Genomic DNA, 53,765 nt, shown 5'->3' with positions numbered 1-53,765 from the left:
GCTTCAGCAAACTGAAAAACAGCCGCCGGCTGGCAACCCGCTACGACAAAACCGCAGACAGTTTCCTCGGCTTCGTAGACGTCGCCTGCATCAGGCTCTGGCTCCGCCATTTGTCAACATGACCTAAATATCCCGGGGGTTTGGGGGCAGAGCCCCCATGAACCTGCCTTACTTCTCGGGCACCAGCCCGCGCGGCGCAAAGCGCAGCACCAGCAACAAGACCACCCCCATGGCGATAAAGCGCATATGCGGCGCGCCGTCGATCAGATGGCTGCGCAACGCGCCCTCGGGCAGCGCCACGGTCACCAGATGCATGAAGGCCGGTCCCCAGACCTCGGCCTTGATCCACAAAAACCAGATCAGCACCGCACCCAGCACCGCGCCCCAGTTGTTGCCCGAGCCGCCGACGATCACCATGACCCAGATCAGGAAGGTATAGCGCAGCGGGTTGAAGCTGCCGGGGGACAGCAGCCCGTCCAGCGTCACCATCATCGCGCCGCCCAGACCGATCACCGCCGAGCCGATAACAAAGATCTGCAAATGCCTCCCGGTCACATTCTTGCCCATGGCCGAGGCGGCGGTCTCATTGTCGCGGATCGCGCGCATCATCCGGCCCCAGGGCGATTTCAGCGCCAGTTCCGCCAGCAGGATCAGCGCCAGCAGCACCGCGCCGAACAGCCCGGCATAAAGCAGCTTGACCCAGATCCCCGAGGCGGTGGCAGGGTCCGTGCCCCAGCTGGCTGCCCAGGCGACGAAACCGGGATCGGCCTGCAGATCCAGCTCATAGGGCACCGGGCGCGGGATGCCGGACATGTTCTTTACGCCGCGCGACAGCCATTCCTCATTGCGCATCACCGCGACGATGATCTCGCCGATCCCCAGGGTGGCAATCGCCAGATAGTCCGAGCGCAGACCCAGCGCCACCTTGCCGACGCCCCATGCGGCGGCAGCGGCAAACAGCGCCCCCACCGGCCAGGACAGCAGCACCGGCCAGCCAAGCCCGCCGATATTGCCGGCCGAGGCGGCATTATTGGCCTCGATCGCCGCAACGGCCGGATCGAAAAGCCAGCGATAGGCGAAAAATCCCAGCACCAGTACCAGCGTGACGGCCAGCCCGCGCAGGCGCGGCACGCGCCGCCATGCTTGCACCGCCAGCGCCAGCGTGCCCAAGCCTACGATCAGCGCCGCCAGAATGCGCGGCCCGCCGGCGGCCCAGGCGCCCGGAACCGGAGCTGTGGCGACCAGCGCCGGCCCGAGGGCCCCCAGGGCCAGAAAGCCCACGATGCCGGCGTTGAACAGCCCGGCATAGCCCCATTGCATATTGACCCCCAGCGCCATGACGGCCGAGATCAGCCCCATGTTCAGGATGGCCAGCGCCGAGTTCCAGCTGCCCGAAAACAGCGCATTGCGGGTCGTGCCCTCCAGCACGAACAGGATGACGATCAGAAAAAGCACCACCGGCGCGCGCCAGCGGCTGGAGGCATCGGCCTGACGGGTGTTCGACATGGGTGCCTCCTCAGTAGCTCTTGCCGCGGAACAGGCCGGTGGGCCGGAACAGCAGGACGACGATCAGGATCACGAAACTGACGGCGAATTTGTATTCGGTCGACAGCAGTTGCAGCAGACCGTCGCTTTGATAACCCAGATAGCCGGCGACCTTTTTCCACGGATAGGTCACCGCCACCTCGGAAAAAGCGACGATAAAGCCGCCCGCGACCGCGCCCAGCGGATTGCCAAGGCCACCCACGATCGAGGCGGCAAAGATCGGCAGCAGGATCTGGAAATAGTTGAAGGCCTTGAAGGACTTGTCGAGCCCGTAAAGCGTGCCCGCCGTCACCGCCAGCGCGGTCGCGATGATCCAGGTCAGCCGGACGACACGTTCGGGCTCGATCCCCGACAGCAGGGCCAGATCCTCATTGTCGGCATAGGCCCGCATCGCCTTGCCAGCCTTGGAGCGCGCCAGAAAGCGGAACAGCGCCCAGCAGGCCAGGGCGGTGATGACCAGTGTCAGCGCCTGGCTCACGCGCAGCGACAGGCCCTCGGTCAAGCCCGACCAAGCCTTGAACTGCTGGACCGAGAACAGGAACCGCGCGCCATCGTCAAAGCGGATCTCGTCGACGCCGATCACCAGCCGGGTGACGCCGTTCATGATGAACATCACGCCCACCGAGGCCATGACCAGAATGATCGGCTCGGATTTCTTGCGCCGGTAAAAACGATAGATCCCCCGGTCGGTGCCCAGCACCACCAGCGAGGTCAGTGCGATGCCGACCGGCAGCGCCAGCAGCGCGGTGGGCAGCGGCCCCAGCGAGACGCCAAGCGCCTGCAGCCCCCATGTCACCAGAATGACGAAGGCCGTCCCCAGCGCCATGGTGTCGCCATGGGCAAAGTTGGAAAAGCGCAGGATGCCATAGATCAGCGTCACCCCCAGCGCGCCAAGCGCCAGCTGCGCGCCATAGGCAGCGGCGGGGATCACGACAAAGTTCAGCAGCGCCACGAGCGCGTTCAGGATATCCATGGCTCAGCCCCCCAGGAACGTGCGGCGCACCTCGGGGTCGGCCATCAATGCCTTGCCAGAGTCGGTATAGCGGTTCGCGCCCTGCACCAGAACATAGCCGATATCGGCGATTTCCAGCGCCTGCCGGGCATTTTGTTCGACCATCAGGATGGAAATGCCGGTGCGGGCCACCTCGATGATGCGGTCGAACAGCTCGTCCATGACGATGGGCGACACGCCGGCCGTGGGCTCGTCCAGCATCAGCAGGCTGGGGCGCGTCATCAGCGCGCGGCCCACCGCGACCTGCTGGCGCTGGCCGCCCGACAGCTCGCCCGCGTTCTGGCGGCGCTTGTCGGCCACGGCGGGGAACAGTTCGTAAACCTGGGCAATGGTGTCGCGATAATCGTCCTCGCGGATATAGGCGCCCATCTGCAGATTTTCCTCGACCGTCATGGTCGGAAAGATGTTATGGGTTTGCGGCACGAAGCCCATGCCCTTGCGCACGCGCTCTTGCGGGCTAAGGCCGGTGATATCCTCGCCGCCCAGCGTCACCGCGCCGTCACGCAGGTTCAGCATGCCAAAGACCGCCTTCATCGCGGTGGATTTGCCGGCGCCGTTCGGGCCGACGATCACGGCGATCTGGCCCTTGTCCACAGTCAGGGTGCAGCCGTTCAGGATATCGGCCTTGCCATAGCCGCCGCGCATGTCGGTCGCGGAAAGATAGGGTTGCGCCATCAGCCTTTCTCCCCGTCGAAGGCCCCGGCCTCGTCGCCCAAGCCCGGCTGCGCGCCATGGCTTTCGCCCGTCACCCGCTCGACGGCCTCTTCGGCCGCCACCTTGTTCTTCAGCCCGGTGCCCAGATAGGCCTCGATCACCGCCTCGTTTTGCATGATGCTCGAAGCCGAGCCCTGCGCCAGAACCTTGCCCGCCGCCATGACGATCACCGGATCGCAAAGCCGGCCGATGAAATCCATGTCATGCTCGATGACGCAGAAGGTATAGCCGCGCTCCTTGTTCAGCCTAACGATGGCATCGCCGATGGTGCCCAAAAGGGTGCGGTTCACGCCGGCGCCGACCTCGTCCAGAAACACGATCTTGGCGTCCACCATCATGGTGCGCCCCAGTTCCAGAAGCTTCTTCTGCCCGCCTGACAGGTTGCCGGCCTTTTCATCGGCGACATGGCTGATGGTCAGGAACTCCAGCACCTCGTCGGCCTTCTTGCGCAAGGCCCGCTCTTCCTCGCGGATGCGGCCGCGCTTCAGCCATGCGTTGACCAGCGTCTCGCCGGTCTGGGCGCCGGGCACCATCATCAGGTTCTCGCGCACCGTCATCGAGGAAAACTCATGCGCCAGCTGGAAGGTGCGCAGCAGCCCCTTGTGGAACAACTGGTGCGGCGCAAGGCCGGTGATGTCCTCGCCGTCCATCACAACCCGGCCCGAGGTCGGTTTAAGAACCCCGGCGATCACGTTGAACAGCGTGGATTTTCCTGCTCCGTTCGGGCCGATCAGCCCGGTGATCGAACCGGTCTCGATCGTCACGCTGGCGCCGTCCACGGCGCGAAAGCCCCCGAAATGTCGGTGCAGGTCATGGACCTGGATCATGTCTCTCCCCAACCTTCGCATTGCGCGAGGAATGCCCGTTATCGGGCTGTTATTTCTTGGAAAAGGGCCCGGATCTCTCCGGGCCCAACCAGTCGCAGAGGCGCGCTTAGCGGTAGCCGACCACGTTCAGCTTGCCGCCCTTGAAATCGACCATGCGATAGACGCCGGCGCTTTCGCCCGGTTCCAGCAGTTCGACGGCGGTGGCGCCGACATAGTCGATGTCCTTGCCTGCGGCCAAAAGCTCCAGCGCCTTGGGCAGATCGCCGGGGTAGATCTTTTCGCCGGGCGCGTTGGCGACGTCCATCACCTTGTCCTTCCAGACCTTCGGGTCCGAAGTCTTGGCGGCTTCCATCGCCAGCATGATCAGCGCAGCCGCGTCATAGGATTCGCCCGAATAGGCCGAGGTGCCGTCAAAGCCAGCTTCTTTCGCCAGCGCCACGAATTTGTCGTGACCCTCGCCCTCGGCCGAGGGATTCTGGCCGAAGGAGGTGTCCAGCTGGGTGCCGAATTTCTCGGCCAGCTTTTCGTTGACCATGCCGTCGGGCAGCACAAAGGTTTCAAAGGCGCCGGTGTCCAGCGCGCCTTGGATGACGCCCGAGCCGCCCTGATCGGCGTAGCCCGCGACGACCAGCGCGTCACCGCCGGCTGCGGCCAGCGCCGCGACCTCGGCCGAATAGTCGGCCTTGCCGTCGTCATGCGCGGCGACCATGGTCACGGTACCGCCCTTGGCCTTGTAGGCGGTGGCAAAGCTGTCGGCGAGGCCCTTGCCGTAATCGTTGTTGGTATAGGTCACGGCGACCGATTTGATGCCTTTTTCCAGCACGCTGTCGGCCATGACCTCACCCTGACGCGCGTCCGAGGGCGAGGTGCGGAAGAAGAAGCCCTTGTCGTCGATGGTCGACAGCGCAGGCGAGGTCGCCGAGGGCGAGATCATGACGACGCCGTTCGGCACGCCGACCTTTTCCAGCGAGGCGATGGTTTCGCCCGAGCACATGCCGCCGACGATGCCCTTGACCTTGTCGGCGGTCACCAGACGTTCCACCGCAGCCACGGCGGCGGCGGCATCGACGCAGGTGCTGTCGGCGACGACCGGGGCGATGGTGGCGCCGCCCAGCAGCTTGCCGCTTTCGCCGACTTGCTTCATTGCCAGTTCGGCGCCTTTCTGGATGCCGGGCGCGATGGATTCCAGCGGGCCGGTCAGGCCGACCGAGATGCCCAGCTTGATCTCCTCGGCCCCGGCGGTACCGGCCAGAACCATGCCGGCGACGCTGGCCAGAAGCAGTTTTTTCATTTTCGTCTCCCTGAGTGGAACATTGTCCTGTCAGACAGGTTATCGACGGTCGCCTTAAATGGAAAGCCTGCAGAGCGGGCAGAATGCCGCGTGCCGGTGGTGACCTTGGGACAGAATGACGCCGGTTCCGGCGATCAGTCCGCCGCCGCCGCGCCGCGCTGGCGATAGGGCGTGCTGCCATAGGTGGCGCGGTAGCATTTCGAGAAATGCGCCGCACTGGCAAAGCCGCAGGCCAGTGCGATCGCGATCACGCTCATCTCGGTCTGCAAAAGCAGGTTGCGCGCGCGTTCCAGCCGGATTTCCATGTAATAGCGCTTGGGCGAGCGGCCCAGATAGCGGGCGAACAGCCGTTCCAGCTGGCGCGGCGACATCTCGGCATCCAGCGCCAGACGGGCCGGGCTGATCGGATCCTCGATATTAGCCTCCATCCGGGCGACGATCTGGGCCAGCCGCGGGTGGCGGGCGCCGATCCGGGTCGGGATCGACAGGCGCTGGTGGTCGTCCTCGGAGCGGATCGAGGTATGGATCATCTGGTCGGCGACGCGGCTGGACAGTTCCGTGCCATGGTCGCGGGCAATCTGGCGCAGCATCAGGTCGATGGCGGTGGTGCCGCCGGCGGCGGTCAGGCGGTTGCCATCCTCGACGAAGACGGTGCGAATCAGCGTGACATCGGGGAAATTCTCGGCAAAGCCGTCCTGATTTTCCCAATGGATGGTGGCGCGGCGGCCTTCCAGCAGACCGGCCTCGGCCAGCACCCATGCGCCGGTGCAGATCGCGCCGATGCGGGGGCCGCGCCGGGCCTCGCGCCGCAACCAACCCAGGATCGGGCGGGTTGCCGCCCGCGCCACATCGACGCCGCCGCAGACGATGATGGTATCGTTGCGCTGCGTCTCGATCAGGCCGCCGTCCAGCACCACGCCCATGCCGTTCGAGGCGCGCACCGTCTCGCCGCTTTCGCCGATCAGCTTCCATTCATAGAGCTGCCGCCCCGAGATCTGGTTGGCCAGCCGCAGGGGTTCGATGGCCGCGGCATGGGCGACCAGCGTAAAGCGTTGCAGCAACAGAAAGATGTAACGCTGTGGGCGGTGCTCGGCCGGGCTGCTGGCCGGGCTGACAGCTGAAGAGGGGTCTGGCATGTCGGTCTTGGTCTGAGGGTCGGCGTAATTCATCAGTCCTTGCTGGTCTGCGCAAGGCTTTTCCTTTGCGAAACGACACACTATATGGCGATCATCGTTTCTTTGGAGGACAGGATAATGGCACAGCACAACACGGCTTCCGCGAACCCGGCCAAGGCATGGGAAAAGCGGGGCTGGCGCGCCTATCCGCGCATCCAGATGCCGGATTATCCTGATACCGGGGCGCTGAACGCGGTCGAGACACAGCTGGCGAAATACCCGCCGCTGGTCTTTGCCGGCGAGGCGCGCCGCCTGAAACAATCGCTGGCGCAGGTCGGCGAAGGCCGCGCCTTCCTGCTGCAGGGCGGCGATTGCGCCGAGAGCTTCAGCGAGTTTTCCGCCGACAACATCCGCGACACCTTCAAGGTGATGCTGCAGATGGCGGTCGTGCTGACCTGGGGCGCGCAGCTGCCGGTGGTCAAGGTCGGCCGCATGGCCGGGCAATTCGCCAAGCCGCGCTCGGCCCCGACCGAGGTCGTGGGCGGGCAGGAACTGCCCAGCTATCGCGGCGACATCATCAACGGTTTCGACTTCACCCCCGAGGCGCGGATTCCCGATCCGCAGCGGATGCTGGCGGCCTATACGCAGGCTGCGGCATCGCTGAACCTGCTGCGTGCGTTCTCGACCGGCGGCTATGCCGACATCCACCGCGTGCAAAGCTGGATCAGCGATTTCACCGGCGGCGAGGAAGCGGCGCGTTACCGTGACATCGCCGACCGCATCGGCGATGCGATGGCCTTCATGGCGGCGGCGGGCGTGACCTCGGATACGGCGCATGAACTGGGGCAGGTGGATTTCTACACCAGCCACGAGGCCTTGCTGCTGGAATACGAAGAGGCGCTGGCGCGCATCGATTCGACCACCGGCCTGCCGGTCGCGGGCTCGGGCCATATGCTGTGGATCGGCGACCGCACGCGGCAGCCCGATGGTGCGCATGTCGAATTCTGCCGTGGCGTGCAGAACCCGATCGGGCTGAAATGCGGCCCCTCGACCACGGCCGAGGATCTGAAGGTGCTGATGGCCAAGCTGAACCCGGAAAACGAACCGGGCCGGCTGACCCTGATCGCGCGCTTCGGTGCCGGCAAGGTCGGCGACCACCTGCCGCGTCTGGTGCAGACCGTGCAGGCCGAGGGCGCCAATGTCGTCTGGTCCTGCGACCCGATGCACGGCAACGTCATCAAATCCTCGACCGGCTACAAGACCCGCGCCTTTGATTCGATCCTGCGCGAGGTGCGCGAATTCTTCGACGTCCACCGCGCCGAAGGCACCATCCCCGGCGGCGTGCATTTCGAGATGACCGGCAAGGATGTGACCGAATGCACCGGCGGCGTGCGCGCGGTGACCGACGAGGATCTGTCGGACCGCTACCACACCGCCTGCGACCCGCGCCTGAACGCCAGCCAGTCGCTGGAACTGGCCTTCCTCGTGGCCGAGGAACTGCGCGACCGCCGCATCGACGGCGCGCGTCAGGCCAAGGCCAGCTAAGCCGGCCCGGAAGATCGCAAAGGCGGCCCGCAACGGCCGCCTTTTTTCACGTCTGAACGGGATCGGGCCTCAGGGCGCCGGCGGCGGGTTGTCCGGGCCGATGACGCGAAAGCGGGCGCGGCGTTCCTCGGGCGTGGCGGCAGCGGCGGGGGCGGCGGGTGCCGGTTCGGCCGGGGGCCGTTCGGGCCGCGACGGCGTGGCGCTGGCCGGCGGCGCGCCCCGCCAGCGCCGCGCCGGCTCGCCAAAGCCGGTGGCCGAGGCCGAGGGCTCCAAGAGTTTGGCGCCGGGGATGACCGGGAATACCTCGTCGTCGATCAGGTCGAATCGGCGCGGGCTTTGGCCGACGCTGCCTTCGGCGACCAGACAGCCCAGTGCACGCGTCACGTCGCCCAGATCCGAGCGCAGCGGTAGGAACAGCATCCGCCCGGTCAGCTGCGGCCGGCCATAGCTGGCCGGGCTTTCGATCCGCATCTCGGCGATCTGCGGGCCGCGGAACACGGTCTCCAGCACATCCGACAGCCGCCCGCGCGAACTGGTGTTCAGCAGCGAACAGATCGGCATGCCGCGCACCTCCATGCCCATCAGGTCGATCAGATGCCGGCCGGCAAGGCGGAACCGGGCCGCGCCCGGTGCGATGCGTTCAAGGATAAAGGCGTAATCCAGCGCCCTGCGGATGCCGCGCGGCTCGATATCGGCGCGCGCCGGTATGGCACGGCCCTGACGCAGACCTTCCCAATAGCCGCGCAACTCGCCGACGATCCGGTCCGGTTGGACCGTTTCGTAATCCGCCAGATGCAGCAGCTTGCCCTTGTCGTTGTGACGCAGCGGATGCACGACATCATGCATCCCGTTCTGGCCCAGATCTTCCGACATCTCGACACCAACCCGACCGTAAGAAAAAACAAAACTCGTGACACAGTGTCAAACCTAACCCCTTTGCCGCCTGATGCCGAGTGAATTCTTTTACCAATGGTTAACGTCTTTCGGGGCTTAGCCGGCATCGGCGGGGTCGGGGCGGGGGGCCGCGACCGCGCAAGGCGCCCCTGCGGGTCTTGACCCCGGCCCCCGGCCTGCGCCATTCAGGCGGCGCAAGACGACAGGGCGAAAGGGATCGGAACGCATGGAACGCAGCGGACTTCTGGTCATCCTGTCCTCGCCCTCAGGTGCGGGCAAATCGACGCTGGCGCGCCGGCTGATGGACTGGGATCCCAGCCTGCGCTTTTCGGTTTCGGCCACCACGCGCGCGCCCCGTCCGGGCGAGGTCGAGGGCGATCATTACTATTTTCGCGATCCCGAGCAGTTCCGCATCATGGTCCGCGACGGCCAGATGCTGGAACATGCCGAGGTCTTCGGCAATTTCTACGGCACGCCGCGCGCCCCCGTCGAAGAGGCGATGCTGGCCGGGCGTGACACGCTGTTCGACGTGGACTGGCAGGGTGGCCAGCAGATCCGCGCCTCGGTGCTGGGGACGCATGTCGTGTCGATCTTCGTGCTGCCGCCCAGTCTGGCCGAGCTTGAGCGCCGCCTGATCGCGCGCCAGCAGGACCGACCCGAGGTGATCGCCGCGCGGATGCAAAAGAGCCGTGACGAGATCAGCCATTGGGCAGAATATGATTACGTCATCGTCAATGAGGACATTGAGGCCAGCACCGAGGCGCTGAAGACCATCCTGACCGCCGAGCGGCTGCGCCGTGGCCGGCAGGTGGGGCTTGGCCCCTTTGTGCAGGCGCTGATGCGAGAGGAGAACGCATGATCTGGGAACTTGACGGCATCGTGCCGCAGACACTGGGCGCATGGGTCGCGCCCGATGCGCAGCTGATGGGCCGGGTGGTGCTGGAAGAGGGCGCCAGCGTCTGGTTCGGCGCCGTGCTGCGCGGCGACAACGAGGAAATCCGCGTCGGCCGCAATTCCAATGTGCAGGACCTCAGCGTCTGCCACACCGACATCGGCTATCCGCTGACCATCGGCGCTGATTGCACCATCGGCCACCGCGCCATCCTGCATGGCTGCACCATCGAGGACGGCTCGCTGATCGGCATGGGCGCCATCGTGATGAATGGCGCGGTCATCGGCGCGGGCTCGCTGATCGGGGCCGGGGCGCTGATCCCCGAGGGCAAGGTGATCCCGCCCGGCTCGCTGGTGATGGGCGCGCCCGGCAAGATCATCCGCGAGCTGGATGACGAGGCCCGCGCCCGGCTGCTGAAATCCGCCGAGGGCTATGCCGCCAACGCCCGCCGCTTTCACAAGGGCCTGCTGCCCGGACCCAAGGTCTGATCCCCCTGTCGCCCCGCCCCCAGATCCACAGATGAGCCGCTGGACATGACCACCGAACAGCTGCGCGAATTGCTGCGCGCCGTGCCCGTTGCCACGCTGGTCGTCGATGCGCAATCGCGCGTCTTTGGCGCCAATGATGCGGCCGAGGCGCTTTTGGGCCCGATCCCCTCGCCGCGCCCCTTTGTCACGGTGCTGCGCCAGCCCGAGGTGAATGCCGCGCTGGATGCGGTTCTGGCCGGGGCGGATCGGGTGCGCCTGAACGTGGCGCTGGCCGGGCAGGGCGGACAGGTGTTCTGCGCCGTCACCGTCTCGCCGCTGACCATGACCGGGCGGCGCGGCGCCGTCATCGCCATCGAGGACCGCACCCGCGACGAGGAAACCGAGCAGATGCGCCGCGATTTCGTTGCCAATGTCAGCCATGAGCTGCGCACGCCGCTGACGGCGCTGATCGGCTTTATCGAGACCCTGCGCGGACCTGCGCGCAACGATGCCGGGGCGCGCGACCGCTTTCTGGACATCATGGAGCGCGAGGCGGGGCGGATGAACCGGCTGATCGGCGATCTTTTGTCGCTGAGCCGCGTCGAACAGGACGAACGCCGCCGGCCGCTGGAAAGCGTCGATCTGGCCGCGCTGCTGCGCAGCGCCGTCACCACCCAGCTGGCCAGCGCCGGCGCCGCCGGGGTGACGATCACCGCGCAGGGCATCGAAGGGCAGGTGATGCTGCCGGGCGATGCCGACCAGCTGATGCAGGTGTTCCACAATCTGATCGAGAACGCGGTCAAATATGGCGGCAGCGGCGGCGGCGTCACCCTGTCGCTGAACCGGGTCGAACACGAGCCGGTGCTGCGCGGCCCGGCATGGTCGGTCACCGTCGCCGATCAGGGCGAGGGCATCGACGAACGCCACCTGCCGCGCCTGACCGAGCGGTTCTACCGCGTCGATACCCACCGCTCGCGCGAAAAGGGCGGCACCGGGCTGGGGCTGGCCATCGTCAAGCATATCGTCAGCCGCCATCGCGGCCGGCTGCGCATCGAAAGCGAAAAGGGGCAGGGCTCGCGTTTCGTGGTGACGCTGCCCGAAAGCGTCGGCCGGCTTTAGGGGCTGCGGTTGACAATCGGGCGCGAAGGCATAGGAACGGGGCGCGCTCAACACGGGAGACGGTCGGGTCCATGGCACTTGTGATCGATCTGGGGGCCATCGCGGCCAATTGGAAATCTCTGGCCGACAAGGCCCCCGGCGCCCGGCCCGGCGCGGTGGTCAAGGCCGATGCCTATGGTCTGGGCGCGGCGCGTGTGGCGCCGGCGCTTTACGCGGCGGGCGCGCGGGATTTCTTCGTCGCGCTGGCCGGCGAGGGCCGCGACATCCGCCCCCTTCTGCCCGAGGATGCGCGCATCTTTGTGCTGTCGGGCCATATGGAGGGCGAGGATCTGACCGGGCTGATCCCGGTGCTGAATTCCCCCGAGCAATTCTTCCGCGACCGCGCGCTGCGCCCCAAGGGGCAGTTCGGCATCCAGCTGGACAGCGGCATGAACCGGCTGGGTTTTGAGCCCGGCGAATGGGCCGCGATCCGGGCCGAGGCGCTGGCCGCCGGCCCGCAGCTGATCATGTCGCATCTGGCCTGCGCTGATGAGCCCGACCATCCCGCCAATGCCCAGCAACTGGCGGTCTTTCGCGCCATGACCGAGGGTGTCGATGCGCCCCGCGCGCTGTCGGCGACCGGCGGCACGCTGCTGGGGCCGGACTATCATTTCGACCTCGTGCGGCTGGGCATCGGCATGTATGGCGGCTTGCCCTATGCCGAGGCGCGCCCGGTGGTCAGTCTGGCCTTGCCGGTGATTCAGACCCGCGAGGTGAAGCCCGGCGAGTCGGTTGGCTATGGCTATAGCTGGACCGCCACGCGCCCGGCGCGCATCGCCACGGTGGCGGCGGGCTATGCCGACGGTCTGGCCCGCGCGCTGGCGCGGCAGGGGCAGCTGCGGCTTTGGGCTGGCGAGCGGTCCTGCCCGGTGGTGGGACGCATCTCGATGGACCTGATCACCGTCGATGTGACCGATCTGCCCTTCGTCCCCGAGGCGCTGGAGATCCTGAATGCCCGTCAGGGCATCGACGCCGTCGCCGATCTGGGCGGCACCATCGGCTACGAGATCCTGACCTCGCTTGGCCACCGCTATCCGCGCCGCTACCTGTGATCCCCGCCGCGCTGACCCCGGTGCGACTGGTCGGCCGCGCCTGCCTGCGCCTGCTTGAGGGCATCGGCGCGGTGACGATCTTCGCCGCCCGCGCCCTTGCCGGCATTGCCGCCCATCCGGGCGAATTGGCGCGGCAGTTGCTGCACATCGGCTGGCTATCGCTGCCGGTGGTGGGGTTGACCGCGCTCTTCACCGGCGCGGCGCTGGCCTTGCAGATCCATTCCGGCGGTGAGCGGTTTCAGGCCGGCGATGTCGTGCCCGCCATCGTTGCCATCGGCATGGCGCGCGAACTGGGCCCGGTGCTGGGCGGGCTGATGGTGGCCGCGCGCGTGGCCTCGGCCATCGCGGCCGAGCTGGGCACCATGCGCGTCACCGAACAGATCGACGCGCTGGTGACGCTTTCAACCGATCCGGTGGGCTGGCTGGTCTCGCCCCGGGTCTGGGCGGCGATCCTGTGCCTGCCGTTTCTGGTCGGCATCGGCGATGTCATCGGCATCATGGGTGGCTGGCTGGTGGGGGTGAACGCGCTGGGCTTCAACTCGGCCACCTATATCGCCAATTCATGGGCCTATCTGGAGTTCTGGGACGTGGCCTCGGGGCTGGTCAAGGGCGCGGCATTCGGCCTGATCGTCGCGCTGTCGGGCTGCTGGTTCGGCATGCACGCCGGCAATGGCGCGGCCGGCGTGGGCCGGGCCACGACCAGCGCCGTGGTCGCCGCCTCGGTCGGCATTCTGGCGGCCAATTTCGCGCTGACCGGGCTCTTCTTCCGATGATCGAGGTGCGGGGGCTGGCCAAGCGCTTTGGCGACAAGACGGTGCTGGACGGCGTGGACCTGACCTTGGGGCAGGGCGAAAGCCTTGTGGTGATCGGCGGGTCGGGGACCGGGAAATCGGTGCTTTTGCGCTGCATCCTGGGGCTGGAGCGGGCGGACGCCGGGTCCATCATGTGGAACGGCGCGCCGATCGGGCCGGATTTCATGGACCGGTTTGGCATGCTGTTCCAGAATGCGGCATTGTTCGACAGCCTTCCGATTTGGCGCAACGTGGCCTTTCGGCTGTTGCGGCGGATGCCCCGCGCGCAGGCGCGGCAGGTGGCGCTGGCCAAGCTGGCGCGCGTCGGGCTGGGCCCCGAGGTCGCCGATCTTTACCCCGCCGCCCTGTCGGGGGGGATGCGCAAGCGGGCGGGGCTGGCACGCGCCATAGCCGCCGATCCGCAGGTGATCTTTTTCGACGAGCCGACCACCGGGCTGGACCCGATCCGCGCCGCCAGCATCAACCGGCTGATCCGCGAGATCGTCGATGAAACCGGCGCCAGCGCCATCACCATCACCCATGACATGGGCTCGGTGCGTGCCATCGCCGACCGGGTGGCGCTGCTGGATCAAGGCCGCATCCGCTGGCAGGGCACGGTCGTGCAGATGGACGCCGCCGCCGACAGCTATCTGCAGGACTTTATCCACGGCCGGGCGCCACAGTCGCAAAGCGGGGTTTGACTGCATATATTTGCATCAGGCCATGCGCAAATCCGCGCCACGCTACCCGCGCCCCTTGTGCGAATCCCGCGCAGTTGCAACCATGAAGCCATGACTTCGATCTGACCGGAGAGAAATTTGGGTCTTTCACCGACCACCCCCGCGACCGCGACTCCTGGCGAAACCCTGCTGGAATTCCACGACAATCGGCTGCTGATTGACCTTTGCGGCCCCCATGACCGGCATCTGGCCCGGATCGAGGAGGCGCTGAAGGTCCATATCCTGCGGCGCGGCAACCTGCTGTCGGTGGTGGGCACCGCCGATGCGCAGGCCGAGGCGGCGCAGGTGCTGCGTGGCCTTTACGCAAGGCTGGAGCAAGGCCGCCCCGTCGAGATGCCCGAGGTCGAGGCCGCCCTGCGCATGGGCGTCGATCAGACCCCGGAAACGCTGAGCCCGGCCGAGCAGCTGGAGATGTTCCAGTCCGGCACCGTCGAATTGCGCACCCGCAAAAAGACCGTCGAGCCACGCACCGAGGCGCAAAAGGAATACGTCCGCAACCTCTTTGCCAACGAGCTGGCCTTTGGCATCGGCCCGGCTGGCACCGGCAAGACCTATCTGGCCGTCGCCGTCGGCGTCACCATGCTGATCGGCGGCCATGTCGACAAGATCATCCTGTCGCGCCCCGCCGTCGAGGCGGGCGAGCGTCTGGGCTTTCTGCCCGGCGACATGAAGGAAAAGGTCGATCCCTATATGCAGCCGCTCTACGACGCGCTGAACGATTTCCTGCCCTCGAAGCAGATGCAGAAGCTGATGGAGGAAAAGCGCATCGAGATCGCGCCTCTGGCCTTCATGCGCGGGCGCACGCTGGCCAATGCCTTTGTCGTCCTGGACGAGGCGCAGAACGCCACCACCATGCAGATGAAGATGTTCCTGACCCGTCTGGGCGAGGGCTCGCGCATGGTGATCACCGGCGACCGCACCCAGATCGACCTGCCGCGCGGCGTCTATTCCGGCCTTGTCGATGCCGAAAAGATCCTGAAGGATATCAAGGGCATCAGCTTCAGCTACTTCACCGCCAAGGACGTGGTGCGCCATCCGCTGGTCGCCCGCATCATCGAGGCCTATGACAGCGAGGCCGAGGCGGCGCTGGCGCGCGGCGAGCCGGTCGATGATCGTGGCCAGCGCGTCCCGCGCCGCGAGCCGCGCTTTCTGACCAGCGCCGGGGGACAGGCCGATGCCTGAGACCGAAATCGTCGCCGATGAGGCGCCGGGCATCGTCGATATCGTCATCGAGGATGACCGCTGGGTCGATGCCGATCTGTTGGGCATGTCCGAACGTGCCGCGCAGGCGGTCGGCGACTGGCTGGACATCCGCGATTTTCAGGTCGTGGTCATGGGCTGCGACGATGCGCGCATTGCCGGGCTCAACGCCGAGTTCCGCGGCAAGCCCAAGCCCACCAATGTGCTGAGCTGGCCGGCGGTGGAATTTGACGAGCGGCTGCCGGGCGCGCATCCGCATTTGCCCGAGATCGAGGAACTGGGCGATATCGCCATTTCCTACGACACCTGCTGGCGCGAGGCCGAGGCGCAGGGCAAGCCCTTTGCCGACCATGCCACGCATCTGCTGGTTCATGCCATGCTGCATCTTGCGGGCTACGATCATATCGACGATCAGGATGCCGAGACGATGGAGGATGCCGAGCGCTCGATCCTGGGCAGGCTTGGCATCGCCGATCCCTATCTGGAACAGGAAACATGAGTAACGATCGAAGTCCCGACAGCCCCGCCCCCGCAGACACGGCCCCCGCATGGGCCGATGACAGCGGGGAGGGGCGCGAGCTTCCACAGCAGCGTGGGCTGCTGGGCCGCATTCTGGACGCGTTTTCGGGCAATGAGCCCGAGCCGGAGGCGGTGGATCGCCAGCAAGAAACCTCGGGCGCGCGCGGCAGCGCCCTGGGGATGCTGAACCTGCGGCGGATGCGCGTCGATGACGTGGCCATCCCCAAGGCCGAGATCGTCGCCGTTCCGGTCAGCACCAGCCTGCCCGAACTGGTCGAGATCTTTCGCGAACACGGGTTTTCCCGCATCCCGGTCTATCGCGACACGCTGGACGCGCCGCTGGGCCAGCTGCATCTCAAGGATCTGGCGCTGAAATTCGGCTTTGGCGCCGATGCGCCGCCCTTTGCGCTGCAACCGATGCTGCGGCCGCTGCTTTATGTGCCGCCCTCGATGCAGATTGGCGTGCTGTTGCAGCAAATGCAGCAGAAACGCATCCATATGGCGCTGGTCATCGACGAATATGGCGGCGTGGACGGGCTGGTGACCATCGAGGATCTGATCGAGCAGATCATCGGCGAGATCGAGGACGAGCATGACGAGATCGACGGCGGCCTGCTGATCGCCGAAAAGCCGGGCCAATGGCTGATCGAGGGCCGCGCCGAGCTGGAGGATGTCGAAGCCGACACCGGCCTGCGCCTGACCCCTGACGAGCGCGAAGAGGAAATCGACACGCTGGGCGGGCTGATTGTGATGCTGGCCGACCGCGTGCCCGAAGCCGGCGAGACCGTGACCCATGCCTCGGGCGCGGTGTTCGAGATCGTCGCCTCGGACCCGCGCCGGGTGCTGCGCGTGCGGCTGCGCATGCCGCCCGCGCCGGAAAACTAGAACTTACAGCCCGGCGAAGGCCGGGGCATGGGCAATGGCGCTGCCCTTGGGCAGCGCCGGCCCGAATTGCATCAGATAGGGCCCGGCATAGGGCGATTGCAGATCGGCCGGGGCAAAGCCGATGCCGGTGTAGAACGCCGGCTCGCCCAGCACGACCACGGTGAAATCCGGCAGCTCGGCCAGAACGGCGCGGATCATCGCCGTGCCAAGGCCGCGGCCTTGCAGTGCCGGATGCACCGCCACGGGCGCAAGGGCCAGCGCCGGCCCCTCGGCCTGCAGCGGCGACAGCGCGAGATGGCCCAGAATGCAGCCGCCGGCCTCGGCCACCATCGACAATGCCAGATCGCCGTCGCGGCGCAGTTCGGCCACCAAAGCCGCCTCGGCCTCGCCGCCAAAACTTTGCCGCAGCAGGGCGGCGATGCGGTCATGGTCGCGCGGCTCTTCGGGGCGCAGATGCGGCATCACCGCGCGGCGGGTGAAGTCGCGGCCAAGCCCGGTGCTTTCCGTGCCCCAGCGGCTGGCACGGGTGCGGTCGTGATGCGCGGCAAAGGCTGCCTCATCGGCGAAAAGCTCGTCCAGCCGCCAGCGCATCGGATCCTCGGCCTGCGTCAGGTCAAAGCGCAGATTGCCCGGCTCGGCCCGGCTCAGCGCGACATGCTGCGGCAGCAGGTCCAGCACCAGAAACATCTGCGCCGGGTCCTGACAGGTCAGATGGCCCGACAGTGCGACCAGCGGCTGCGCCAGGGCCAACTCGCGGCCCTGCTGCGGCGCATCGTCGTGATGATGGTGATGGTGGTGGTGATGCCCGCAGGAACAGCCGCTCATGTCCAGATCCTTTCACAGCCCGGTGCAGGGCAGGCTTGGCAGGGCGGCGCAAGGACCGCCATGCCGGTTGCGAAGCCGCGCGACGAAAGTCGGGGTCAGCCGATGGCCAGACCCAGCCCCTCGACGAAGCTGCCGCGATACAGCGCCGACAGCCCGGCCAGATCGGCGCTGTCGCCGCCAAGGCTGACCTGATCGCCACCAAAGCGGCCAACCACGGTCAGGGGCACGCCGGCCGCCTCGGCCGCCTGGACCAGAATGGCGGCATTGGCGCTGCTGGCCGCGACCAGATAGCGGGCCTGATCCTCGCCAAAGAGCTGGCCGATATCGCCGCTGTCAAGGCTGACGCCCAGACCGGCGGATTCGGCCAGTTCAAAGGCGGCCAGCGCCAGCCCGCCGTCCGACAGATCGGCCGCCGCGTTCAGCAGCTTGCGGTTTTCGCGGATGAAGCCGCCATGCTTGCGCTCGGCGGTCAGATCGACGGGCGGTGCATCGCCCGCCTCGATGCCAAAGGCCTCGGCGGCCAGCGCCGACTGGCCCAGATGGCCGCGGGTCTCGCCGATGACCAGCGCCAGATCGCCCTCGCCGGGCAGACCAGCGATCAGCTCGTCCAGATCGGTGATCAGGCCGACACCGCCGATGGTGGGCGTCGGCAGAATGCCCTTGCCGTCGGTTTCGTTGTAAAGCGAGACGTTGCCCGACACGATGGGGAAGTCGAGCGCGGCGCAGGCCTCGCCGATGCCTTTGATGGCGCCGACCAGCTGACCCATGATCTCGGGCTTTTCGGGGTTGCCGAAGTTCAGGTTGTCGGTGGTGGCCAAGGGCAGGGCGCCCACGGCGCAGAGGTTGCGATAGGCCTCGGCCACGGCCTGCTTGCCGCCCTCATAGGGGTTGGCCTTGACATAGCGCGGGGTCACGTCGCTGGTGAAGGCCAGCGCCTTGCCGGTGCCATGCACGCGCACGACGCCCGCGCCCAGACCGGGGCGGCGCACGGTATCGGCGCCGACCTGCGTGTCATATTGTTCCCAGACCCATGACTTATGCGCATAGCAGGGCGAGCCGATCAGCGCCTTGAGCCCGGCGATGGGCTGGATCGCCGGCAGGGCGGGCAGGGCCGCCGCCGCCGGGGTCTCGACCCAGGGGCGGTCATATTCCGGTGCGCTGGAGGACAGTTTCGACAGCGGCAGATCGGCTTTCACCTCATTGCCATGCACGATCAGGAAGCGATCCTCGGCGATGGTCTCGCCGACGATGGCGAAATCCAGATCCCATTTTTCAAAGATCGCCCGCGCCTCGGCCTCTTTTTCGGGCTTCAGCACCATCAGCATACGCTCTTGCGATTCCGACAGCATCATCTCATAGGCGGTCATGTTGGTTTCGCGCTGCGGCACGTGGTCGAGCACCAGCTTGATGCCCAGACCGCCCTTGTCGCCCATCTCGACGGCCGAACAGGTCAGACCCGCCGCCCCCATGTCTTGGATCGAGATCACGCTGTCGGTGGTCATCAGCTCAAGGCAGGCTTCCAGCAGGCATTTTTCGGTGAAGGGGTCGCCGACCTGAACGGTGGGGCGCTTTTCCTCGATGGTGTCGTCGAATTCGGCCGAGGCCATGGTCGCGCCGCCGACGCCGTCGCGCCCGGTCTTGGCGCCCAGATAGACGACCGGCATGCCGACGCCCGAGGCGGCCGAGTAGAAGATCTTGTCGGCATCGGCCAGGCCCGCCGCAAAGGCGTTGACCAGACAGTTGCCGTCATAGCTGGCGTGGAAGCGCACCTCGCCGCCGACATTCGGCACGCCGAAGGCGTTGCCATAGGCGCCGATCCCCTCGACCACGCCCTTGACCAGATGCGCGGTCTTGGGGTGCGCGGGGCGGCCAAAGGACAGCGAATCCATCGCAGCGATGGGGCGCGCGCCCATGGTGAACACGTCGCGCAAAATGCCACCGACGCCGGTTGCGGCACCCTGATGCGGCTCGATGTAGCTGGGGTGGTTGTGGCTTTCCATCTTGAACACCACGGCCTGACCGTCGCCGATATCGACCACGCCCGCATTCTCGCCCGGGCCGCAGATCACCTGCGGGCCGCTGGTCGGCAGGGTGCGCAGCCATTTCTTGGAGGATTTATAGGAACAATGCTCGTTCCACATCGCCGAGAAGATGCCGAGTTCGGTGAAGGTCGGCTCGCGGCCGATGATTTCGAGAATGCGCTGATATTCGTCGGGCTTGAGGCCATGCGCGGCGATCAGGTCCTCGGTGATCTGCGGTTCGTGCATGCTGGTGCCCCCTTTGCCCGGTTTTCCGGCCTTTTAAGCGGCGGCGGGGCATTAGGAAAGAGGCTGCGGACGCGGATTGGCGGCAAGCCGGCGTCCGGGTGATGCCGCAACGCGGCGCGCGCGTCGGGGGATGGGTGGCCTTTGGGCAAAAAAAAGCCGGGCACGAGGCCCGGCCTAAGTCCAACAGGGAGGTTGAAGGTGATGAGAGTTTCCTCAGACCATCTCCTTCGCAGCCCGAGATATGTGCAGTTTGCGAACGGTTCAAGAAGGAAAGTCCGAGTCGACGACATGACGGATATGCGCTGTCAGCATGGCTGAACCAGCCAATGCTGCACTGCGACGAAAACTGCTTTGGGATCAGGCCATATCGCCGTCGGATTCGGCCTGGAACTTGCGGATCGACTGGATCTCTTCCAGCACGAAATCGCGGAAGGCGCTGACCCGGCGCGAGGTGCGCAGCTCTTCGGGGAAGGCCAGAAACACCGGCACCTCGCCGGATTCCAGATCGGGCAGCACGCGGATCAGATTCGGGAAATCCGCCACGACGTAATCGGGCAGCACGCCGATGCCGACATGGTTCAGCACGCCCTGCAGCACGCCGAAGTAATTGTTCACCATCAGCAGCGAGCTGGAGTTCTGCGCCAGCAGCGTCTGCACCAGAACGGCACCGGCCCCGACCTGCGGGGTTTCCGGGCTTTGGCAGATCAGGCGGTAGTTGGCGATATCGGCAAGCGTCTGCGGCGTGCCGGCGCCGCCCAGATATTCCGGGGTCGCATAAAGCCGCATGCGGATGTTCAGCAGCCGCCGCCGGATCAGATCCTGCTGGTTGGGCTCTTTCATGCGGATGGCCACGTCTGCCTCGCGCATGGGCAGGTCCAGCACCCGCTCTTCCAGCATCAGGTTGATCTTGAGATCGGGGTAGCGATCGTAAAGCTTGGCCAGACGCGGCACCAGCCATAGCGTGCCAAAGCCGGTGGTGGTCGTCACCTTCAGCTCGCCAAAGACATGTTCTTCGCTGTCCTTGATTCGTGCGGCGGTCGTGTCGAGCTTGCGCACCATCGACGAGGTCGCCTCGAACAGCAATTCGCCCTGTTCGGTCAGGATCAGGCCGCGGGCATGGCGGTGGAACAGCGTCGTGCCCAGCGAATCCTCAAGCGCGCGGATCTGCCGGCTGACGGCCGACTGCGACAGGTGCAGGACATCCCCGGCATGGGTCAGCGAACCGGCGTCCGCGACCGCGTGAAATATCCTCAGCTTATCCCAGTCCATAATAGTGCTTTCTTGCCTTATCAGCCATGCGTTTTTTGCAACCCTTGGCGCCCGATCGCAATGGCACATGCGGGCCGATCGGATAAAATTTCCGCTATGCGGCATATTTATATCGCTATCCGCCCGGATGCCATGAAATTGGGCCCAAGGCAGGCGGTTCGGCATGTCGGTCCCGGCCGCGCCTGTCAACCGGGACCGACGCCCGGAAGGGTGGATTGGGGCTGTCGGGGTCGTGATGCGCCCAAGGTCGCGGCTTGTGACATAAATCATGGCAATCATGCCGGCTGCGGCCTAAAAGAACGCGTCGCGCAGCTGGGGGCAAGTCAATGGCGGTAGGTATCTTCGATTCGGGTCTGGGCGGGCTGACGGTTCTGGACGCCATCGCCGCCCGTTCGCCCGAGCTGCCGCTGGTCTATCTGGGCGACAACAAGCACACGCCCTATGGCGTGCGCGATGCCGATGACATCTTTGATCTGACCTGCGCCGGGGTCGAGCGGCTGTGGGCCGAGGGCTGCGATCTGGTGATCCTTGCCTGCAACACCGCCTCGGCTGCCGCGCTGAAGCGGATGCAGGAAACCTGGCTGCCCAAGGACAAGCGGGTGCTGGGCGTGTTCGTGCCGATGATCGAGGCGCTGACCGAACGCCGCTGGGGCGACAATTCGCCGCCGCGCGAAGTGGCGGTGAAACATGTTGCGCTGTTTGCCACACCGGCCACCGTCGCCAGCCGTGCCTTTCAGCGCGAGCTGGCCTTTCGCGCCATCGGCGTCGATGTCGAGGCGCAGCCCTGCGGCGGCGTGGTCGATGCCATCGAGATGGGCGACGAGATTCTGGCCGAGGCGCTGGTGACCAGCCATGTCGAGGCGCTGTTGCGCCGCATGCCGCATCCGCAGGCCGCGATCCTTGGCTGCACGCATTACCCGCTGGTGCAGGCGGCCTTTCAAAAGGCGCTTGGCGACCATGTCGCGGTCTATTCCCAGCCGCAGCTGGTCGCCGAAAGCCTGACCGATTACCTCAAGCGCCGGCCCGAATTTCTGGGCACTGGCAGCGGCACGCGGTTCCTGACCACCGGCAACCCGGAGCGCGTCTCGGGCAAGGCCACGCAATTCCTGCGCCATCCGATCAGGTTCGAAAGCGCCTGAATAAGGAAAGCTTGAAACATGAAATCGCTGAAGAAAAAGCGTCGTATACAGATCCTTCTGGCCGCCGGCATCGCGCTGGTTCTGGCGGTGGCGCTGATCGGCTACGGCTTTCGCGACGGCATCAACCTCTATCGCTCGCCCAGCCAGATGGCCGAAAATCCCCCGGCCTCGGGCGAGGTGTTCCGTCTGGGCGGTCTGGTCGAGGATGGCAGCCTGCAACGCGGTCTGGGCGAGACGGTCAGCTTTCGCGTGACCGATGGCGGCGCCTCGATCCCGGTGCGCTTTACCGGGGTGCTGCCGGATCTGTTCGCCGAGGGGCAGGGCATGATCGGCACTGGCAGTATGCAGGGCGATACCTTTGTCGCCAGCGAGATCCTGGCCAAGCATGATGAGAAATACATGCCGCGCGAGGTCATCGATTCGCTGAAGGAACAGGGCGTCTACGAGCCGAATTCCTGACGCAACGTCCGCATGGTTAACAAAGGGTTAACCGGGTTCCGCCAGCCTTTCCGCAGGTTATCTCTGGGGGTGGGCCATGAAGACGGTGGAGCAGATCGCGGCCGAGATCGTCGCGCGTGAGGGGGGCTACGTCAACGACCCCGACGATCCGGGCGGGGCGACGAAATATGGCGTCACGCTGGCGACATTGCAGCGGCTGGGGCTGGACATCACCCGCGATGGCCGCGTCGATGTGGCCGATGTCAAGGCGCTGACCCAATCCGAGGCGCGCCAGATCTATGTCGAGCATTATTTCCGCAAGCCCCGGCTGGCGGAATTGCCTGAATCGATCCAAGCCTCGGTTTTCGACATGTATGTCAATGCCGGCACCAATGCGATCAAGATCCTGCAACGGCTGGTCACCCGCATGGGCTTTCAGGCGGTCGAGGACGGCCTGCTGGGCCCGCGCACGATCTTGGCCGCAAAGCAGGCGGATGCGGCGGCGCCGGGCTATTTCGCCGATGCCTATGGCATCGCGCGGCGCAATTACTACTACGCGCTGGCCGATGGCCGGCCGGCCAGCCGCAAATACGCGCGCAGCCAGTCGGGCGGCAAGGGCGGCTGGATCACCCGGGCCGAAGAGTTCATCTCGGCCAAATATCACCTGACGCTGGCGGAACATCGGGCAAGGACGGCAAAATGGGCGTGATGGATCGTTTTCTGGGCGCCGGCACCGCCGTCACCTCGGTTGCCAATGCCGCGACCGGCATGGCCGAGGTGTTTCGCGAAAACGCCACCCGCCGCATGGAGCTGGACGAAGAGGCCTATGCCCGCGCCATGACCCAGATGAGCGGCGAATTCGCAGCCCAGTCGCACGGCTGGTTCGATGCGCTGATGAACGCGGCGAACCGGCTGCCGCGGCCGCTGCTGACGTTGGGGACCATCGGGCTGTTCGTCTATGCCATGGTCGAGCCGATCGGCTTTGGCGTTCGAATGGAGAACCTCAATCTGGTGCCCGAACCGCTGTGGTGGCTTTTGGGCGCGATCATCAGCTTTTATTTCGGAGCGCGCGAGGCGCATTACTTTCGCACCCGACCCCGGATCGTGGCCAAGCTGGCCGAGACCGCGGCGACGGATGCGCCCCAGCCGCCCTCGGGCGACAGTTTCGACGACAATGCCGCGCTGCGCGACTGGGCCGATGCGCTTGCGGCGCGCGATGCCGGACCACAAGCCGCCAGCGCGGGCTGACCCGCCAATCTGACGAACTGGCCATTCTGCCGGTGCCATCGGGTCCAAAACGGGCCCGGTGGCTGCTTTGCGTTCGAAATGACCGCTCTGTGACAAGATGCGCCCTTGGGAGGGCTGGTTTGCGCCCGCAGCCGTCGCTATCCTGCCGCCAGCTACCGGAGGAGAGCCATGATCGCAGAAATCGGCCATTTTGCCCTGATCCTGGCCTTTGCCGTGGCGATCTTCCAGATGACCGTGCCGATGATCGGCGCGGCGCGGGGGATCTCGGGCTGGATCGACAGCGCCCGGCCGGCCGCCATCGCCCAGTTCGGGCTGATCGGCATCGCCTTCGCTGCACTGACCGCCGCCTTTATCACCTCGGATTTCTCGGTGCTGCTGGTCTATGAGAACTCGCATACGGCCAAGCCGATGCTCTACAAGATCACCGGCGTCTGGGGCAATCACGAGGGCTCGATGCTGCTCTGGGTGCTGATCCTGTCGCTGTTCGGCGCCGCCGCCGCCACCTTCGACGCCAATCTGCCGCCCCGGCTGCGGGCGCGGGTACTGTCGGTGCAGGGCTCGATCGGGGTGGCCTTTCTGGGCTTCATCCTGTTCACCTCGAACCCGTTCACGCGGCTGGACAATCCGCCCTTCAACGGCCGCGACCTGAACCCGCTGCTGCAAGACCCCGGCTTGGCGTTTCACCCGCCGTTTCTTTACCTTGGCTATGTCGGGCTTTCGATGGCCTTCAGCTTTGCCGTCGCCGCCCTGATCGAGGGCCGGGTCGATGCTGCCTGGGCGCGCTGGGTGCGCCCTTGGACGCTGGCGGCATGGATGTTTCTGACCGTCGGCATCGCGCTGGGATCGTGGTGGGCCTATTACGAGCTGGGCTGGGGCGGCTTCTGGTTCTGGGACCCTGTCGAGAATGCCAGCTTCATGCCCTGGCTGCTGGCGGCGGCGCTGCTGCATTCCGCCATCGTGGTGGAAAAGCGCGAGGTGCTGAAAAGCTGGACCATCCTCTTGGCGATCATGGCCTTTGGCTTTTCGCTGATCGGCACCTTTATCGTGCGCTCGGGCGTCATCACCTCGGTGCACAGCTTTGCCAGCGACCCCAAGCGGGGCGTCTTTATCCTTGCCATCCTAGCGGTCTTTGTCGGCGGTGCGCTGCTGCTTTATTCCTTCCGCGCCCCGGCGATGCAGGCGCGTGGCGCCTTTGCCCCGATCTCGCGCGAGGGGGGGCTGGTGCTGAACAATATCCTGCTGGCGGTCGCGGCCTTCGTGGTCTTTGTCGGCACGGTCTGGCCGCTGGTTGCGGAAATGGCCTGGGGGCGAAAACTGTCGGTGGGCGCGCCCTTTTTTGAAAAGGCGTTCACGCCCTTCATGGTCGTGCTGGCGCTGGTGCTGCCGATCGGTGCCATCATCCCGTGGAAACGCGGCCATCTGTCGCGCGTGCTGGCGCCCTTGCGCGGGGCGCTGGCTCTGGCGGTGGCGGTGATGCTGCTGGTCTTTGCGGTTTCGACCGGACATTCGGCGCTGGCGGTGATCGGCGCGGGGCTGGGTGCATGGCTGATCGGCGGGGCGGCGGTAGACCTGTGGCTGCGCACCGGCAATTCGGGCCTGTCGCGGCTGGCGCGGTTGCCGCGTGCCGATTGGGGCAAGGCGGTGGCCCATGCGGGTCTGGGCGTGACCTTCATCGGCGTCAGCCTGCTGATGGCCTGGCAGGTCGAGGATATCCGCGTGGCCAAGCTGGGCGATACCTTTGCCGTCGCGGGCTATGACATCACGCTGGAAAACGTCGAGCAAGTGCCCGGCCCGAACTATGACGCCACCCGCGCCACCATGCGCGTGACCAAGGGCGGCCAGCAGGTGGCGCTGCTTTACCCCGAAAAGCGGGTCTATCCGGTGCAGGCCATGCCCACGACCGAGGCGGCGATCCAGAACGGGCTGTTCCGTGATCTTTATCTGGTCATCGGCGATCCGCAGCAGGGCGGTGGCTGGGCGGTGCGCAGCTATGTCAAACCCTTTGCCAGCTGGATCTGGCTGGGATGCGGTCTGATGGCACTGGGCGGGCTGATCAGCCTGTCGGACCGTCGTTACCGCGTTGCGGCGGGCGCGCGCCGTGCGCAGCCCGCGGCCGCACAACCGGCGGAGTGAGCATGCGCATCCTGCTGTTCTGCCTGTCGCTGCTGATCGCGCTGCCCGCCTTGGCCGTGCAGCCCGACGAGATGCTGTCCGACCCGGCGCTGGAGGCGCGGGCGCGCGAGATCTCCAAGGTGCTGCGCTGCCCGGTCTGTCAGGGCGAGACCATCGACGAATCGAATGCGCCGATCAGCCGCGACCTGCGGCTGTATCTGCGCGACCGGCTGGTGGCGGGCGACAGCGATGCGCAGGCGCTGCAGGCCGTGACCGACCGTTTCGGCGAATATGTGCTGTTCCAGCCGCCGGCGCGCGGGGCGAACTGGCTGCTTTACCTGTCGGGGCCGGTGATGGCGCTGCTGGGCCTGCTGATCGCATGGCGGTTCATCCGCGCGCGCGGGCGCAACGATCCCGAACCAGCCGCGCTCAGCGCCGAGGAACAGGCGCGGCTGGACCGGATCATGCGCGACTGAATCAGGCGCAACCGGTGCCGGACGCGCCACCGACGCAGATCATCAGCCCAAGGAAACTGCCATGACCGACAGCATCCGCATCAGCCATGAGGCCGGCGTCACCACGCTGGCGCTGAACCGGCCCGAGGTGATGAACGCGCTGAACCGCGACATGCGGGCCGCGATCACCGCCGCGCTGCGCGATCTGCCCACCGGGACGCGCTGCGTCGTGCTGACCGGCAGCGGCCGGGCGTTTTGTTCGGGCCAGGATCTGGGCGATGCGGCGGCGGGGCTGGATGTCGAACGCATCCTGCGCGAGGAATACGAACCGATGCTGGCCGCCATCACCGGCGCGCCGGTGCCGGTCATCGCCGCCGTGAATGGCGTGGCCGCCGGGGCGGGCGCCAATCTGGCGCTGGCCGCCGATGTGGTCATCGCCTGTGAAAGCGCGCGTTTCGTGCAGGCCTTCAGCCGTATCGGCCTGATCCCCGACGCCGGCGGCACCCATATCCTGCCGCGCGCGGTGGGGCTGGCGCGGGCGATGGGCATGATGCTTTTTGCCGAGCCGGTGCCGGCGCGTCAGGCCGCCGATTGGGGCCTGATCTGGGAGGCGGTGCCGGACGGTGATTTCGCCCAACATGTCGCACAACGGGCGCGGGCGCTGGCCGAGGGGCCGACGCAGGCCTTTCTGGCGATCCGCACCGCGCTGCTTGAGGGGGCGGGCAACGGTTTGGCCGCACAGCTGGCACTGGAGGCGCAATTGCAGGGCCGCATGGCCGCCACCGCCGATTTCGCCGAAGGGGTGGCGGCCTTTGTGCAAAAGCGCCCGCCGCGGTTCACCGGGCGCTAAACGCTAAAGCAGCCGGGCAAAGCGCGGCTGCGGTCCGCGATTGTCAAAGAAGGGCACCGAATCCGGCGCTTGCAGCGGGCCGGGGGTCGCGGCCAGCCGGGTGATCTCGGCCAGAACCACCTCGGTGATAAAGGGCAGGTCCAGCCGGCGCGCCTCCTGCAGGGGCACCCAATGCAGGTGGCCAAGCTCGTCGCAGGCGCTGCTGAAATCATGGCGGTCGCCACGCAGCCGCTCGGCATCGAGCAGCAGGAAGCGCGCGTCAAAGCGGCGGCTGCGGCCCGGCGGCGTGATGGCGCGGAACAGATAGATCAGCCCGGCGGGATCGGGGCGCAGCCCGGCGGCGTGGTAATGCGTCCAGCCCTGCGGCGCGGCGCCCGGCAGGCCGGCCATCAGCCCGGTTTCCTCGGCCAGCTCGCGCAGGGCGGTGGCAACGATCGTCTCGGGGCTCGGGGGGGCGGCATCGGCGCGCGGCTCGGCCATGAGCGGGCGGCGCAAGGTCTCGGGCAGGGTCTGGGCAAAGCGGACGCCGGCATCCTCGGGGTCGACCGCGCCGCCCGGAAAGACGTATTTCGACGGCATGAAGGCGGCGGTGGCGCCGCGCTGCCCCATCAGGACCGACGGGCCCGCCGGCGCGCTGCGGTCAAGGACGATGACGGTGGCGGCGTCGCGGATCGCCGGCGCGCTCATGCGGTGGCTCCGGGGTGCGGCTTGGCCCCGGCGGGGGCGGCGCCAAAGCCGTGCATTCGCCGCGCCCATTGCAGCCCGACCATCGCCCCCTTGATCACCGGCAGCAGGGCAAGACACAGCACCACGGCGCCAAGGCTGAAGCCGATCAGCATCGAGATCGGCGAGGGTCGGTAGGCCATGTAGATCGCCAGCAACAGCGGCGCGCCCAGATGCGAGACGATCAGGATGGTCAGATAGGCCGGCCCGTCATCGGCGCGCTGATGCGACAGATCCTCGCCGCAATGCTCGCAATGGTCGCGCACCTTCAGATAGCCGGAAAACAGCGGCCCCTTGCCGCAGGCCGGGCAGCGCCGCGTGGCACCGCGCAGCATCGCCTGCTTGACGTTGCGGTCGGCGGACGGATCGGTCTGGGCCGGGGCCATGCATGCTCTCCCTGTCTGGTCGGAGCGAATCTAGGCGCTCGCGCGGGGAAAATAAACTGGCGCGTTGGTGGGAGGCTTATGGGGGGCCGTCGGGGCAGTTGAAGCGGCGGCGGTGTGGGCCGGAGCGTGACGGGCGCGGTCGGGGACGATCCTTGCGCGGATCTTGGTTAGGGGTTCGGCAGGCCTGTCGGGCCTGCACTGTCGATGGGGCTATCCTCGCACCCCGGCGCTAAAACGCTGCGGCATGGGGGCGTGATTGGCTGTGCAGGTGGGGCTGAGGCCCGTTGCAATCGGGTTGTGCTGGAGCGGTGGATCCTTTGCGCGCGGAGGTTGCGCGGGTTGAGGTGTTACAGGGCTGTAAGAGCTTCGCTCCCCGCGCGGAGGCTGTGCCAAGAACAGTCAGGGCCGCGATGGACCGCGATCCATTGCGCATGGGTGCCGATGGCCGCGCGGGCCATCCCAGAGCGCAAACCGCCTCGAACCGCACCCGCTTTGCCCTATGCTCCCTCAGGCGGCCAATGTCGCGGGGGCCATGACAATGCGGTTGCGCCCGGCGGATTTGGCCGAGAGCAAGGCGCGATCCGCGCGCGCAAGCAGCATTTCCGGGTCCAGCATCGCCGCCTCGCGCCGGTCGCCGATCACCGCGATCCCGGCCGAGATCGTCACCGAAAGCTCGGGCTCGGCGCATTCGGGTGGCAGCGGCACCGGGCGCGCCTGCACGGCCTGACGCATGTCCTCGGCAATCAGCCGGGCCGCGCGGGCCGGACAATCGGGCAGCACCGCCAGAAATTCCTCGCCTCCGATGCGGGCCAGAAAGGCGGCGGGCGGCAGGCTGTCGGCCAGACGGCGCGCGACGGCGGCCAGAACGGCATCGCCGGCGGCATGGCCGTGGTTGTCGTTGACCTGCTTGAAGCGGTCCAGATCCAGCAGCATCACCGCCAGCGTGCCGCCGATGCTGCCTGTCTGCTGGAACAGCTCGGCCAGCCGGGGCAGGGCGTAGCGGCGGTTGTGCAGCCCGGTCAGCGGATCGGTCAGGGCAAGGGCGACATTGCGCTGGGTTTCCTCGCGGCGGCGGTCGGCGTCATGTTTGCGCGCAAGCTGGGTTTCCAGCCGGATCGCAGCCTCGGTCGCGGCGGCGGGGCCGGTCAGATCGGCCGGCAGCACATCGCCCGCGCCCAGATCCAGCGCCACGGCGGTCATCTCGGCCCGTTCGGCGCGCAAGACGATCACGAAACCCGCATCGCGCGACAGCGGGCGCGAGCGCAGTTCCGACAGCAGGCGCAGCCCGTCGCCGGGCTGGTGGATGTCGGCGGCGATCAGGTAAAGATCCGGCACCCGCCCGCGCGCCGCATCCGAAAGCGCCCGTTCCGGGTCGCAGACCGAGATCGCGAAATGCACCCGGCCCTGCAACGCATGGCGCCACCCCAGCGCCGTGGCCGGCTGGTCGGCGACAAAGACCGCGCGCGGCCGGTTGTCATGCTGAAACGCCGCGCCGGGTTCGGCCATGCCATGCGCATGTTCCAGCTGCGGATCGGCGCGCATCAGCCCGCGGATCCGCGCCAGCAGCGTCAGGTCGTCACCCATCGCTTCGATCAGCGCCGAGGCGCCGGCGCGCAGCGCGGCGATCCGCTCGACACCCTGCGCCTGAACCAGCACCGGCAGCTCGGATCCGCCGGGCCCGGCGCGCAGCGCGGCGCACAGCTCGGGCGCGGTCATGTCGGGCAGGCTGGCGCCGATCAGTACCACCTGCGGCTGCAACAGATCGGCCAGCCGCAGCGCCTCGGTTCCCGAGGCCGCTGCCGCCACCTCGTAACAGGCCGAGCTGAGCCGGACCTTCATCGTGATGCGATTGGTTGGCACGCCGTCAACGACAAGAATGCGCCCTGCCATGTTCATCTGCTTTACACTCGCTGGCCTCGCCCGCATCTTGGCGCGGAATGGTTAACAAAGTGTTTCCAGAGCCGCTGGCCGGCCGGAAAAATACAGCGAGGCAGGACATGACCCCGACCGAGGCCCGAGACATCGCCGATGCCGGTTTCCAGCATATCGCCGCCCAGCCCGAGCTGGTCGAGGCGCTGCTGGCGCAATCGGGCAGCGACGTGGCCGGGCTGCGCGCCATGACCAGCCGGCCCGAATTTGCGCAATTCGTGCTGGATTTCCTGCTGCAAGAGGATGGCCGCGTGCTGGATTTCGCGGCGGCGCTGGGGATCAAGCCGCAGCGCGTGGTGATGGCCCGCGCCGTGCTGGGCGGCGCGGACCCGTGGTAGGGCTCAGGCGACCTCGGCAAAGACCTTGTGCAGCGCCTTTTCCAGCTTCTCGAACATCTCGTCCATCTGGCCCTCGGTCATGATGAAGGGCGGACACAGCACCACCGACTGACCCAAAGGGCGGCAGATCAGCCCCATGTCGGTGCAGGTATTTGCGATACGCTCGCTGACCGAGAGGGTGCCGTCGAAGGGGGTCTTGGTCGCCTTGTCCTTGACCGCCTCCAGCGCCCACATGAAGCCGACGCCGCGGTATTCGCCGATATTGGGCTTTTCGGCCAGACGCTTCAGCCCGTCCTCAAAACGCGGGGCAAGGCGGTTGACGTTCTCGGCCAGCCCCTCGTTCATCACCACGTCGATCGCCTTCAGCGCGATGGCGCAGCCAACCGGATGGCCCGAGGCGGTAAAGCCATGCGGGAACTCCTCGATGGCCTCCACGGCGGCATCGACGCGCGCGGCCAGTTCCGGACCCAGGATCACCGCGCCCATCGGGAAGAACCCGGCGGTCAGGTTCTTGGACGAGATGATCGCGTCAGGCACATAGCCATAGGTCTCGCAGCCCCAGGTGTTGCCGGTGCGGCCAAAGCCGCAGATCACCTCGTCCGAGATCAGCGGAATGCCGTATTTCTTCAGGATCGGCTGCACCGCCTGGAAATAGCCCTTGCTGGGCGGGATAACGCCGCCCGCACCCATCACCGGCTCGGCGAAGAAACCGGCGATGGTGTCGGCACCCTCGCGCAGGATCGTCTCCTCAAGCTCGCGGGCAAGGCGGGCGGTGAATTGTTCCTCGGTCTCGCCGGCTTCGCCAAAGCGCCAGTAATGCGGGCAGGTCAGATGGATAAAGCCCGGCAGCGGCAGGCCAAAGACCGAGTTGTAGGGCTTGCCCGTCATGCTGGCCGAAACGGCGGTGACGCCGTGATAGGCGTTCCAGCGGGTCAGGATCTTGCGTTTCTGGGGATTGCCCTCGGCGGCGTGCAGGAACCACAGCATCTTGACCATGGTGTCATTCGCCTCGGACCCCGAGTTGGTGTAGAACACCTTGCCGCTGGCAAAGGGCGAGACCTCGACCAGCTTTTCCGACAGCATCACTGTCTGGTCGGACATGCGGCCAAAGAACGCATGATAGCCGGGAAAGCGGGCGTATTGCGCCTGCGCCGCCGCGATCAGCCCGGGATGGTCAAAGCCCGCGACCATGTTCCACAGGCCCGAATTCGCGTCCAGATAGCGCCGGCCGTGCACGTCCACGACATAGGGCCCCTCGCCATGGGTCAGCACGACGGTGCCGCGCTGGTGGACCGAGGGCATGTCGGTGAAACCGTAAAGCGAATATTCCTCGGCGCGGGCTTCCCAGCTTTGCGGTTGGGTCATGACCTTCTCCATAAACGGTTGTCGGGACTAGGCTAGCCGGGCGGCTGGGCCGGTTCAATGGGGCGCCGGTGAACTGCCAAGGCGCCCGGCTGCGATCGGGCGGACTGCCAGAGCGGCCGGCGTTTCGACGCCCGGCCGGCACGGGGCGCTTGCCATCACCCGCCCTTGCGCGCAGCATGTGGACGATAGGGGGAACGCCATGCGCCTGCTGCTGCTTGCCGCCATCGCACCCTTGCCGGCGCTGGCCCAAGGCCTGCTGATCCCGCCGGTCAAGCTGCTGGATACCGCGCATGAGGCGCGCGACCAGACCGCCGACCATGCCCGCCGGCTGGCGCTGATGGGCGATGTGCTGGCGCAGGCCTTGTCGGGCGAACAGGTCGATGCCGCCAGCATCGCCGCCGCCTGTCCGTCCGAGACCGCCGATTGCCTCGTGACCTTTCTGCGGCAACGCGGTGGCGAACGGGGGCTTTTCGTGGCGGTGCAGAAATCCAGCACGCTGATCCTGCAGGTCTTTGCCACGCTGGTCGATCTGCCGGCGCGGCAGGTGATCGCGCGGCGCGAGCTGAATTTTCGCGGTGACAATGACGAATCCTGGCGCCGCGCCGCGCTTTTCCTCGCGCGCGAATTCGCGGACGGAACGGGCAGGGCGCCCGCGCGCTGATCTGCCCCCGCCCGGCACGCCACCCAAGGTCCGGCACCGGCGCACCGGGGCTTGATCGCCCCTGCCGCCCAAGGACAGACTGCGCGCCGGGATTCCCCGGCCATCGCCAAGGAGACAAGCATGACCATCCGTTACCTTCACACCATGGTGCGCGTTCAGGACCTCGAACACAGCATGGCCTTCTACCGCCTGCTTGGACTTGAGGAAACGCGCCGCATCGACCATGACAAGGGCCGCTTCACCCTCGTGTTCATGGCGCCGCCCGGCCAGCCGGAATGCCCGGTCGAGCTGACCCATAACTGGGACGGCGACGCGGGCCTGCCGTCGGACAGCCGGCATTTCGGCCATCTCGCCTATCAGGTGGATGACATCTACGACCTCTGCGCCCGGCTGATGGCCGCCGGCATCACCATCAATCGCCCGCCGCGCGACGGCCACATGGCCTTTGTCCGCAGTCCCGACAATGTCTCGATCGAGCTTCTCCAGAAAGGCGACAGCCTGCCCCCGCAAGAGCCCTGGGCCAGCATGGAAAACACCGGCCACTGGTAAGCGCCCCGCGCAGATCCCGGCCCAACGCGACACCGGCACTTCAGAACCCGGCTCATCCCGGCCCTCGGCTTCTTTCGTGCCGAAATATCCCGGGGTCCGGGGCAGCGCCCCGGTCCGGCCGCGCAACAGGCGAACCGCTGCGGCAGCAGGCCCAGGCCGCCAGCCCATCGCTTCAATAGATGTATCGGATCTGCTCTGCCCAATAACGCTCGACCCGGCGCCATTGCAGGTTCACCCGTTCCAGCGGCGGGTCGTCCAGCACGCCGGACATCTCCAGCCCCTCGGCATGGCGGGCGAAAAGCTCGATCACGCGGTCGCGCACCTCTTGCCCGGTCGGCGTCAGCCGCACCCGGACCGAGCGCCGGTCCATCTCGGAGCGTTCGTGATGGACATAGCCCAGATCGACCAGCTTCTTGAGATTGTAGCTGACGTTCGAGCCCTGATACATGCCGCGCGTGCGCAGCTCGCCCGCCGTCACCTCGGCCGCGCCAAGGTTATAGATCAGCAGTGCCTGCACCGGGTTCAGATCCGAGCGGCCCAGCCGCTCGAATTCATCCTTGACCAGATCCAGCAACAGCCTGTGCAGGCGTTCCAGGATCTGCAGGCTTTCCATATAGGATTCGTCGCGCGTGGATTGCTGGGCCACCGGATGAATGGCGGGCACCGGACGAACAGGACTGGGGCTGCGCTGGGGCATGGTCATTTCCGTTTGGACTCGTGGTGTCGACCACCATGGACCAAAAAGCCGAATCCCAGATTAACGCGCCACAAGTTTCACCAGAATTAGTTAAAACTGTCAGGATTTCGCAATCAACCGGTCTTGCGCATGGCCCGCCACACGATCCAGCAGCGCCAGCAGCTCTTGCGGGCCCGGATGTTCGTCGCGCAGGCGGGCGGCGATCCACAGATACAGGTCCTGATCGTTTTCATCCAGCAGCTGCTCATACAGATCCAGCTCGCCTGCGCTCAGCGCGCCCAGCTGGCTGTCCGAAAACGGGCCAAGGATCAGGTCCATCTCCTTGGTGCCCCGGCGCCAGCTGCGCATCCGCAGCCGCTTGAACCTTGCCTCGTCCATCTTTGCCCCTTCGGCTTGCCAGTCCTCGGGCACGCGCCTAAGAAAAAGGCCGCCCCAGCAGGATGAATTCGATGAGCCTTTTGTCCCAGACGCTCGCCCGCGTCAAACCCTCGCCCACCATCGCCATCACCAACCGCGCCCGCGAGCTTGCCGCCGAAGGCCGCGACATCATCAGCCTTTCGGCCGGCGAGCCCGATTTCGACACGCCCGAACATATCCGCGAGGCCGGCAAGGCGGCGATTGACGCCGGCCACACCCGCTACACGGCAGTCGATGGCATCCCCGAGCTGAAACGCGCCATCTGCGCCAAATTCGCGCGCGAGAACGGGCTGGATTACGCCCCGGCCAATATCACCGTCGGCACCGGCGGCAAGCAGATCCTTTACAATGCCCTGATGGCGACGCTGAATCCGGGCGACGAGGTGATCATCCCCGCGCCCTATTGGGTCAGCTATCCCGACATGGTGCTGCTGGCTGGCGGCACGCCGGTCTTTGTCGAGGGCGCGATGGCGAACGGCTATCGCATCACCCCCGAACAGCTGGATGCCGCGATCACGCCGCGCACGAAATGGGTGATCCTGAATTCGCCCTCGAACCCGACCGGGGCGGGCTATGGCGAAAGCCATATGCGCGGCCTGACCGAGGTGCTGCTGCGCCATCCCCATGTCTGGGTGCTGGCCGATGACATCTATGAGCATCTGGTCTTTGACGATTTTGAATTCGTCACCCCGGCCCAGATCGCGCCGGAGCTCAAGGACCGCACGCTGACCATGAATGGCGTCAGCAAAGCCTATGCCATGACCGGCTGGCGCATCGGCTATGGCGCGGGCCCGGTCGCGCTGATCAAGGCCATGGCCACGCTGCAATCGCAATCGACCTCGAACCCCTGCTCGATCAGCCAATATGCCGCGCTCGCCGCGCTGGAGGGGCCGCAGGATTACATCGCCGAAAGCCGCGCCGTGTTCCAGCGCCGCCGCGATCTGGTGGTCGAGGGGCTGAACGCCTGTCCGGGCATCGATTGCCCGATGCCCGAAGGCGCGTTCTATGTCTATCCCTCGATCAAGGCGCTGATCGGCAAGACTTCGGCCGGCGGCACGCTGATTGCGGATGACGAGGCCTTTGCCAGCGCGCTGCTGGACGAGACCGGGGTTGCGGTGGTGTTCGGTGCGGCCTTTGGCCTTTCGCCGCATTTCCGCATCAGCTACGCGACCTCGGACGAGGTGCTGGCCGATGCCTGCCGGCGGATCGGAAAATTCTGCGAAGGGCTCGTCTGAGCCCTTCGACCTTGTTACCACATATAGCGCCGCAGCGCTTCGCCCTCGACCGGCATCACGCTGGCGGTCGGGGGCACCGCGCCGATGTCGTGCAGCAGATGCGCCGGCAGATGCGCGATGGCCCGTCGGGTGGCCGGGTCGTCAAGGGCTGCCATGCGGTCGGTGCATAGGCAGGACTTATCCTCGGTCACCAGGCCAAGGAACGTCAGGATGCGGGCGGCAAACCCCAGGGGCTGCCGGGCGGGGGCATAATCATGTGGCATTTCTCTCCTCCGCAGACGGATCATTTGCTGCGTGATCGTTTTATGCTACGGCCAAGCGGCTTTGACCAACAAAGCCTGTGCAAGTATCCATAAGGCAAACTTATGTCTGTCCCGCCCCTTGCTGCATTGCGCGCCTTCGAGGCCGTCGCCCGCCACCTCAGCTTTACCCGCGCGGCGGAGGAACTGGGCATGACGCAGGCGGCCGTCAGCTACCAGATCCGGCTGCTTGAGGAGCGGCTGGGCACGCCGCTGTTCCTGCGCAAGCCGCGCGGGATTTCCCTGACCGAGACCGGGGCGCTGTTCGCCCGTCCGACCATCGACGCCTTCGACATGCTGCGCGAGGCCTTTGCCGACCCTTCGGCCGACACGATCTCGACCCTGTCGATCAGCACCGTGCCAACGCTGGCGGGGGCATGGCTTTCGCCGCGGCTGGGCAAGTTTCAGATGAACAACCCCAACCTTGCCGTGCGGCTGGAGACCAGCGACGACATCGTCGATTTCGGCCGCGAGGACATCAGCGTGGTGATCCGCGCCGGCACCGGCGACTGGCCCGGGCTTGAGGCCCATCAGCTGATGTCGATCGAATATACGCCGATGCTGTCGCCCGAGCTCTTGCGCAAATGCCCGCTGGACGAGCCGGCCGACCTGCTGAAACTGCCGCTGCTGGACCGGGGCGATCCCTATTGGGCGCTGTGGATGCGCGAGGCAGGGGTGGATTTCACCGCAAGCTATGGCAAGCCCGGGCTGACGCTGTCGACCGACCTGCACGAGGCGCGGGCGGCCTTGGCCGGCTATGGCGTGGCCATGCTGATGCCGCGCTTTTTCCGCCATGAGCTGGCGACCGGCAGTCTGGTGCAGCCCTTTGCGCAGGTCTCGGACATGGGGCGCAGTTTCTGGCTGGCCTATCCCAAGGGCCGCCGCAACCGCCCCGCCATCCGCAAGTTCCGGGCCTTTCTGCTGGACGAGGTGGCGGGGGATCGCGAGTGAAGGGGCGCTGGGCGATAGTGTTCAAACGCCCGGCAGGCGAGCCATAGGACCACGGCAGCGCAAGGACGTTCCTGTTCGGGTCGCTGCCAGCTCCATGCCTCTCATGATCATGACGACGCCTCTCCGCGCCCGGCCTCCTCACATTGGCCGCCCCCAAATGCAAAAGCCCCCGGATCATTTCCGGGGGCTCTCGCATCTCGCGCGTCGCGTGCCTTATGCCACAAAGGCCGCGGGGCGGGTCAGGGTCTCGGGTTGCAGGATCGCGTCCAGACGCTCTTTCGGCAGCAGGCCCTTTTCCAGCACCAGCTCATAGACGCCGCGCCCGGTCAGATGCGCCTCGGTCGCGACCTCGGTCGCCGCCGCATAGCCGATATAGGGGTTCAGCGCGGTGACGATGCCGATGGACCGGCGCACGGTCTCTTTCAGCACGTCGCGGTTGGCGGTGATGCCGCGCACGCAATTTGTCTCCAGCGTGGCGCAGCCCGCCACCAGATGGTCGACCGAGCGGAACATCGAATAGGCGATCACCGGCTCGAACGCATTCAGCTGCAATTGCCCGCCCTCGGCGGCCATGGTGATGGTCATGTCATTGCCGATGACCTCGAAACAGACCTGGTTCATCACCTCGGGGATGACCGGGTTCACCTTGCCCGGCATGATCGAGGACCCGGCCTGTTTGGCGGGCAGGTTGATCTCGTTGAAGCCGGCGCGCGGACCCGAGGACAGCAGCCGCAGGTCGTTGCAGGTTTTCGACAGTTTCACCGCGACGCGCTTCAGCACACCCGAGACCTGCACGAAGCAGCCGCAATCCTGCGTCGCCTCGATCAGGTCAAAGGCGGTGACGACCGGGATCACGGTGATCTCGGCCAGCCGGGCCCGGACGCGCTCGGCATATTCGGGATGGGTGGTGATGCCGGTGCCTATGGCGGTGGCGCCCAGATTGATCTCGCAGACCAGTTGTGACACTTCGGCCAGACGATGCTCATCCTCGCCCAGCATCACGGCATAGGTGTTGAACTCCTGCCCCAGGGTCATCGGCACGGCTTCCTGCAACTGGGTGCGGCCCATCTTCAGGATGTCGGCGAATTCGACGGCCTTGACCTCGAAGGCACCGCGCAGGCTCGACAGCGCGCCGATCAGCTTCTGGATGCCCTTCCAGGTCGCCAGCCGCAGCGCCGTCGGATAGACGTCGTTGGTCGACTGGCTCATGTTCACATGCTCATTGGGGTGCAGGAACTGATACTGGCCCTTCTGGTGCCCCATGATCTCCAGCGCGCGGTTGGCGATGACCTCATTGGCGTTCATGTTGGTCGAGGTGCCGGCGCCGCCCTGGATCTGGTCGACGACGAACTGGTCATGCAGCTTGCCGGCGCGGATTTCCTCGCAGGCGGCGACGATGGCGTCGCGGCGCTCGGGGCTCAGCAGGCCCAGATCGGCATTGGCAAGCGCCGCTGCCTGCTTGATCGCGGCCAGTGAGCGCACCAGCTCGGGGATCTCGCCGATGGTGCGCCCCGAGATCTGGAAATTCTCGACGGCGCGCAGGGTGTGAACGCCCCAATAGGCCGCCGCCGGGATCTCGCGGTCGCCAAGCAGGTCATGTTCGTTGCGGGTCTGGGTCATGATATACCTCGGGCGCATGGCGCGACATCCGCGGGACCGCGGGGATCGGCATGGCCAACTGTCTGTTTGTGTTGGGTAATCGGAAAAGGTCGATCGCTTCCTTGCCGTAAATCTAGGCGCTTTGCCCCAGCAATGCCAATGCCAAGTCCGGCTGGGTTATTCCGTTTTCGAATAACCCGCGCCCAGCTCGCGCGCGGCATCCCAGACCCGGCCGGTGATGCCCCGCCCGCGCGCGGCATTGCGATAAAGCCGGATCTGCATCGGCAGTTCGGTGGCCACGACCTCCAGCCGGCCGCTGTCGATCTCGGCCTCGACCAGCAGGCGCGGCAGCCAGACCATGCCATGCCCGGCCACGGCCATGCTCTTCATCGACTCGGCCATGCTGGCCTCATCGGTATGGGCGGTATAGACGCGCGGCGCGCCGGGCTGGGCCAGGGCGATGCGCGCCATCTCGTTCAGAAAACTGCCGCGCGAATATTTCAGCATCGGCATGCCTTCGCTTTGCCATTCCGGCGGCCAGCCGGGGCGCGCCACGGCAACCAGCTGGTCGGTGCCCACCACCAGATGCGGAAAGCCACCGGGATCCAGCGGAATGTTCACCTGCGGATGGGCATAGGTCAGGAAAAAATCATAACCGCCCTCGGTCAGAGCCTCGATGCAGCGGTCGAAATTCTCGGGCTTCACCCGGCTGGTCATTTGCCCGGTCGCGGCCTTCAGCCGCATCAGCCAGCCGGGCAGAAAGGTCACGGTCAGGCTGTGCAGCGCCACAAAGGAAATCTCGCCGCCGCGCGCCCGGGTGTGGTCGCGAAACTCGGCCCGGCGCGCCTGGATCATGCGCACGGCCTCTTCGGCGGTCTCGCGAAACAGCATGCCCTCGGGGGTCAGCCGCACCGGATAGCTTTCGCGCGACAACAGATCGGTGCCCAGCCATTCCTCCAGCGCCCGGATGCGGCGGGAAAACGCGCTCTGCGTCACCCCGCGCAGTTCGGCCGAGCGCGAAAAGCTGTGCGTCTCGGCCAGAACCAGAAAGTCCTCCAGCCATTTGAAGTCCATCCGTCCCCTCCCGTGGCCCCCGGAACCGGCCATTCTTTCGTGCCCGAATATCCCCGCCGGAGGCACCGGCCGCGCCGCCGGGCGGACCCGTGCCGCGCTCTAGCCCAGCTTGCCGCCGCCCGCCACGCCCCCTAAAGCTCGGTCCAGTTCTGCTCGACCACCGCCTCCATCGAGACATAGCTGGTTGTGGCATGGATATGCGGCAGGGCCGAGATCTTTTCCGCCATGATGCGGCGATAGCCCGCCATATCGGGCGAGCGCACCTTCAGAAGATAGTCGAAGCCGCCGGCGATCATGTAGCATTCCTCGACCTCGGGGATGGCGCGCACGGCAGCGTTGAACTGCTCCAGCGCCTTTTGCCGGGTGTCCGACATGCGCACCTCGACATAGGTCACATGTGTCAATCCCAGCTTCAGCGGCGACAGGATGGCGCGGTAGCCGGTGATCAGGCCCATCTCCTCCATCTGCTTGATTCGCAAGGCAACCGGGGTCTTCGACAGTCCGACCTTGCGCGCCAGCTCGGTGATGGGAATGCGGGCATTGGCGACCAGTTCGCGCAGGATCTTCACATTGGTTGCGTCCAGCGACTCGTCCATGGCTGAAAACCCCGCCAAATATGTTACGATGGGCCATGAATTTGCCATGAAATGGTCACATCGTCCATGGCCCTGCCTGTAATCCTGCCACTGAATTCAGGAGACACCAGATGACCCAGCTTGCCGACCTTGGCCTTGCCGCGAAATTTCAGGACGAGGCCCAGTTGCTCGACCGGCTGGTGGCCGAGGCCGCGCTGTCGCAGACCTCTCGCGACGCGATCACCGCGCGCGGCGCCGATCTGGTGCGCCGCATCCGCGCCGAGGCCAAGCCCAGCCTGATGGAGCATTTCCTGTCGGAATACGGCCTCTCGACGCGCGAGGGCGTCGCGCTGATGTGTCTGGCCGAGGCGATGCTGCGCGTCCCCGACCGCTCGACCATCGACGCGCTGATCGAGGACAAGATCGCCCCCTCGGACTGGGGCCGCCATCTGGGCGAGGCCTCCTCCAGCCTCGTCAATGCCTCGACCTGGGCCTTGATGCTGACCGGCAAGGTGCTCGATGACGATCAGGGCGGCATTGCCGGCACCCTGCGCGGCGCGCTGAAACGTCTGGGCGAGCCGGTGATCCGCACCGCCGTCGGTCGCGCGATGAAGGAAATGGGCCGCCAGTTCGTGCTGGGCGAGACCATCGAAAAGGCGCTGGACCGGGCCCGCACCCGCGAGGCGCAGGGTTTTACCTACAGCTATGACATGCTGGGCGAGGCCGCGATGACGGCGCGCGATGCCGCCCGCTATGCCCGCGACTATGCCGAGGCCATCGCCGCCATCGCCAAAGCCTGTGACAAGGGTTCGGTGCAGATGAACCCCGGCATCTCGATCAAGCTTTCCGCGCTGCACCCCCGCTACGAGATCTCCAATGAGGCCCGCGTGCTGGCCGAGCTGGTGCCGGTTGTTCTGAAGCTCGCTCAGGCCGCCAAGGCCGCCGGCATGGGCATGAACATCGACGCCGAGGAACAGGACCGGCTGGTGCTGTCGATGGGTGTGATCGAAGCGGTGCTGTCGGACCCGTCGCTGGCCGGCTGGGACGGCTTCGGCGTGGTGGTGCAGGCTTACGGCAAACGCGCCGGTCTGGTCATCGACTGGCTTTACGAACTGACGCAGCGCCTTGACCGCAAGATCATGGTGCGTCTGGTCAAGGGCGCCTATTGGGACAGCGAAATCAAGCGCGCCCAGGTCGAGGGCCTGCCGGGCTTTCCGCTGTTCACCTCGAAGACCGGCACCGATGTCAGCTATATCGCCAATGCGCGCAAGCTGATCGGCCATGCCGACCGCATCTATCCGCAATTCGCCACCCACAACGCCCAGACCGTCGCCGCCGTGCTGGAAATGGTTGCCGAGGCCGGCGGCATCGCCTTCGAGTTCCAGCGCCTGCATGGCATGGGCGAGCGGCTGCATGACATCGTGCTGGCCGACACCAAGGGTCGCTGCCGCATCTATGCCCCGGTCGGCGCCCATCGCGACCTGCTGGCCTATCTGGTGCGCCGCCTGCTGGAAAACGGCGCGAACAGCAGCTTCGTGCATCAGATCGTCGATGAATCGGTCTCGCCCGAAGAGGTCGCCCGCGATCCCATCGCCGCGCTGGCCAGCGCCCGCGCCCCCGCCAGCCTGCGCGCGCCCGACGCGATCTTTGGCCAAGGCCGCATGAACTCGCGCGGTTTCGATCTCAGCGACGAAGACACGCTGGCCGCCATCGAGGCTGCCCGCGCCGTCGCGCTGCCCGATGCCGCCCCGATCACCGTCTCGCCCGCCAGCGGCACCCCGGTCGCGCTGCGCGATCCCGCCACCGGCGCCGAGATCGCGCAGGTGACCGAGGCTGATGCCAGGGCCGCCACGCAGGCCATTGCCGATGCCCGCATCTGGGACGCGCCCCCGGCCGAACGTGCCGCCGTCCTGTGCCGCGCCGCCGATCTTTACGAGGAAAACTTCGGCCCGATCTTTGCCGCCTTGGCGCGCGAGGCCGGCAAGACCCTGCCCGATGCGGTGGGTGAACTGCGCGAGGCGGTGGATTTCCTGCGCTACTATGCCGCCGAGGGCGCGCGATCGGCCCGCGCCCCGCGCGGCGTGATCGTGGCGATCAGCCCGTGGAACTTTCCGCTGGCGATCTTTACCGGACAGATTGCCGCCGCGCTGATGGCCGGCAATGCGGTGCTGGCCAAACCCGCCGAACAGACGCCGCTGATCGCGGCCATCGCCGTGCGGCTGCTGCATCAGGCCGGCGTGCCGCTTGCCGCGCTGCAACTCTTGCCGGGGCAGGGCGGCACGGTGGGCGCCGCGCTGACCAGCGACGCCCGTGTGAACGGCGTGGTCTTTACCGGCTCGACCGAAACCGCCCAGACCATTAACCGCGCCATGGCCCGCCACATGGCGCCGGGCACGCCTCTGATCGCCGAGACCGGCGGACTGAATGCGATGATCGTCGATTCGACCGCGCTGCCGGAACAGGCGGTGCGCGATATCGTCGCCTCCAGCTTCCGCTCGGCCGGGCAACGCTGCTCGGCGCTGCGCTGCCTTTACGTGCAGGACGACATCGCCCCGCATCTGATCGAGATGATCAAGGGCGCCATGGACGAACTGACCATCGGCGATCCGTGGCAGCTGTCCACCGACGTGGGCCCGGTGATCGACGCCGAGGCACGCGACGGCATCCTTGCCTATCTGCGCCAGAACAAGGCCCGCATCGCCCACGCGCTGCCCGCGCCGCAGTCGGGCACCTATGTGCCGCCGACCCTGATGACCGTGCCCGGCATCGCCGCGCTCGAGCGTGAGATCTTTGGCCCGGTGCTGCATGTCGCGACCTTCCGCGCCGGCCAGATCGACAAGGTGATCGCGGCGATCAACGCGCGCGGCTACGGCCTGACCTTCGGCCTGCATTCCCGCATCGATGCCCGCGTGCAGGAGGTCTCCGAGGCGGTGCATGCCGGCAATATCTACGTCAACCGCAACCAGATCGGCGCCGTGGTCGGCAGCCAGCCCTTTGGCGGCGAGGGGCTTTCGGGCACCGGACCCAAGGCGGGCGGCCCGCTTTATCTCAACCGCTTCTATGCGCCGGCCCAGCCCGGTCAGGGCCAGCCGGTGCTGGGACGTGTCGATCCGGTGGCAAGCCTTGCCGCCATCCCCGCCCTGCCGGAAACCGAGATCGCCGAACGCTTCATGCCCGGCCCCACCGGCGAATTGAACCGGCTGCGCCTGTTCACGCGCGCCCCGGTACTGTGCCTTGGCCCGGACGAGGCCGCGCGCCAGGCCCAGGTCTCGGCGGTGCGGGCGCTGGGCGGGCAGGCCGTGGCGATGGAAGCCCTGCCCGACGCGCAATCGCTGGCCGACAGCGATGCCTTCTCGGCGGTGCTCTGGTGGGGTGGGGCCGATCAGGCGCGGATGCTGGCGCAGGCGCTGGCCGCAGGCAGCGGTCCGCTGCGACCCCTGATCACCGCCATGCCCGATCAGGCGCATGCCGCGCATGAGCGCCATCTGTGCGTCGATACGACAGCGGCCGGCGGCAATGCCGCGCTGCTCGCGGGTTAATCCGCGACGGCATCCGGCAGGCCCGCCAACGCGCGGGCCTGCGTGTCAAGGAACGGGAAATTGCGCGCCGCCGTCTCCGCGACCGCTTCGGGCTCCATCAACACCATATTGCGCCGCTTGATCATCATCGGCGTGAAGTCGGTGTCGTTCATGCCATTGTTCGTCACCAGCGCCATGCGGCCGGGAATGGTGATGCTGGTAAAGCGCTGGGCCATGCCGAAATGGCCAAAGTCGAACACGCTGCGGGTCGGATGGCGCAGTGCGGCGCCGGCGCTGAAAAACGCCACCGGCCAGTTGTAGGTCCCGGCGGTAGCGCCCGCCAGCTTGCAATACATCACCCCGCGCATGCTGGCGGCAAAGGCAAGATCGCTCTTCATCATGCCGGCGGTATTGCGGCGCATCAGCTCGATGAAATCGACGCAAAGACAATCGTCATCATCCAGCCGGAACTGCAGCGTCTGACCCAGCCGCAGGCCCAGCTCGGCAAAGACCAGCCGCTGCGCCGCCGCGACCGAGGTGATCGGGAAAAAGCGCAGCACCACCTGCGGCACCCCGGCGCAGATCGCCTCCAGCCGGGCGCGATAGGGCTGCGGCATCAGCTCGGATGCCAACACCACGAAGGTGAAATTCTGATCCGTCTGCGCCCGCATCGACGCCAGCGTCAGCTGCTCGAAACTTTGCAGCCGCGCCTCCATCCGCGCGGGGGCGAACAGATGCACCGCCTGTTCCAGCGCGATCTGTTCGACCTCTTCGGCCGGCTTGTTCTGATAGGCCTTCCAGTCGCCCCGGCCCAAAAGCGAAAAACGGCAGATCCCGACGATATTCATGACACCCAATTCTCCATCCGGGATTGGGGGCCTGTCCATGCCCCGTTGCCCCGCGCTTCTTTCGTGGCGAAATATCCCGGGGTCCGGGGCAGAGCCCCGGTCCTGACATCGCCCCTCGGCCAGCCTGCGACTATTGCTCCCGATCTTTGCCTTGCAATCCGACCCGCCGCAAGGCAGGCAGGCGCGGTTCAGTCAGGTGATCGGCCATGTCCACAGCCACCCCCGCCACCCAGACCCTTGGCCGCGCCGCCATCGCCTTCGAGGTGCTGGAATATGATTACGCCCCCGGCAATGACCGCGTCGGGCTACAGGCGGCCGAGGCCATCGGCCTGCCGCCGCAAGAGGTGCTCAAGACCCTGATGGTCGAGGTCGACGGCAAACCCGCCTGCGCGGTGATCCCCTCGGACCGCACGCTGTCGATGAAGCGGGTGGCGGCGGCCTTTGGCGGCAAGGCGGCGCAGATGATGCCCCCCGACAAGGCCGAACGGCTGACCGGCTATCATACCGGCGGCATCAGCCCGTTCGGGCAGAAACGCCGGGTGCCCACCGCATTTCAGGCCGATGCGCTGGACCCGGCCCTGATCGTGCTGAACGGCGGCAAGCGCGGGCTGATGCTGCGGCTGGCCCCCGATGATGCGGTGACTGCGGCCGGGGCGATCCGCGCCTTGCTCTGCGCCGACTAGCCGCGCCGGGGTCGCGCCGGGCCTGCCGGCTTTTCCGTCGTGCGGTTTTGCGCTATCCGCCCTGATGGCCGCCGGCTAGGATCGGCATCGGGCCATCGGCGGATATCTTGGCGGGAACGGCATGAAGATCATCATCTGCGGGGCAGGGCAGGTCGGCTGGCACATTGCGCGCCACCTTTCGGGCGAGCGCAACGATGTCACCATCGTCGATACCGATGTCGAGCTGATCCGCCGCGCCACCGATGCGCTGGACGTGCAGGGCGTTACCGGCTTTGCCAGCCATCCGGATGTGCTGGACCGCGCCGGCGCCCGCGATGCCGATCTGATCATTGCCGCCACCCATTCGGACGAGGTGAACATGGTCACCTGTCAGGTGGCGCATTCCGTCTTTCAGGTGCCGCGCAAGATCGCGCGTCTGCGGGCCTCGGCCTATCTGGACGCGATCTGGTCAGATCTCTACCGCACCGACCATCTGCCTATCGACGTGGTCATCAGCCCGGAGCGCGAGGTGGCGCGGGCCGCGCTGCAACGGCTCTCGGCGCCCTCGACATTCGATGCGGAAACCTTCCTGACCGGGCGGCTGCATCTGCTGGGCATCCTGCTGGATCCCGACAGCCCGGTGCTGAACACGCCGCTGCGCCAGCTGGACGAGATGTTTTCCAGCCTCTCGGCCATTGTCGCGGGCGTGCGGCGCGGGGCCAAGCTGTTTGCCCCCGAACCCGGTGACCAGCTTTTTGAGGGCGATCAGGTCTATGTCTTCACCCTGACCGAGGACGTGCCGCGCACCCTGGAGATCTTCGGCAAGCCGGCGGAAAAGCAGAACAACGTCGTCATCATCGGCGCGGGCAATGTGGGCCTTGCCGTGGCGCAGGCGCTGGAGGCGCGGCCCGAACGGGTGCGCGTCAAGCTGATCGAACGCAACCGCGCCCGGGCCGAGGACGCGGCCGACGCGCTGAACCGCACCATCGTGCTGAACGGCGACGGGCTTTCGGCCGAACTGCTGGAAGAGGCCGCCGTGCCGCGCGCCGATGCCGTGCTGGCGATCACCGATGACGACAAGACCAATATCCTTGCCGCCGTGCGCGCCAAACAGGCCGGCGCCAAACTCGCCATTTCGCTGGTCAATGACCCGACGCTGATGTCGCTGATGGAGCCTCTGGACATTGACGCCTTCATCAACCCGCGCGCCAGCACCGTCTCGACCATCCTGCGCCATATCCGGCACGGGCGGGTGCGCGACATCTACTCCATCGGCGATGCCGAGGCCGAGGTGATCGAGGCGCAGGTGCTGTCGACCTCGCCCATCGCCGGACGCCCGGTGCGCGACATCGACTTTCCCGAAGGCGTGCTTTTGGGCGCCGTGCAAAAGGGCGAGCGCGTGGTGAAACCCCATGGCGACCTGCGCATCGAAGAGGGCGACATCATCGTGATCTTTGCCCTCGCCGCCGATATTCCCGAGGTCGAGCGCCTGTTGCAGGTCTCGATCGACTTCTTCTGATGCGGTTCCTGCTGCGCCTGCCGCTGCTGGTGGTGCTGTTCGGGGTCGCCGCTTTGGCGATGGCGCCGGTGGGATTTTACGCCCATGCACTGGATCAGCACCATCTGGGCGCGATCTTTCTGGGCTGCTCGGGGCTGTTTCTGATCCTGACCGCGATCCTTGGGCTGGCCACCGCCGACCGGGCCGAGCAATCGCGCCCGCGCAGCGTGCTTCTGACCATGCTGGGGGCGATGACGCTGGTGCCGGCGGTGATGGCGGTGCCCTTCGTGCTGGCCTTGCCCGATACCGGGATCTTCAACGCGTGGTGGGAGATGATCTCTTGCCTGACCACCACCGGCGCGACGCTCTATTCGGCCGAGCTGTTGCCCGCGCCCCTGCATCTGTGGCGGGCGACGGCGGGCTGGCTTGGTGGGCTTTTCATTCTGGTCGCGGCGGTTTCGCTGCTGGCGCCGCTGCGGGTCGGCGGGTTCGAGATCCTTGCCACCCCCTATGGCCGCAACGAGAATTTCGAGCGCCTGCCGCCCTCGGCCCGGGCGGCGGCGGTGCCGACGCATCTGTCGGCCCCGGCCTTTCAGACCGAGATGCTGGACCCGATGCATCGCACGCTGCGGGCGTTCCGGCAGGTGTTTCCGGTCTTTGCCGGGCTGACATTGGCAATGTGGGTGATCCTGCTTTTGCTGGGTGAGGACGGGTTGGTGGCGCTGACGCGGGCCATGGGCACGCTGTCGACCAGTGGCGTCAGCCCGGTGAACGGCTCTGCGGTGCAAAACAGCGGCGCGCCGGGCGAGATCGTGATCTTTCTGTTCCTGATCCCGGCGCTGTCGCGGCGCTTCTGGCCGGGCGGTGCGGCGCTGCGCACCTCGGACAGCTGGCGCAGCGACCCCGAGCTGACCATCGCCGCCGGCATGGTGCTGCTGGTCTCGGCCATGCTGTTCCTGCGCCATTTCCTTGGCGCGATCGGCGTGTCGCCCGATGGCGCGCGCGGGCTGGTCGGCACGCTGGACAGCGCCGTTTCCGCGGCCTGGGGCGGGCTCTTCAACGGGCTCAGCTATCTGACGACGACGGGCTGGAATTCGACCGAATGGCAGGGCGCGCGCAACTGGTCTGGGCTCAGCTCGCCCGGGCTGATGCTGGCGGGGCTGGCGATCATGGGCGGCGGCGTCGCCACCACGGCCGGGGGCGTCAAGCTGCTGCGGGTCTATGCGCTGGCGCGGCATTCGCAGCGCGAGCTGGAAAAGATCGTGCATCCGAACTCGGTCGCCGGGGGTGGCATCATGGCGCGGCGCCTGCGGCACGAGGGCGCCTATCTGGCCTTCATCTTTTTCATGCTCTTTGCCAGCTCGATCGCCGTGGTGGTGATGCTGATTTCGCTGCAGGGCATCGAGTTCGATTCCGCCACCATCCTGTCGATCTCGGCCCTGACCAATACCGGGCCGCTGGCCGGGGCAATCCCGATGGTGCCGACCTTTCAGGGCTCGGCGGGCATGGCGGGCGCGCCCTGGGCAGGCTGGGCCGGCCTGCCATGGCTGACCAAGGCCATTCTGGCCGGGGCCATGATCCTTGGCCGGCTTGAGACGCTGGCGCTGCTGGCGCTGGTGTCACCGGACTATTGGCGCAGGTGACACGGGCGCGCCACAAGGGCGGCGGCCACAGGCGATCATCGGCTTGCAAGCGGATGGCGGCTCGCCTAAGTCTTTTCGGATAGCGATAAGAACAAGGTGCATCGAAATGGCCGGCGATAAACAGAACCTCCAAGACGCATTCCTGAACCATGTCCGCAAGGGCAAGGTGCCGGTGACGATCTTTCTGATCAATGGCGTCAAGCTGCAGGGGGTCATCACCTGGTTCGACAATTTCTGCGTGCTGCTGCGCCGCGACGGCCAATCGCAGCTGGTCTACAAGCACGCGATCTCGACGATCATGCCGGGCCAGCCGATCAGCCTGTATGACGGCGAGGACTGATTGGCCGAGCCCAGCGAAACGCGGGAACGTCCGACCCGCGCCTATGTGATCCACCCGGATCTGGGAAACAGCCGCACCCGCCGCTCGCCCGAGCTGGCGCTGGAAGAGGCTGTGGCCCTGGCCCATGCGCTGCCGGCCATCGACGTGACCGGCGCCGAGGTGGCCAAGCTGCGCAATCCCGATCCGGGCATGTTGTTTTCCAAGGGCAAGCGCGAAGAGATCGGCCAGCACATCCGCGCCGTGGCCGAGGGCGAAGGCGCCGAGCTGGTGCTGATCGACGGGCCGGTGACGCCGGTGCAGCAGCGCAATCTGGAAAAGGAATGGGACGTCAAGATTCTGGACCGCACCGGGCTGATCCTTGAGATCTTTGCCGACCGCGCCCAGACCCGCGAAGGGGTGTTGCAGGTCGAACTGGCGGCGCTGGCCTATCAGCGCACGCGGCTGGTGCGGGCATGGACCCACCTTGAACGCCAGCGCGGTGGTCTGGGCTTTGTCGGCGGGCCGGGGGAAACCCAGATCGAGGCCGACCGCCGCGCCATTGACGAGCAGGTGATCCGCCTGCGCCGGCAGCTGGAGCGCGTGGTCAAGACCCGCGAGCTGCACCGCAAGGCCCGCGCCAAGGTGCCCTATCCGATCGTGGCGCTGGTGGGGTATACCAACGCCGGGAAATCGACGCTGTTCAACACGCTGACCGGGGCCGAGGTCATGGCCAAGGACCAGCTTTTCGCGACGCTCGATCCGACCATGCGCCAGATGGTGCTGCCGGGCGGGCGGCGGGTGATCCTGTCCGATACCGTGGGCTTTATCAGTGACCTGCCGCATGAGCTGGTCGCGGCGTTCCGCGCCACGTTGGAGGAGGTGCTGGCCGCCGATCTGATCCTGCATGTGCGCGACATCAGCCATCCCGAGACCGAGGAACAGGCGGGCGATGTGGGCGAGATCCTTGAATCGCTGGGCGTCGAGGAAGACGTGCCGCTGATCGAGGTCTGGAACAAGATCGACGCGCTGTCGCCGGAAACCCGCGCCGCGCTGCGCCGTACCGACGCCCGAATCGAGGGCGTGCAGGCGATTTCGGCGCTGTCGGGCGAGGGGCTGGAGGCGCTGCTGGAGGCGGTCGAGCTGCGGCTGGCCGAGGTTCTGGACGAGCTGCGGCTGGATGAGGTGCTGGTCCTGCCGCCCGAGGATGGCCGCAGCCGCGCATGGCTGCACCGGCAGGGCGTCGTCGTCTCGGAGGAGATGGGCGAGCAGGGGGTGCGGCTGCTGCTGCGCTGGACCGAGCGGCAAAAGGCGCAATTCGCGGCGCTTTGAGCGGCGGCTGGTCCGGGGACGGCAAGCGCCGGGCCGGTTGGCGCGGTTGTATGGGTATTTGGAAAATGGTGAAAGCCGGAGCCGCCGCGCGCTGCGACCTGGTTTGCGGTGGTTTTGCGGCCGGTCCGGGTGGGGCCCGGCCGCAGTCCGTTCAGGCTGGCAGCGCGGCCAGTTCCTGGGCCCAGGGCGGGTTGGCGCCGGGGCGCGACACGGTGATTGCGGCGGCGCGGGTGCCAAGGCGCAGCGCCTGCAAGAGCGTGTCGGCATCGAGATTGGCGATGCCGTCGCGGGTCAGGGCGCCGGCCTGATGCAGCGCGCTGAGCACACCGGCGTTGAAGGTATCGCCGGCGCCGATGGTGTCGGCGACCTCGACCCGGGTTGCGGGCGCGCTGATCGGTTCGTGCCGCCAATGCGCGGTGGCGCCGCTTTCGCCGCCGGTTTGCAGCACCAGTTTCGCGCCCTTGGCGAGGATCGCGGCGGCGGCCTCGGGGAAGCTTGCGCCGGGCATCAGCCAGTCGAGGTCATCGCCTGAGAGTTTGACGATATCGGCGCGGGCAAAGAGCCGTTCGAGCCGGGCGCGATAGGCGGCGGCATCGGTGATGAAGAAGGGCCGGATATTGGGATCGAGCATCACCGGCACATGTGCGGGCAGGCGCGCGACCAGTGATTCGATGCTGCCGCCGCAGGGATCGGGCACGAGGCTGATGCCGCCGATGAACAGCGCCGAGATGTCGTCGAGCGTGGCGGGCAGATCCTCGGGCGCGAGCATCCGGCCGGCCGAGCCTTCGTCGTAAAAGGAGTAACGCGCCTCGCCCCCGATCAGGGTGACGAAGGCCAGCGTCGTCAGCCGGTCCGAGCGCGGGCACAGCGAGGTGTCCACCTGCGCCTCGGCCAGCGGGCGCAGCAACTGCTCGCCGAAGGCGTCGCGCGAGATCGGCCAGAAATAGCCGGTCGGCGCGCCAAGACGTCCCAGCGCGATGGCGGTGTTATAGACCGCGCCGCCGGCCAGCGGGCGGTAATGCCCGGCCTCGGGCACCATGTCGATCAGCGATTCCCCGGCGCACAAGATCATGACTTCCCCCCAATGCTCACGGTCCGTTGTGGTTCTGATAGCGGTAACTGTCGGCGATGGAAATATCCGGCGCGATATCGGCGCCAAAGCGGACGTAATTGCCGCGTTCGTTGAGCCAGAGGAGGCCGGCGATGACCGCGAGCGCCAGCAGGATGGCCAAGGCGATCTTCCATACCGACCAGGGGCGTTCGCCCTGCACGCGACCGGACTGGCCATTGACGACGAAGCGGTAGCTTTGCCCGTTGTAGCGATAGGCGGCGGTCCAGACCGGCAGCAGGATATGTTTGAATGTCTCGTCCGCATAGCGGGTCTGGATGCTGCTGACCTGTTGTTCGTTGCCGCCGATGGCGCGGCGCACGTCCATGGCGATCACCCCGGCCATTTCCTGACGCGCGATGTCATGGCCCGAGGCGAGCGGGATCGTGTAGCCCTCGGCCAGAAAGCCCGCGAGATACTCGGGGGTGTAGGGCATCAGATGCGACAGATCCCACGGCACCAGCGCATCGGTGATGCGACGCGGCAGCGAGCTTGCCGCCAGCACCAGCACGTCGTCGAAATTGCGCGCGACCTGACCCGAGACCGGCGTCCAGCGCGTGCGGCGCACCTGTTCGGCGACCTGCTGACGCTGGCCGTTGACCTCGCGCGTGACCCAGACGGTTTCGTAATACCAGTCGCCGCGTGCGCCGGAATAGGCCGAGCGGCTGTCGGCGTCGAAGGTCCAGAAGGGGGAATAGACCCCGCTCATCTGTTTGCCGCGCCGGGCATAGGCCGTCAGGCCCGAGGGCGCGAACCACAGGCCCTTGAGCCAGCTTTCCAGTGCCGCCCGTGCCTGGATTTCAGTGATGACGAAGGGCAGCACGCCTTGCGGCTTCAAAAGCCGCGTGGTGCCGGTGTCGGTCACCACGGGTGTGGCGCAGAACGGGCAGGTCGAGGCGTGCTGGTCATTGGTGATTTCGACCTTGGCGCCGCAGTTCGGGCACGAGAGCGTGCGCACCGCCTGCGTCAGATCGCTTGCGGCGTCGCGGCGCAGACCGTCCTGAAGCGGGATCTCGACCAGATCGGATTTGTGATGCGCGTCCCATTGCAGCGCGCGGCCGGTGCCGGGGGTGGCGAGGATCGCGCGTTCCCCCCACGGGCCATTGCCGGTCTGGCGCGCTGGGGCGCGGGCCGGGCCGGGGCCGATATGCTGTTCGTGGCCGCAATAGGGACAGACGAGGCTTTGCTGCCCCGGCGAGAATTCGAGGCTCGCGCCGCAATTCTCGCAGGGGTAGCGATATTCCGAGGGTGGCGTCGGCATGGATCAGCCCTTGGGCACCGGCGGCGGTGGCGGCGGGGCGACGGTGAACAGCTGGGCCAGTTCTGCGATCTCGTCGGCGGGTTTCCAGCCGTCCTGACCGGCGGTCCAGACCAGCGTTTCGCGCGAGAAGCGGCCCTCTTGCGCCAGCCGGCCAAGTTTGGCGCGGCCATAGGGGCCCTCGGCCTGACCATCGACGGCGATATGCCACAGGGTTTCGGGATGGAGCGGCGGCGGGCTTTGCACGGCCGGTTGCGGCGCCTGCTGGCCCGGGATCGCGCCCCATGGGCCGCGCCCGGCCATGGCAGCGCCCAGACCCGCGCCAAGGCCCGCACCAATGCCTGCGCCCATGCCGCCCGGCTGTTGCGAGGCGTTCAGCATCGCCTCGGAGGCAGCATATTGCCCGAAGCGGTTCAGATCGCCGACGATGCCCATTGAGGTGCGCTTATCAAGCATTTTCTCGACCTCATCAGGCAGGCTAATGTTTTCGATGTAGAATTCCGGGATCGTCAGGCCGTAGCTGGCGACGGTGGGGCTGATCGCCTTGGCGACCATCTGGCCGAACTGGTCGGTATTCGCCGCCATATCGAGCACCGGGATGCCCGACCCTGCGATCATGCGCGAGAATTCCTGCACGATGATGTTGCGCAGCTGGAAGCTGATCTCGTCGCGGGTGAATTCGCCATCGGTGCCGACGATCTCGGTCATGAACTTGCCGGGGTCGGTGACGCGCATGGAATAGGTGCCGAAGGCGCGGATGCGGACCGGGCCGAATTCCGGGTCGCGGGCGATGACCGGATTCTTGGTGCCCCATTTCAGATCGTTGAAACGGGTGGTGTTGACGTAATAGATCTCGGACTTGAAGGGGCTGCGAAAGCCGTGGTCCCAATGCTGCAGCCGCGTCAGGATTGGCAGGTTGTTGGTTTCCAGCATGTAAAGGCCGGGGCCAAAGACATCGGCCAACTGGCCTTCGTGGATAAAGACCGCCGCCTGACCTTCGCGCACGGTCAGCTTGGCGCCGTATTTGATCGCCTTGCCTACGGTCGGGTAGCGATAGACCATCGTGTCGCGCGAGTCGTCGGTCCATTCGATGATGTCGATGAACTCGCCGCCCAGAATGTTGAACAGGGACATGGTTACGCCTTTCGCCAGGTTGCCGCGCAGCCGATACTGCGCCGACAACGCCGGGCGTCAAGCCTTGAGGCGATCACGCTGCTGCGCCCAGCAGTTCGCGCGCGATCTGCAGGACGATGGGACGGGCCTCGGCCTCGGTCATGCCGGGGCGCAGGCGCGGATCGTAGAGGATCTTCAGCAAAAGCTCGTCATGCGGGGTCAGATAGGCGAATTCCTCGTCGTCGTTGAAGATCGAGGGCCGCACCTGCCGGCTGTCATTGGCCAGCCCCATGCCCTGCGACAATTCCTCGTGAAAGCATGAGCGGCGCAACAGCGGCGGCGTTTCCGAGCGGATCAGCGCCACGGCATGGACATAGGTCGAGGCATTGCCGCGCGAATAGGCGAAGACCGTGCAGTAGTT

Annotated in this window: 53 protein-coding genes and 1 pseudogene (1 of these 54 only partly in view); 29 read left to right on the top strand and 25 right to left on the bottom strand. The window is 66.6% G+C overall.

Translation table 11 applies throughout. The annotated features are described in order from the left end of the window. Positions 1-122, top strand: a pseudogene (locus tag GL279_RS05105) (IS5/IS1182 family transposase); the annotation flags it as partial. A 46-nt stretch (positions 123-168) separates the two neighbouring features. Here GL279_RS05105 and GL279_RS05100 read toward each other — a convergent pair. The 6 genes from GL279_RS05100 to GL279_RS05075 all read right to left on the bottom strand — a co-directional run bounded on the left by GL279_RS05100 (position 169) and on the right by GL279_RS05075 (position 6,525). Further along, complete coding sequence (locus GL279_RS05100) at positions 169-1,506, bottom strand: branched-chain amino acid ABC transporter permease (RefSeq protein WP_155063515.1); 1,338 nt, start codon at positions 1,504-1,506, stop codon at positions 169-171. A 10-nt stretch (positions 1,507-1,516) separates the two neighbouring features. Beyond that, positions 1,517-2,518 carry a branched-chain amino acid ABC transporter permease gene (locus tag GL279_RS05095; RefSeq protein WP_155063514.1) on the bottom strand — a complete coding sequence of 334 codons (1,002 nt, stop codon included), beginning with the start codon at positions 2,516-2,518 and terminating at the stop codon, positions 1,517-1,519. A 3-nt stretch (positions 2,519-2,521) separates the two neighbouring features. Beyond that, positions 2,522-3,232 carry an ABC transporter ATP-binding protein gene (locus GL279_RS05090; protein WP_155063513.1) on the bottom strand — a complete coding sequence of 237 codons (711 nt, stop codon included), beginning with the start codon at positions 3,230-3,232 and terminating at the stop codon, positions 2,522-2,524. Then, the gene (locus GL279_RS05085; protein ID WP_155063512.1) at positions 3,232-4,098 is read right to left on the bottom strand and encodes an ABC transporter ATP-binding protein; all 867 of its coding nucleotides are present in this window, start codon (positions 4,096-4,098) and stop codon (positions 3,232-3,234) included. The genes GL279_RS05090 and GL279_RS05085 overlap by 1 nt, the downstream gene beginning before the upstream one ends. 106 nt (positions 4,099-4,204) lie before the next feature. Then, positions 4,205-5,389 carry an ABC transporter substrate-binding protein gene (locus GL279_RS05080; protein ID WP_155063511.1) on the bottom strand — a complete coding sequence of 395 codons (1,185 nt, stop codon included), beginning with the start codon at positions 5,387-5,389 and terminating at the stop codon, positions 4,205-4,207. 134 nt (positions 5,390-5,523) lie between these two features. Next, positions 5,524-6,525, bottom strand: a complete 1,002-nt coding sequence (locus tag GL279_RS05075) for a GlxA family transcriptional regulator (protein WP_155063538.1) — start codon at positions 6,523-6,525, stop codon at positions 5,524-5,526. Positions 6,526-6,642: 117 nt separating this feature from the next. Between GL279_RS05075 and GL279_RS05070 the strand changes: the two genes are divergently transcribed. Next, complete coding sequence (locus GL279_RS05070; RefSeq protein ID WP_155063510.1) at positions 6,643-8,049, top strand: class II 3-deoxy-7-phosphoheptulonate synthase; 1,407 nt, start codon at positions 6,643-6,645, stop codon at positions 8,047-8,049. A 69-nt stretch (positions 8,050-8,118) separates the two neighbouring features. On the opposite strand, the gene GL279_RS05065 is transcribed toward GL279_RS05070, so the two are convergent. Continuing rightward, entirely contained in the window at positions 8,119-8,922 is an 804-nt protein-coding gene (locus GL279_RS05065; protein ID WP_246175159.1) for a PAS domain-containing protein, read from the bottom strand. Between the two features lie 247 nt (positions 8,923-9,169). Here GL279_RS05065 and gmk point away from each other — a divergent pair, with 247 nt between their 5' ends. The 9 genes from gmk to GL279_RS05020 all read left to right on the top strand — a co-directional run bounded on the left by gmk (position 9,170) and on the right by GL279_RS05020 (position 16,647). Beyond that, on the top strand, positions 9,170-9,802 hold the full coding sequence (gene gmk / locus GL279_RS05060) for a guanylate kinase (protein WP_155063509.1): 633 nt from the start codon (positions 9,170-9,172) through the stop codon (positions 9,800-9,802). Next, on the top strand, positions 9,799-10,323 hold the full coding sequence (locus tag GL279_RS05055; RefSeq protein ID WP_155063508.1) for a gamma carbonic anhydrase family protein: 525 nt from the start codon (positions 9,799-9,801) through the stop codon (positions 10,321-10,323). Before gmk ends, GL279_RS05055 begins: the two co-directional genes overlap by 4 nt. Positions 10,324-10,368: 45 nt before the next feature. Further along, a complete protein-coding gene (locus GL279_RS05050; protein ID WP_155063507.1) occupies positions 10,369-11,421 on the top strand; it encodes an ATP-binding protein in 1,053 nt (350 codons plus the stop codon). Between the two features lie 71 nt (positions 11,422-11,492). Continuing rightward, positions 11,493-12,512: an alanine racemase gene (gene alr, locus GL279_RS05045; protein ID WP_155063506.1), complete on the top strand. Its 1,020-nt coding sequence runs from the start codon at positions 11,493-11,495 to the stop codon at positions 12,510-12,512. Between the two features lie 11 nt (positions 12,513-12,523). Beyond that, a complete protein-coding gene (locus GL279_RS05040) occupies positions 12,524-13,285 on the top strand; it encodes an MlaE family ABC transporter permease (RefSeq protein ID WP_155063536.1) in 762 nt (253 codons plus the stop codon). After that, the gene (locus tag GL279_RS05035; protein WP_155063505.1) at positions 13,282-14,004 is read left to right on the top strand and encodes an ABC transporter ATP-binding protein; all 723 of its coding nucleotides are present in this window, start codon (positions 13,282-13,284) and stop codon (positions 14,002-14,004) included. Before GL279_RS05040 ends, GL279_RS05035 begins: the two co-directional genes overlap by 4 nt. A 117-nt stretch (positions 14,005-14,121) precedes the next feature. After that, positions 14,122-15,225 carry a PhoH family protein gene (locus GL279_RS05030; RefSeq protein WP_155063504.1) on the top strand — a complete coding sequence of 368 codons (1,104 nt, stop codon included), beginning with the start codon at positions 14,122-14,124 and terminating at the stop codon, positions 15,223-15,225. Continuing rightward, entirely contained in the window at positions 15,218-15,742 is a 525-nt protein-coding gene (gene ybeY / locus GL279_RS05025; protein ID WP_155063503.1) for an rRNA maturation RNase YbeY, read from the top strand. The genes GL279_RS05030 and ybeY overlap by 8 nt, the downstream gene beginning before the upstream one ends. Further along, positions 15,739-16,647 carry a CBS domain-containing protein gene (locus tag GL279_RS05020; protein WP_155063502.1) on the top strand — a complete coding sequence of 303 codons (909 nt, stop codon included), beginning with the start codon at positions 15,739-15,741 and terminating at the stop codon, positions 16,645-16,647. Before ybeY ends, GL279_RS05020 begins: the two co-directional genes overlap by 4 nt. A gap of 3 nt (positions 16,648-16,650) precedes the next feature. On the opposite strand, the gene GL279_RS05015 is transcribed toward GL279_RS05020, so the two are convergent. The 3 genes from GL279_RS05015 to GL279_RS05005 all read right to left on the bottom strand — a co-directional run bounded on the left by GL279_RS05015 (position 16,651) and on the right by GL279_RS05005 (position 21,008). Beyond that, positions 16,651-17,472 (bottom strand): GNAT family N-acetyltransferase, encoded by an 822-nt coding sequence (locus GL279_RS05015; protein ID WP_155063501.1) that lies wholly within the window; start codon positions 17,470-17,472, stop codon positions 16,651-16,653. 95 nt (positions 17,473-17,567) lie between these two features. After that, entirely contained in the window at positions 17,568-19,739 is a 2,172-nt protein-coding gene (gene purL, locus GL279_RS05010) for a phosphoribosylformylglycinamidine synthase subunit PurL (protein ID WP_155063500.1), read from the bottom strand. A gap of 357 nt (positions 19,740-20,096) precedes the next feature. Further along, positions 20,097-21,008, bottom strand: coding sequence for a LysR family transcriptional regulator (locus tag GL279_RS05005; RefSeq protein ID WP_155063499.1), 912 nt, complete (start codon positions 21,006-21,008; stop codon positions 20,097-20,099). A 326-nt stretch (positions 21,009-21,334) separates the two neighbouring features. Between GL279_RS05005 and GL279_RS05000 the strand changes: the two genes are divergently transcribed. From GL279_RS05000 to GL279_RS04970, 7 genes are all read left to right on the top strand, one after another. Continuing rightward, positions 21,335-22,147 carry a glutamate racemase gene (locus GL279_RS05000; RefSeq protein WP_155063498.1) on the top strand — a complete coding sequence of 271 codons (813 nt, stop codon included), beginning with the start codon at positions 21,335-21,337 and terminating at the stop codon, positions 22,145-22,147. Positions 22,148-22,165: 18 nt separating this feature from the next. Continuing rightward, on the top strand, positions 22,166-22,606 hold the full coding sequence (gene ccmE / locus GL279_RS04995; RefSeq protein ID WP_155063497.1) for a cytochrome c maturation protein CcmE: 441 nt from the start codon (positions 22,166-22,168) through the stop codon (positions 22,604-22,606). A 76-nt stretch (positions 22,607-22,682) separates the two neighbouring features. Further along, complete coding sequence (locus GL279_RS04990; protein ID WP_155063496.1) at positions 22,683-23,294, top strand: holin-associated N-acetylmuramidase; 612 nt, start codon at positions 22,683-22,685, stop codon at positions 23,292-23,294. Next, positions 23,285-23,833, top strand: coding sequence for a holin family protein (locus tag GL279_RS04985; RefSeq protein ID WP_246175157.1), 549 nt, complete (start codon positions 23,285-23,287; stop codon positions 23,831-23,833). Before GL279_RS04990 ends, GL279_RS04985 begins: the two co-directional genes overlap by 10 nt. A 168-nt stretch (positions 23,834-24,001) precedes the next feature. After that, on the top strand, positions 24,002-25,966 hold the full coding sequence (locus GL279_RS04980) for a heme lyase CcmF/NrfE family subunit (protein WP_155063495.1): 1,965 nt from the start codon (positions 24,002-24,004) through the stop codon (positions 25,964-25,966). A 2-nt stretch (positions 25,967-25,968) separates the two neighbouring features. Continuing rightward, the gene (locus GL279_RS04975) at positions 25,969-26,421 is read left to right on the top strand and encodes a cytochrome c-type biogenesis protein (protein WP_155063494.1); all 453 of its coding nucleotides are present in this window, start codon (positions 25,969-25,971) and stop codon (positions 26,419-26,421) included. 61 nt (positions 26,422-26,482) lie between these two features. Continuing rightward, a complete protein-coding gene (locus GL279_RS04970; RefSeq protein WP_155063493.1) occupies positions 26,483-27,250 on the top strand; it encodes an enoyl-CoA hydratase-related protein in 768 nt (255 codons plus the stop codon). Positions 27,251-27,253: 3 nt separating this feature from the next. Here the strand turns inward: GL279_RS04970 and GL279_RS04965 are convergent, their stop codons facing one another. The 3 genes from GL279_RS04965 to GL279_RS04955 form a co-directional block, all read right to left on the bottom strand. Next, positions 27,254-27,937: an NUDIX hydrolase gene (locus GL279_RS04965; protein ID WP_155063492.1), complete on the bottom strand. Its 684-nt coding sequence runs from the start codon at positions 27,935-27,937 to the stop codon at positions 27,254-27,256. Continuing rightward, entirely contained in the window at positions 27,934-28,359 is a 426-nt protein-coding gene (locus GL279_RS04960; protein ID WP_155063491.1) for a DUF983 domain-containing protein, read from the bottom strand. Before GL279_RS04960 ends, GL279_RS04965 begins: the two co-directional genes overlap by 4 nt. Positions 28,360-28,866: 507 nt before the next feature. Then, on the bottom strand, positions 28,867-30,249 hold the full coding sequence (locus GL279_RS04955) for a diguanylate cyclase domain-containing protein (protein ID WP_155063490.1): 1,383 nt from the start codon (positions 30,247-30,249) through the stop codon (positions 28,867-28,869). Positions 30,250-30,356: 107 nt separating this feature from the next. Here GL279_RS04955 and GL279_RS04950 point away from each other — a divergent pair, with 107 nt between their 5' ends. After that, positions 30,357-30,626, top strand: coding sequence for a DUF3572 domain-containing protein (locus tag GL279_RS04950; RefSeq protein ID WP_155063489.1), 270 nt, complete (start codon positions 30,357-30,359; stop codon positions 30,624-30,626). A gap of 3 nt (positions 30,627-30,629) precedes the next feature. Here GL279_RS04950 and GL279_RS04945 read toward each other — a convergent pair whose 3' ends face one another. Next, a complete protein-coding gene (locus GL279_RS04945) occupies positions 30,630-31,991 on the bottom strand; it encodes an aminotransferase (RefSeq protein WP_155063488.1) in 1,362 nt (453 codons plus the stop codon). 199 nt (positions 31,992-32,190) lie between these two features. On the opposite strand from GL279_RS04945, the gene GL279_RS04940 reads away from it, so the two are divergent. Both GL279_RS04940 and GL279_RS04935 read left to right on the top strand, forming a co-directional pair. Further along, the gene (locus tag GL279_RS04940; protein WP_155063487.1) at positions 32,191-32,652 is read left to right on the top strand and encodes a DUF2380 domain-containing protein; all 462 of its coding nucleotides are present in this window, start codon (positions 32,191-32,193) and stop codon (positions 32,650-32,652) included. Positions 32,653-32,772: 120 nt separating this feature from the next. Then, complete coding sequence (locus tag GL279_RS04935; protein ID WP_155063486.1) at positions 32,773-33,201, top strand: VOC family protein; 429 nt, start codon at positions 32,773-32,775, stop codon at positions 33,199-33,201. A 172-nt stretch (positions 33,202-33,373) separates the two neighbouring features. Here GL279_RS04935 and GL279_RS04930 read toward each other — a convergent pair whose 3' ends face one another. Then, the gene (locus GL279_RS04930) at positions 33,374-33,814 is read right to left on the bottom strand and encodes a MarR family winged helix-turn-helix transcriptional regulator (RefSeq protein ID WP_246175172.1); all 441 of its coding nucleotides are present in this window, start codon (positions 33,812-33,814) and stop codon (positions 33,374-33,376) included. 183 nt (positions 33,815-33,997) lie between these two features. After that, complete coding sequence (locus tag GL279_RS04925) at positions 33,998-34,276, bottom strand: FAD assembly factor SdhE (protein ID WP_246175155.1); 279 nt, start codon at positions 34,274-34,276, stop codon at positions 33,998-34,000. 71 nt (positions 34,277-34,347) lie between these two features. On the opposite strand from GL279_RS04925, the gene GL279_RS04920 reads away from it, so the two are divergent. After that, positions 34,348-35,550, top strand: coding sequence for a pyridoxal phosphate-dependent aminotransferase (locus tag GL279_RS04920; protein ID WP_155063484.1), 1,203 nt, complete (start codon positions 34,348-34,350; stop codon positions 35,548-35,550). Between the two features lie 14 nt (positions 35,551-35,564). Here the strand turns inward: GL279_RS04920 and GL279_RS04915 are convergent, their stop codons facing one another. Then, positions 35,565-35,813, bottom strand: a complete 249-nt coding sequence (locus GL279_RS04915) for a hypothetical protein (RefSeq protein ID WP_155063483.1) — start codon at positions 35,811-35,813, stop codon at positions 35,565-35,567. 102 nt (positions 35,814-35,915) lie between these two features. Here GL279_RS04915 and GL279_RS04910 point away from each other — a divergent pair, with 102 nt between their 5' ends. Next, a complete protein-coding gene (locus tag GL279_RS04910) occupies positions 35,916-36,800 on the top strand; it encodes a LysR substrate-binding domain-containing protein (protein WP_155063482.1) in 885 nt (294 codons plus the stop codon). A 213-nt stretch (positions 36,801-37,013) separates the two neighbouring features. Here GL279_RS04910 and aspA read toward each other — a convergent pair whose 3' ends face one another. The 3 genes from aspA to GL279_RS04895 all read right to left on the bottom strand — a co-directional run bounded on the left by aspA (position 37,014) and on the right by GL279_RS04895 (position 40,069). Next, the gene (aspA, locus tag GL279_RS04905; RefSeq protein ID WP_155063481.1) at positions 37,014-38,420 is read right to left on the bottom strand and encodes an aspartate ammonia-lyase; all 1,407 of its coding nucleotides are present in this window, start codon (positions 38,418-38,420) and stop codon (positions 37,014-37,016) included. Between the two features lie 156 nt (positions 38,421-38,576). Next, the gene (locus tag GL279_RS04900; RefSeq protein ID WP_155063480.1) at positions 38,577-39,473 is read right to left on the bottom strand and encodes a LysR family transcriptional regulator; all 897 of its coding nucleotides are present in this window, start codon (positions 39,471-39,473) and stop codon (positions 38,577-38,579) included. Between the two features lie 131 nt (positions 39,474-39,604). Beyond that, complete coding sequence (locus GL279_RS04895) at positions 39,605-40,069, bottom strand: Lrp/AsnC family transcriptional regulator (protein ID WP_155063479.1); 465 nt, start codon at positions 40,067-40,069, stop codon at positions 39,605-39,607. A gap of 110 nt (positions 40,070-40,179) precedes the next feature. Between GL279_RS04895 and putA the strand changes: the two genes are divergently transcribed. Beyond that, positions 40,180-43,587, top strand: coding sequence for a bifunctional proline dehydrogenase/L-glutamate gamma-semialdehyde dehydrogenase PutA (putA, locus tag GL279_RS04890; RefSeq protein WP_155063478.1), 3,408 nt, complete (start codon positions 40,180-40,182; stop codon positions 43,585-43,587). On the opposite strand, the gene GL279_RS04885 is transcribed toward putA, so the two are convergent. Then, positions 43,584-44,414 carry a glycosyltransferase gene (locus tag GL279_RS04885; protein ID WP_170293922.1) on the bottom strand — a complete coding sequence of 277 codons (831 nt, stop codon included), beginning with the start codon at positions 44,412-44,414 and terminating at the stop codon, positions 43,584-43,586. The genes putA and GL279_RS04885 overlap by 4 nt on opposite strands. 206 nt (positions 44,415-44,620) lie before the next feature. Between GL279_RS04885 and ybaK the strand changes: the two genes are divergently transcribed. The 5 genes from ybaK (at position 44,621) to hflX (ending at position 49,865) form a co-directional block, all read left to right on the top strand. Further along, positions 44,621-45,097, top strand: a complete 477-nt coding sequence (gene ybaK, locus GL279_RS04880; protein ID WP_155063476.1) for a Cys-tRNA(Pro) deacylase — start codon at positions 44,621-44,623, stop codon at positions 45,095-45,097. Between the two features lie 121 nt (positions 45,098-45,218). Continuing rightward, complete coding sequence (gene trkA, locus GL279_RS04875) at positions 45,219-46,595, top strand: Trk system potassium transporter TrkA (RefSeq protein ID WP_155063475.1); 1,377 nt, start codon at positions 45,219-45,221, stop codon at positions 46,593-46,595. After that, positions 46,595-48,217 (top strand): TrkH family potassium uptake protein, encoded by a 1,623-nt coding sequence (locus GL279_RS04870; RefSeq protein WP_155063474.1) that lies wholly within the window; start codon positions 46,595-46,597, stop codon positions 48,215-48,217. The genes trkA and GL279_RS04870 overlap by 1 nt, the downstream gene beginning before the upstream one ends. A gap of 106 nt (positions 48,218-48,323) precedes the next feature. Beyond that, complete coding sequence (hfq, locus tag GL279_RS04865; RefSeq protein ID WP_017999735.1) at positions 48,324-48,557, top strand: RNA chaperone Hfq; 234 nt, start codon at positions 48,324-48,326, stop codon at positions 48,555-48,557. Next, positions 48,558-49,865, top strand: coding sequence for a GTPase HflX (gene hflX / locus GL279_RS04860; RefSeq protein ID WP_155063473.1), 1,308 nt, complete (start codon positions 48,558-48,560; stop codon positions 49,863-49,865). A 151-nt stretch (positions 49,866-50,016) separates the two neighbouring features. Here hflX and GL279_RS04855 read toward each other — a convergent pair whose 3' ends face one another. From GL279_RS04855 to GL279_RS04840, 4 genes are all read right to left on the bottom strand, one after another. Continuing rightward, a complete protein-coding gene (locus GL279_RS04855) occupies positions 50,017-50,937 on the bottom strand; it encodes a carbohydrate kinase family protein (protein WP_155063472.1) in 921 nt (306 codons plus the stop codon). A 16-nt stretch (positions 50,938-50,953) separates the two neighbouring features. Then, positions 50,954-52,234 carry a TFIIB-type zinc ribbon-containing protein gene (locus tag GL279_RS04850; RefSeq protein ID WP_155063471.1) on the bottom strand — a complete coding sequence of 427 codons (1,281 nt, stop codon included), beginning with the start codon at positions 52,232-52,234 and terminating at the stop codon, positions 50,954-50,956. 3 nt (positions 52,235-52,237) lie between these two features. Next, entirely contained in the window at positions 52,238-53,365 is a 1,128-nt protein-coding gene (locus GL279_RS04845) for an SPFH domain-containing protein (protein ID WP_155063470.1), read from the bottom strand. A 73-nt stretch (positions 53,366-53,438) separates the two neighbouring features. After that, positions 53,439-53,765 carry the end of a DUF2927 domain-containing protein gene (locus tag GL279_RS04840; protein WP_246175154.1) on the bottom strand. The gene runs 708 nt beyond the window's last position, so 327 of the gene's 1,035 nt are visible here — the last part of the coding sequence; its start codon lies beyond the right edge, outside the window; its stop codon occupies positions 53,439-53,441.

The organism is Paracoccus limosus (genome assembly GCF_009711185.1).
Lineage (GTDB): Bacteria > Pseudomonadota > Alphaproteobacteria > Rhodobacterales > Rhodobacteraceae > Paracoccus > Paracoccus limosus.
The sequence above is the reverse complement of the archived record's forward strand: the minus strand, read 5'-3'. Positions and strand labels throughout refer to the sequence as shown.

Bases quoted from the DNA above. Each gene is read 5' to 3' on its own strand.
- ccmE (WP_155063497.1), top strand. From the start codon at position 22,166: ATGAAATCGCTGAAGAAAAAGCGTCGTATACAGATCCTTCTGGCCGCC.
- GL279_RS04985 (WP_246175157.1), top strand. From the start codon at position 23,285: ATGGGCGTGATGGATCGTTTTCTGGGCGCCGGCACCGCCGTCACCTCG.
- GL279_RS04915 (WP_155063483.1), bottom strand. From the start codon at position 35,813: ATGCCACATGATTATGCCCCCGCCCGGCAGCCCCTGGGGTTTGCCGCC.
- GL279_RS04895 (WP_155063479.1), bottom strand. From the start codon at position 40,069: ATGGACGAGTCGCTGGACGCAACCAATGTGAAGATCCTGCGCGAACTG.
- GL279_RS04955 (WP_155063490.1), bottom strand. From the start codon at position 30,249: ATGGCAGGGCGCATTCTTGTCGTTGACGGCGTGCCAACCAATCGCATC.
- GL279_RS04980 (WP_155063495.1), top strand. From the start codon at position 24,002: ATGATCGCAGAAATCGGCCATTTTGCCCTGATCCTGGCCTTTGCCGTG.
- GL279_RS05050 (WP_155063507.1), top strand. From the start codon at position 10,369: ATGACCACCGAACAGCTGCGCGAATTGCTGCGCGCCGTGCCCGTTGCC.
- GL279_RS04975 (WP_155063494.1), top strand. From the start codon at position 25,969: ATGCGCATCCTGCTGTTCTGCCTGTCGCTGCTGATCGCGCTGCCCGCC.
- GL279_RS04885 (WP_170293922.1), bottom strand. From the start codon at position 44,414: ATGAATATCGTCGGGATCTGCCGTTTTTCGCTTTTGGGCCGGGGCGAC.
- GL279_RS04970 (WP_155063493.1), top strand. From the start codon at position 26,483: ATGACCGACAGCATCCGCATCAGCCATGAGGCCGGCGTCACCACGCTG.
- GL279_RS05065 (WP_246175159.1), bottom strand. From the start codon at position 8,922: ATGTCGGAAGATCTGGGCCAGAACGGGATGCATGATGTCGTGCATCCG.
- GL279_RS04855 (WP_155063472.1), bottom strand. From the start codon at position 50,937: ATGATCTTGTGCGCCGGGGAATCGCTGATCGACATGGTGCCCGAGGCC.
- GL279_RS04925 (WP_246175155.1), bottom strand. From the start codon at position 34,276: ATGGACGAGGCAAGGTTCAAGCGGCTGCGGATGCGCAGCTGGCGCCGG.
- GL279_RS04930 (WP_246175172.1), bottom strand. From the start codon at position 33,814: ATGGAAAGCCTGCAGATCCTGGAACGCCTGCACAGGCTGTTGCTGGAT.
- GL279_RS05020 (WP_155063502.1), top strand. From the start codon at position 15,739: ATGAGTAACGATCGAAGTCCCGACAGCCCCGCCCCCGCAGACACGGCC.
- GL279_RS04870 (WP_155063474.1), top strand. From the start codon at position 46,595: ATGCGGTTCCTGCTGCGCCTGCCGCTGCTGGTGGTGCTGTTCGGGGTC.
- GL279_RS04910 (WP_155063482.1), top strand. From the start codon at position 35,916: ATGTCTGTCCCGCCCCTTGCTGCATTGCGCGCCTTCGAGGCCGTCGCC.
- ybeY (WP_155063503.1), top strand. From the start codon at position 15,218: ATGCCTGAGACCGAAATCGTCGCCGATGAGGCGCCGGGCATCGTCGAT.
- GL279_RS05070 (WP_155063510.1), top strand. From the start codon at position 6,643: ATGGCACAGCACAACACGGCTTCCGCGAACCCGGCCAAGGCATGGGAA.
- GL279_RS04950 (WP_155063489.1), top strand. From the start codon at position 30,357: ATGACCCCGACCGAGGCCCGAGACATCGCCGATGCCGGTTTCCAGCAT.
- alr (WP_155063506.1), top strand. From the start codon at position 11,493: ATGGCACTTGTGATCGATCTGGGGGCCATCGCGGCCAATTGGAAATCT.
- trkA (WP_155063475.1), top strand. From the start codon at position 45,219: ATGAAGATCATCATCTGCGGGGCAGGGCAGGTCGGCTGGCACATTGCG.
- GL279_RS05095 (WP_155063514.1), bottom strand. From the start codon at position 2,518: ATGGATATCCTGAACGCGCTCGTGGCGCTGCTGAACTTTGTCGTGATC.
- GL279_RS04900 (WP_155063480.1), bottom strand. From the start codon at position 39,473: ATGGACTTCAAATGGCTGGAGGACTTTCTGGTTCTGGCCGAGACGCAC.
- GL279_RS05075 (WP_155063538.1), bottom strand. From the start codon at position 6,525: ATGCCAGACCCCTCTTCAGCTGTCAGCCCGGCCAGCAGCCCGGCCGAG.
- GL279_RS05015 (WP_155063501.1), bottom strand. From the start codon at position 17,472: ATGAGCGGCTGTTCCTGCGGGCATCACCACCACCATCACCATCATCAC.
- GL279_RS05000 (WP_155063498.1), top strand. From the start codon at position 21,335: ATGGCGGTAGGTATCTTCGATTCGGGTCTGGGCGGGCTGACGGTTCTG.
- GL279_RS05085 (WP_155063512.1), bottom strand. From the start codon at position 4,098: ATGATCCAGGTCCATGACCTGCACCGACATTTCGGGGGCTTTCGCGCC.
- GL279_RS05080 (WP_155063511.1), bottom strand. From the start codon at position 5,389: ATGAAAAAACTGCTTCTGGCCAGCGTCGCCGGCATGGTTCTGGCCGGT.
- GL279_RS05055 (WP_155063508.1), top strand. From the start codon at position 9,799: ATGATCTGGGAACTTGACGGCATCGTGCCGCAGACACTGGGCGCATGG.
- purL (WP_155063500.1), bottom strand. From the start codon at position 19,739: ATGCACGAACCGCAGATCACCGAGGACCTGATCGCCGCGCATGGCCTC.
- aspA (WP_155063481.1), bottom strand. From the start codon at position 38,420: ATGACCCAGACCCGCAACGAACATGACCTGCTTGGCGACCGCGAGATC.
- GL279_RS04960 (WP_155063491.1), bottom strand. From the start codon at position 28,359: ATGGCCCCGGCCCAGACCGATCCGTCCGCCGACCGCAACGTCAAGCAG.
- GL279_RS05100 (WP_155063515.1), bottom strand. From the start codon at position 1,506: ATGTCGAACACCCGTCAGGCCGATGCCTCCAGCCGCTGGCGCGCGCCG.
- hfq (WP_017999735.1), top strand. From the start codon at position 48,324: ATGGCCGGCGATAAACAGAACCTCCAAGACGCATTCCTGAACCATGTC.
- GL279_RS04935 (WP_155063486.1), top strand. From the start codon at position 32,773: ATGACCATCCGTTACCTTCACACCATGGTGCGCGTTCAGGACCTCGAA.
- GL279_RS05090 (WP_155063513.1), bottom strand. From the start codon at position 3,232: ATGGCGCAACCCTATCTTTCCGCGACCGACATGCGCGGCGGCTATGGC.
- ybaK (WP_155063476.1), top strand. From the start codon at position 44,621: ATGTCCACAGCCACCCCCGCCACCCAGACCCTTGGCCGCGCCGCCATC.
- putA (WP_155063478.1), top strand. From the start codon at position 40,180: ATGACCCAGCTTGCCGACCTTGGCCTTGCCGCGAAATTTCAGGACGAG.
- GL279_RS05005 (WP_155063499.1), bottom strand. From the start codon at position 21,008: ATGGACTGGGATAAGCTGAGGATATTTCACGCGGTCGCGGACGCCGGT.
- GL279_RS04990 (WP_155063496.1), top strand. From the start codon at position 22,683: ATGAAGACGGTGGAGCAGATCGCGGCCGAGATCGTCGCGCGTGAGGGG.
- GL279_RS04845 (WP_155063470.1), bottom strand. From the start codon at position 53,365: ATGTCCCTGTTCAACATTCTGGGCGGCGAGTTCATCGACATCATCGAA.
- GL279_RS04940 (WP_155063487.1), top strand. From the start codon at position 32,191: ATGCGCCTGCTGCTGCTTGCCGCCATCGCACCCTTGCCGGCGCTGGCC.
- GL279_RS04920 (WP_155063484.1), top strand. From the start codon at position 34,348: ATGAGCCTTTTGTCCCAGACGCTCGCCCGCGTCAAACCCTCGCCCACC.
- GL279_RS05035 (WP_155063505.1), top strand. From the start codon at position 13,282: ATGATCGAGGTGCGGGGGCTGGCCAAGCGCTTTGGCGACAAGACGGTG.
- gmk (WP_155063509.1), top strand. From the start codon at position 9,170: ATGGAACGCAGCGGACTTCTGGTCATCCTGTCCTCGCCCTCAGGTGCG.
- GL279_RS04945 (WP_155063488.1), bottom strand. From the start codon at position 31,991: ATGACCCAACCGCAAAGCTGGGAAGCCCGCGCCGAGGAATATTCGCTT.
- GL279_RS04965 (WP_155063492.1), bottom strand. From the start codon at position 27,937: ATGAGCGCGCCGGCGATCCGCGACGCCGCCACCGTCATCGTCCTTGAC.
- GL279_RS04850 (WP_155063471.1), bottom strand. From the start codon at position 52,234: ATGCCGACGCCACCCTCGGAATATCGCTACCCCTGCGAGAATTGCGGC.